The organism is Mycetocola sp. Y791, from assembly GCF_059445325.1.
In genome coordinates this window covers 344,083-401,753 of the sequence record NZ_JCAIUC010000003.1, presented here as the reverse complement: position 1 = coordinate 401,753, position 57,671 = coordinate 344,083, and the positions used below count along the sequence as shown (strand labels likewise).

Annotated in this window: 56 protein-coding genes and 1 tRNA gene (2 of these 57 only partly in view); 47 read left to right on the top strand and 10 right to left on the bottom strand. The window is 64.8% G+C overall.

What is annotated here, in order from left to right:
- From AC1C2N_RS10975 to pyk, 16 genes are all read left to right on the top strand, one after another.
- Positions 1–490, top strand: partial view of an RsmB/NOP family class I SAM-dependent RNA methyltransferase gene (locus AC1C2N_RS10975; RefSeq protein ID WP_495433980.1) — the 3' end only. 908 nt of this gene lie to the left of the window's left edge; the window shows 490 of its 1,398 coding nt (coding positions 909–1,398); its start codon lies beyond the left edge, outside the window; the stop codon is at positions 488–490.
- A 22-nt stretch (positions 491–512) separates the two neighbouring features.
- The gene (gene rpe / locus AC1C2N_RS10970) at positions 513–1,193 is read left to right on the top strand and encodes a ribulose-phosphate 3-epimerase (protein ID WP_495433979.1); all 681 of its coding nucleotides are present in this window, start codon (positions 513–515) and stop codon (positions 1,191–1,193) included.
- Positions 1,194–1,206: 13 nt separating this feature from the next.
- Complete coding sequence (locus tag AC1C2N_RS10965) at positions 1,207–1,470, top strand: phosphoribosyl-ATP diphosphatase (protein WP_483404158.1); 264 nt, start codon at positions 1,207–1,209, stop codon at positions 1,468–1,470.
- 61 nt (positions 1,471–1,531) lie between these two features.
- Positions 1,532–2,371, top strand: a complete 840-nt coding sequence (hisG, locus tag AC1C2N_RS10960) for an ATP phosphoribosyltransferase (protein ID WP_495433978.1) — start codon at positions 1,532–1,534, stop codon at positions 2,369–2,371.
- A 12-nt stretch (positions 2,372–2,383) separates the two neighbouring features.
- The gene (hisF, locus tag AC1C2N_RS10955) at positions 2,384–3,148 is read left to right on the top strand and encodes an imidazole glycerol phosphate synthase subunit HisF (RefSeq protein ID WP_483404156.1); all 765 of its coding nucleotides are present in this window, start codon (positions 2,384–2,386) and stop codon (positions 3,146–3,148) included.
- Positions 3,145–3,534, top strand: a complete 390-nt coding sequence (hisI, locus tag AC1C2N_RS10950) for a phosphoribosyl-AMP cyclohydrolase (RefSeq protein ID WP_483404155.1) — start codon at positions 3,145–3,147, stop codon at positions 3,532–3,534. Before hisF ends, hisI begins: the two co-directional genes overlap by 4 nt.
- Positions 3,527–5,065, top strand: coding sequence for an anthranilate synthase component I (locus AC1C2N_RS10945; protein ID WP_483404154.1), 1,539 nt, complete (start codon positions 3,527–3,529; stop codon positions 5,063–5,065). Before hisI ends, AC1C2N_RS10945 begins: the two co-directional genes overlap by 8 nt.
- Complete coding sequence (locus tag AC1C2N_RS10940; protein ID WP_483404153.1) at positions 5,062–5,676, top strand: Trp biosynthesis-associated membrane protein; 615 nt, start codon at positions 5,062–5,064, stop codon at positions 5,674–5,676. Before AC1C2N_RS10945 ends, AC1C2N_RS10940 begins: the two co-directional genes overlap by 4 nt.
- A 127-nt stretch (positions 5,677–5,803) precedes the next feature.
- On the top strand, positions 5,804–6,034 hold the full coding sequence (locus tag AC1C2N_RS10935; protein ID WP_483404152.1) for a DUF6704 family protein: 231 nt from the start codon (positions 5,804–5,806) through the stop codon (positions 6,032–6,034).
- Between the two features lie 4 nt (positions 6,035–6,038).
- Complete coding sequence (trpC, locus tag AC1C2N_RS10930; protein WP_483404151.1) at positions 6,039–6,809, top strand: indole-3-glycerol phosphate synthase TrpC; 771 nt, start codon at positions 6,039–6,041, stop codon at positions 6,807–6,809.
- Positions 6,810–6,811: 2 nt separating this feature from the next.
- Entirely contained in the window at positions 6,812–8,023 is a 1,212-nt protein-coding gene (gene trpB / locus AC1C2N_RS10925) for a tryptophan synthase subunit beta (protein WP_108391017.1), read from the top strand.
- On the top strand, positions 8,020–8,808 hold the full coding sequence (gene trpA, locus AC1C2N_RS10920; protein WP_495433977.1) for a tryptophan synthase subunit alpha: 789 nt from the start codon (positions 8,020–8,022) through the stop codon (positions 8,806–8,808). Before trpB ends, trpA begins: the two co-directional genes overlap by 4 nt.
- Before the next feature lie 50 nt (positions 8,809–8,858).
- Positions 8,859–9,830 (top strand): prolipoprotein diacylglyceryl transferase, encoded by a 972-nt coding sequence (gene lgt / locus AC1C2N_RS10915; RefSeq protein WP_483404148.1) that lies wholly within the window; start codon positions 8,859–8,861, stop codon positions 9,828–9,830.
- Positions 9,831–9,972: 142 nt separating this feature from the next.
- A complete protein-coding gene (gene gltB, locus AC1C2N_RS10910) occupies positions 9,973–14,550 on the top strand; it encodes a glutamate synthase large subunit (RefSeq protein WP_495433976.1) in 4,578 nt (1,525 codons plus the stop codon).
- Entirely contained in the window at positions 14,543–16,000 is a 1,458-nt protein-coding gene (locus AC1C2N_RS10905) for a glutamate synthase subunit beta (RefSeq protein ID WP_483404146.1), read from the top strand. Before gltB ends, AC1C2N_RS10905 begins: the two co-directional genes overlap by 8 nt.
- Before the next feature lie 89 nt (positions 16,001–16,089).
- Positions 16,090–17,529, top strand: a complete 1,440-nt coding sequence (pyk, locus tag AC1C2N_RS10900) for a pyruvate kinase (RefSeq protein ID WP_483404145.1) — start codon at positions 16,090–16,092, stop codon at positions 17,527–17,529.
- A 79-nt stretch (positions 17,530–17,608) separates the two neighbouring features.
- Here pyk and AC1C2N_RS10895 read toward each other — a convergent pair whose 3' ends face one another.
- Complete coding sequence (locus tag AC1C2N_RS10895) at positions 17,609–17,785, bottom strand: hypothetical protein (protein ID WP_483404144.1); 177 nt, start codon at positions 17,783–17,785, stop codon at positions 17,609–17,611.
- A 105-nt stretch (positions 17,786–17,890) separates the two neighbouring features.
- On the opposite strand from AC1C2N_RS10895, the gene AC1C2N_RS10890 reads away from it, so the two are divergent.
- Positions 17,891–18,418 carry a DUF6328 family protein gene (locus AC1C2N_RS10890; RefSeq protein ID WP_495433975.1) on the top strand — a complete coding sequence of 176 codons (528 nt, stop codon included), beginning with the start codon at positions 17,891–17,893 and terminating at the stop codon, positions 18,416–18,418.
- 70 nt (positions 18,419–18,488) lie between these two features.
- Positions 18,489–19,325: a non-homologous end joining protein Ku gene (ku, locus tag AC1C2N_RS10885; protein WP_483404142.1), complete on the top strand. Its 837-nt coding sequence runs from the start codon at positions 18,489–18,491 to the stop codon at positions 19,323–19,325.
- A gap of 34 nt (positions 19,326–19,359) precedes the next feature.
- On the opposite strand, the gene AC1C2N_RS10880 is transcribed toward ku, so the two are convergent.
- Complete coding sequence (locus AC1C2N_RS10880; RefSeq protein WP_495433974.1) at positions 19,360–20,859, bottom strand: FAD-dependent oxidoreductase; 1,500 nt, start codon at positions 20,857–20,859, stop codon at positions 19,360–19,362.
- A gap of 231 nt (positions 20,860–21,090) precedes the next feature.
- On the opposite strand from AC1C2N_RS10880, the gene AC1C2N_RS10875 reads away from it, so the two are divergent.
- Together AC1C2N_RS10875 and AC1C2N_RS10870 are read left to right on the top strand one after the other, a co-directional pair.
- Positions 21,091–21,978 carry an SDR family oxidoreductase gene (locus AC1C2N_RS10875; RefSeq protein ID WP_495433973.1) on the top strand — a complete coding sequence of 296 codons (888 nt, stop codon included), beginning with the start codon at positions 21,091–21,093 and terminating at the stop codon, positions 21,976–21,978.
- Positions 21,975–22,952, top strand: coding sequence for a DNA topoisomerase IB (locus tag AC1C2N_RS10870; RefSeq protein WP_495433972.1), 978 nt, complete (start codon positions 21,975–21,977; stop codon positions 22,950–22,952). The genes AC1C2N_RS10875 and AC1C2N_RS10870 overlap by 4 nt, the downstream gene beginning before the upstream one ends.
- 27 nt (positions 22,953–22,979) lie before the next feature.
- Here AC1C2N_RS10870 and idi read toward each other — a convergent pair whose 3' ends face one another.
- The gene (idi, locus tag AC1C2N_RS10865) at positions 22,980–23,546 is read right to left on the bottom strand and encodes an isopentenyl-diphosphate Delta-isomerase (RefSeq protein WP_495433971.1); all 567 of its coding nucleotides are present in this window, start codon (positions 23,544–23,546) and stop codon (positions 22,980–22,982) included.
- 75 nt (positions 23,547–23,621) lie between these two features.
- Between idi and AC1C2N_RS10860 the strand changes: the two genes are divergently transcribed.
- From AC1C2N_RS10860 to AC1C2N_RS10830, 7 genes are read left to right on the top strand one after another with little or no spacing between them, the layout of a single operon-like run.
- Complete coding sequence (locus AC1C2N_RS10860) at positions 23,622–24,728, top strand: polyprenyl synthetase family protein (RefSeq protein ID WP_483404137.1); 1,107 nt, start codon at positions 23,622–23,624, stop codon at positions 24,726–24,728.
- Positions 24,725–25,624, top strand: coding sequence for a phytoene/squalene synthase family protein (locus tag AC1C2N_RS10855; RefSeq protein ID WP_495433970.1), 900 nt, complete (start codon positions 24,725–24,727; stop codon positions 25,622–25,624). Before AC1C2N_RS10860 ends, AC1C2N_RS10855 begins: the two co-directional genes overlap by 4 nt.
- A complete protein-coding gene (crtI, locus tag AC1C2N_RS10850) occupies positions 25,621–27,228 on the top strand; it encodes a phytoene desaturase family protein (protein WP_495433969.1) in 1,608 nt (535 codons plus the stop codon). The genes AC1C2N_RS10855 and crtI overlap by 4 nt, the downstream gene beginning before the upstream one ends.
- Entirely contained in the window at positions 27,228–27,563 is a 336-nt protein-coding gene (locus tag AC1C2N_RS10845) for a lycopene cyclase domain-containing protein (RefSeq protein WP_495433968.1), read from the top strand. Before crtI ends, AC1C2N_RS10845 begins: the two co-directional genes overlap by 1 nt.
- Positions 27,560–27,886, top strand: a complete 327-nt coding sequence (locus tag AC1C2N_RS10840; RefSeq protein WP_495433967.1) for a lycopene cyclase domain-containing protein — start codon at positions 27,560–27,562, stop codon at positions 27,884–27,886. Before AC1C2N_RS10845 ends, AC1C2N_RS10840 begins: the two co-directional genes overlap by 4 nt.
- Complete coding sequence (locus tag AC1C2N_RS10835; protein WP_483404132.1) at positions 27,883–28,746, top strand: prenyltransferase; 864 nt, start codon at positions 27,883–27,885, stop codon at positions 28,744–28,746. The genes AC1C2N_RS10840 and AC1C2N_RS10835 overlap by 4 nt, the downstream gene beginning before the upstream one ends.
- 51 nt (positions 28,747–28,797) lie before the next feature.
- Positions 28,798–28,980: a hypothetical protein gene (locus tag AC1C2N_RS10830; RefSeq protein ID WP_495433966.1), complete on the top strand. Its 183-nt coding sequence runs from the start codon at positions 28,798–28,800 to the stop codon at positions 28,978–28,980.
- On the opposite strand, the gene AC1C2N_RS10825 is transcribed toward AC1C2N_RS10830, so the two are convergent.
- Positions 28,916–29,389 (bottom strand): ribosomal maturation YjgA family protein, encoded by a 474-nt coding sequence (locus tag AC1C2N_RS10825; RefSeq protein ID WP_495433965.1) that lies wholly within the window; start codon positions 29,387–29,389, stop codon positions 28,916–28,918. The genes AC1C2N_RS10830 and AC1C2N_RS10825 overlap by 65 nt on opposite strands.
- Positions 29,390–29,621: 232 nt before the next feature.
- Here AC1C2N_RS10825 and AC1C2N_RS10820 point away from each other — a divergent pair, with 232 nt between their 5' ends.
- Positions 29,622–30,512 (top strand): hypothetical protein, encoded by an 891-nt coding sequence (locus AC1C2N_RS10820; RefSeq protein ID WP_495433964.1) that lies wholly within the window; start codon positions 29,622–29,624, stop codon positions 30,510–30,512.
- 3 nt (positions 30,513–30,515) lie between these two features.
- Here the strand turns inward: AC1C2N_RS10820 and AC1C2N_RS10815 are convergent, their stop codons facing one another.
- From AC1C2N_RS10815 to AC1C2N_RS10805, 3 genes are all read right to left on the bottom strand, one after another.
- Positions 30,516–30,860 carry a hypothetical protein gene (locus AC1C2N_RS10815; protein ID WP_495433963.1) on the bottom strand — a complete coding sequence of 115 codons (345 nt, stop codon included), beginning with the start codon at positions 30,858–30,860 and terminating at the stop codon, positions 30,516–30,518.
- Positions 30,861–30,967: 107 nt separating this feature from the next.
- Complete coding sequence (locus AC1C2N_RS10810) at positions 30,968–31,936, bottom strand: MFS transporter (protein WP_495434223.1); 969 nt, start codon at positions 31,934–31,936, stop codon at positions 30,968–30,970.
- A 361-nt stretch (positions 31,937–32,297) separates the two neighbouring features.
- Positions 32,298–32,380, bottom strand: a tRNA-Leu gene (locus AC1C2N_RS10805).
- Positions 32,381–32,418: 38 nt separating this feature from the next.
- Here AC1C2N_RS10805 and AC1C2N_RS10800 point away from each other — a divergent pair.
- Positions 32,419–33,024, top strand: a complete 606-nt coding sequence (locus AC1C2N_RS10800) for an ANTAR domain-containing response regulator (protein ID WP_253375195.1) — start codon at positions 32,419–32,421, stop codon at positions 33,022–33,024.
- A gap of 335 nt (positions 33,025–33,359) precedes the next feature.
- On the opposite strand, the gene AC1C2N_RS10795 is transcribed toward AC1C2N_RS10800, so the two are convergent.
- Positions 33,360–33,782 (bottom strand): hotdog fold thioesterase, encoded by a 423-nt coding sequence (locus tag AC1C2N_RS10795; protein ID WP_495433962.1) that lies wholly within the window; start codon positions 33,780–33,782, stop codon positions 33,360–33,362.
- 69 nt (positions 33,783–33,851) lie between these two features.
- On the opposite strand from AC1C2N_RS10795, the gene polA reads away from it, so the two are divergent.
- The 8 genes from polA (at position 33,852) to uvrB (ending at position 45,126) form a co-directional block, all read left to right on the top strand.
- Complete coding sequence (gene polA, locus AC1C2N_RS10790; protein WP_495433961.1) at positions 33,852–36,515, top strand: DNA polymerase I; 2,664 nt, start codon at positions 33,852–33,854, stop codon at positions 36,513–36,515.
- 90 nt (positions 36,516–36,605) lie between these two features.
- Entirely contained in the window at positions 36,606–38,282 is a 1,677-nt protein-coding gene (locus tag AC1C2N_RS10785) for a DUF885 domain-containing protein (protein ID WP_495433960.1), read from the top strand.
- 3 nt (positions 38,283–38,285) lie between these two features.
- Entirely contained in the window at positions 38,286–38,948 is a 663-nt protein-coding gene (locus AC1C2N_RS10780; RefSeq protein WP_495433959.1) for a DUF4166 domain-containing protein, read from the top strand.
- Positions 38,941–39,912, top strand: a complete 972-nt coding sequence (locus AC1C2N_RS10775; protein ID WP_495433958.1) for an epimerase — start codon at positions 38,941–38,943, stop codon at positions 39,910–39,912. The genes AC1C2N_RS10780 and AC1C2N_RS10775 overlap by 8 nt, the downstream gene beginning before the upstream one ends.
- Before the next feature lie 160 nt (positions 39,913–40,072).
- A complete protein-coding gene (gene rpsA, locus AC1C2N_RS10770) occupies positions 40,073–41,518 on the top strand; it encodes a 30S ribosomal protein S1 (protein WP_483404121.1) in 1,446 nt (481 codons plus the stop codon).
- Between the two features lie 206 nt (positions 41,519–41,724).
- Positions 41,725–42,384, top strand: a complete 660-nt coding sequence (locus tag AC1C2N_RS10765; RefSeq protein WP_483404120.1) for a TetR/AcrR family transcriptional regulator — start codon at positions 41,725–41,727, stop codon at positions 42,382–42,384.
- A 24-nt stretch (positions 42,385–42,408) separates the two neighbouring features.
- Positions 42,409–43,050, top strand: coding sequence for a dephospho-CoA kinase (coaE, locus tag AC1C2N_RS10760; RefSeq protein WP_495434222.1), 642 nt, complete (start codon positions 42,409–42,411; stop codon positions 43,048–43,050).
- Between the two features lie 9 nt (positions 43,051–43,059).
- Entirely contained in the window at positions 43,060–45,126 is a 2,067-nt protein-coding gene (gene uvrB, locus AC1C2N_RS10755; RefSeq protein WP_483404119.1) for an excinuclease ABC subunit UvrB, read from the top strand.
- 48 nt (positions 45,127–45,174) lie between these two features.
- On the opposite strand, the gene AC1C2N_RS10750 is transcribed toward uvrB, so the two are convergent.
- The gene (locus tag AC1C2N_RS10750; protein WP_495433957.1) at positions 45,175–45,843 is read right to left on the bottom strand and encodes a protein-L-isoaspartate(D-aspartate) O-methyltransferase; all 669 of its coding nucleotides are present in this window, start codon (positions 45,841–45,843) and stop codon (positions 45,175–45,177) included.
- Between the two features lie 58 nt (positions 45,844–45,901).
- On the opposite strand from AC1C2N_RS10750, the gene uvrA reads away from it, so the two are divergent.
- The 10 genes from uvrA (at position 45,902) to AC1C2N_RS10700 (ending at position 57,243) form a co-directional block, all read left to right on the top strand.
- Positions 45,902–48,793, top strand: a complete 2,892-nt coding sequence (uvrA, locus tag AC1C2N_RS10745) for an excinuclease ABC subunit UvrA (protein ID WP_495433956.1) — start codon at positions 45,902–45,904, stop codon at positions 48,791–48,793.
- Positions 48,794–50,707: an excinuclease ABC subunit UvrC gene (uvrC, locus tag AC1C2N_RS10740; protein WP_483404116.1), complete on the top strand. Its 1,914-nt coding sequence runs from the start codon at positions 48,794–48,796 to the stop codon at positions 50,705–50,707.
- Positions 50,708–50,761: 54 nt separating this feature from the next.
- Positions 50,762–51,640 carry an RNase adapter RapZ gene (gene rapZ / locus AC1C2N_RS10735; RefSeq protein WP_483404115.1) on the top strand — a complete coding sequence of 293 codons (879 nt, stop codon included), beginning with the start codon at positions 50,762–50,764 and terminating at the stop codon, positions 51,638–51,640.
- 65 nt (positions 51,641–51,705) lie between these two features.
- Positions 51,706–52,686 carry a DNA-binding protein WhiA gene (gene whiA, locus AC1C2N_RS10730; RefSeq protein ID WP_108390983.1) on the top strand — a complete coding sequence of 327 codons (981 nt, stop codon included), beginning with the start codon at positions 51,706–51,708 and terminating at the stop codon, positions 52,684–52,686.
- A gap of 115 nt (positions 52,687–52,801) precedes the next feature.
- Positions 52,802–53,428, top strand: coding sequence for a superoxide dismutase (locus AC1C2N_RS10725; RefSeq protein ID WP_108390982.1), 627 nt, complete (start codon positions 52,802–52,804; stop codon positions 53,426–53,428).
- Between the two features lie 109 nt (positions 53,429–53,537).
- On the top strand, positions 53,538–54,542 hold the full coding sequence (gap, locus tag AC1C2N_RS10720; protein WP_108390981.1) for a type I glyceraldehyde-3-phosphate dehydrogenase: 1,005 nt from the start codon (positions 53,538–53,540) through the stop codon (positions 54,540–54,542).
- 15 nt (positions 54,543–54,557) lie between these two features.
- Complete coding sequence (locus AC1C2N_RS10715; RefSeq protein ID WP_495433955.1) at positions 54,558–55,772, top strand: phosphoglycerate kinase; 1,215 nt, start codon at positions 54,558–54,560, stop codon at positions 55,770–55,772.
- A complete protein-coding gene (gene tpiA, locus AC1C2N_RS10710) occupies positions 55,763–56,551 on the top strand; it encodes a triose-phosphate isomerase (RefSeq protein ID WP_483404113.1) in 789 nt (262 codons plus the stop codon). Before AC1C2N_RS10715 ends, tpiA begins: the two co-directional genes overlap by 10 nt.
- A gap of 69 nt (positions 56,552–56,620) precedes the next feature.
- On the top strand, positions 56,621–56,872 hold the full coding sequence (gene secG, locus AC1C2N_RS10705) for a preprotein translocase subunit SecG (protein WP_108390978.1): 252 nt from the start codon (positions 56,621–56,623) through the stop codon (positions 56,870–56,872).
- Positions 56,873–56,880: 8 nt separating this feature from the next.
- Positions 56,881–57,243 (top strand): RNA polymerase-binding protein RbpA, encoded by a 363-nt coding sequence (locus tag AC1C2N_RS10700; protein WP_121658565.1) that lies wholly within the window; start codon positions 56,881–56,883, stop codon positions 57,241–57,243.
- A gap of 68 nt (positions 57,244–57,311) precedes the next feature.
- Here AC1C2N_RS10700 and pgl read toward each other — a convergent pair whose 3' ends face one another.
- A protein-coding gene (gene pgl / locus AC1C2N_RS10695; RefSeq protein WP_483404111.1) for a 6-phosphogluconolactonase crosses the window boundary here: on the bottom strand, positions 57,312–57,671 show its 3' end. The gene runs 411 nt beyond the window's last position; 360 of the gene's 771 nt are visible here — the last part of the coding sequence; the start codon falls outside the window, past its right edge; it ends in the stop codon at positions 57,312–57,314.

The following is a 57,671-nucleotide window of genomic DNA, read 5'->3' as shown; positions in this document are numbered from 1 at the left end:
GGTTCGCCGCGCTGTAGCGCCGGTGCCTGGCGACATCGAAGTAACGGAAATTGACGGAACCACGATCGGCGACTTGCACCCCGCCACCTACGACAGGATCCTCGTCGACGCACCGTGCACCGGTCTCGGCGCCCTGCGGCGTCGGCCGGAGGCGCGCTGGCGCAAGACGGCCAGGGACGTCGGCGACCTGACCAGGTTGCAGCAGTCACTGCTGCTCTCGGCGTTCGCTGCGCTCAAGCCAGGGGGAGTGCTCGCGTACGTCACCTGCTCGCCCCACCTCGCAGAGTCGCGTGGCGTCGTCCTCGACGCGCTCAGGCGCCTCGGGGAGAGCGCAACACTCCTCGACACAGCGTCCGTCGTGAACTCGTTCGTGCTCGAACCTGTTGAGCTCGGCGAGCAGCAGCCCGACCGCGACGGAACGACAGTCCAGCTCTGGCCACACCGCCACGGTACCGACGCCATGTTCATCGCCCTGATCAGCAAAGCCTGACGGGCTCGGTTAGGCTCTCCCCATGTCGATCCGGATCAACCCGAGCATCCTCGCCGCTGACTTTGTCAACGTCGAGAGTGCGCTTCACTCGATCAGCTCAGCCGACCTCGTCCACGTCGACGTCATGGACAACCACTTCGTCCCGAACCTCACCTTCGGTCCACAGATGGTGGAACGGATCCAGCAGGTCTCACCTGTTCCCCTCGACGTCCACCTCATGATCGACGACCCGGAGCGCTGGGCGCCCGGCTATGCCGAGCTCGGCGCGTACTCCGTCACCTTCCACGCGGAGGCAACCGACAGCCCCGTTGCCGTCGCCAGGCGGCTTCGTGACATCGGTGCCCGCGCGGGAATCGCCGTGAAACCCGGCACCGCGATCGAGCCGTACCTCGACATCCTCGACGAGTTCGACCTCGTCCTCGTGATGACTGTCGAGCCCGGCTTCGGCGGGCAGAAGTTCATGCCGGAGACGATGCCGAAGCTGAGGCTGCTCGCCGAAGCGGCGGGCAAGGTGGGGTCAGACATCTGGCTGCAGGTCGACGGCGGAATCAGCGAGGACACCATAGGGATCGCGGCCGAAGCAGGTGCCGACACCTTCGTTGCCGGCTCGAGCGTGTTCGCTGCCGACAATCCCGGCCTGCAGATCGACCTGCTTCGCAGGGCAGCCTCAGCGCACACGCACGCCCGGGGCCCGAAACGCTAGTACCCTGAGTACTGTGAAGACATTCGACGACCTGTTCGCGGAACTCAGCTCGAAGGCCGAAACCAGGCCAGAGGGCAGCGGCACCGTTCGCGAGCTCGACGCGGGCGTGCACGCCATCGGCAAGAAGATCGTCGAGGAAGCCGCCGAGGTCTGGATGGCCGCTGAGTACCAGAGCGACACCGAGACCGCCGAAGAGATCTCCCAGCTGATCTACCACCTCCAGGTGCTCATGATCGCCAAGGGCCTCTCCCCGGAGGACGTCTATCGACATCTGTGATGCCGGGATAATCCCCCAGTCACACAGTCGATCAGAACCGCTCCGAACGAGAGAAAACCAGATGTTGAGAATCGCAGTGCCCAATAAGGGCTCGCTCGCCGACACCGCAGCCCAGATGCTGTCAGAAGCCGGATATGCCGGCCGCAGGGACCCCAAGGAACTCCACCTCATCGACGCACGCAACGGTGTCGAGTTCTTCTTCCTCCGTCCCCGCGACATCGCCACCTATGTCGGTTCAGGCGCGCTCGACGTCGGCATCACCGGACGCGACCTGCTCCTCGACTCAGGTTCTGAGGCGATCGAGATCGAAAGCCTCGGCTTCGCCGACTCCACGTTCCGTTTCGCGGGCCCGATCGGCCGCTTCACCGAACTGTCAGACCTCTCCGGCCTGCGGGTCGCGACGAGCTATCCCGGCCTCGTCGGCGCGTTTCTCGCCGAGCACAACGTCACGGTCAAGCTCGTGCCGCTCGACGGGGCTGTTGAGTCGGCTGTCCGGCTTGGCGTCGCGGATGCCGTCGCCGACGTCGTTTCGACCGGCACCACCCTGCGCAAGGCTGAACTCGACATCTTCGGGCCGGTCATCCTCGAATCGACGGCCGTTCTCATCGGTGCGCCGGAGGAGAAGCCGGGACTCACGACGCTGCTGCGCCGGCTGCAGGGAGTTCTCGTCGCACGCAAGTACGTGATCATGGATTACGACCTGCCTGAGCGCCTCCTCGACCAGGCCACGGCCATTGCCGCCGGAATCGAATCGCCGACAGTGTCTCCGCTTCGCGATAAGGAGTGGGTGGCCGTTCGGGTCATGGTTCCGCGTGAGCGCACCAACCAGATCATGGACGCACTCTACGAGATCGGCGCTCGCGCCATCCTGGTGAGTGCCATCCACGCGGCTCGGCTCTAGGTCAGGACGACGATGAGCCTGGCGCGACGTGTCATCCCCTGTCTCGACGTCGCTGACGGCCGGGTGGTCAAGGGTGTCAACTTCCAGAACCTGCGTGATGCGGGTGACCCGGTCGCCCTCGCGCGGCGCTACTACGAACAGGGCGCGGACGAACTGACGTTCCTCGACGTCACAGCGACGGTCGACAACCGCGCGACAACCTACGACGTCGTGACGAGGACCGCCGAACAGGTGTTCATCCCCCTCACCGTCGGTGGCGGCATCCGGAGCACCGAAGACGTCGCTCGGCTTCAGGGCAGCGGCGCTGACAAAGTCGGCGTGAACAGTGCTGCCATCGCGAGGCCCGCATTGCTCGGCGAGATCGCCGACAGGTTCGGTGCTCAGGTCCTCGTCCTCTCGCTCGACGTCAAGAGGTCCGGAACCACAGAGTCGGGGTTCGTCGTCACGACACACGGCGGACGGACCGAGACGACACTCGATGCCCTCCAGTGGGCGCGGGAAGCCATCGAGCGCGGAGCTGGTGAGCTCCTCGTCAACTCCATCGACGCTGACGGCACAAAAGAAGGATTTGACCTCGAGCTGCTCGCGCTCATGCGTGAAATCAGCACGGTTCCCGTCATCGCATCGGGCGGGGCAGGGCGCGCAGAGGACTTTCCGCCTGCTATCAAGGCCGGCGCCGATGCCGTGCTCGCCGCGAGCGTCTTCCACTCGGGGCAACTCACCATCGACGACGTCAAGCGCGAACTCCGAAGCGAAGGGATCCTGGTGCGCTCATGAGCGTCTCATCCACTGTCGAATCCATCCAGTTCAACGCGGACGGGCTTGTGCCGGCGATCATCCAGCAATGGGACACCGGCGAGGTTCTCATGCTCGGCTACATGAACGACGAAGCGGTCCGTCGCACCCTCACGGAGGGCCGGGTGACGTTCTGGTCACGGTCCCGCTCCGAATACTGGCGCAAGGGCGACACATCGGGTAACGCGCAGTACGTTCGCGGGGCATCGCTCGACTGCGACAACGACACGCTGCTGATCCAGGTTGAGCAGGTGGGGGTTGCCTGCCACACCGGCACTCGAACCTGTTTCGACTCGCGGGACCTCAGCCCGGTGATCGGCGACATCCCCGACGACGGTGACACCGACAGCGGAGACAGTGATGACTAAGCACCAGGCCCAGACGGGAACGACAACGCACGCCGGGTTCCGGGAACTCACCGCCGCGCACAGGGTGATTCCTGTCATCCGGGAACTCTTCGCAGACGGTGAAACGCCGGTCGGTATCTACCGCAAGCTCGCCATCGGCCGCCCGGGCAGCTTCCTGCTCGAATCCGCGGAGCAGGGCGGCATCTGGTCACGGTTTTCCTTCGTCGGGGTGTCAAGCTTCGGCGTTCTGACCCAGAACAACGACGCGACCGCCTGGCTGGACTACGGCATGAATGCCAAACGTGCACTCGGGACCATCGACGGGCTGACCCCGCTCGAGGCGATCGCGCAACTGCACAGCCGGTGGGAGACCCCACCCGTCGACGGGCACCCGCCCCTGACCGGTGGCCTCGTCGGCTTCATCGGCTGGGAGGCGATTCGTCAAATCGAACGCCTGCCGAACCAGCCGGTCCGCGAGGTGGGTGTGCCGGACCAGGCGCTGTCCTTCGTTGCTGACCTCGTCGTCATCGACCACCGCACCGGTACCGTTCAGTTGATCGCCAACGTGCTCAACGACGGCCTCGATGACGCAGAAACACTGTGGCGGAACGCCCAGGAGCGACTCGACTCGATGCAGGCACGGCTCGCAGAACCCAGCCAGGCCTGGCTTGCCCACGTCGACCTCGCCACTGCGGCGCACCCGAAGCACCGCACCCGGCGTGAGGACTTCCTGGACTCGGTCGTGACCGCCAAGGAACACATCCGCAACGGCGACATCTTCCAGGTTGTCGTCTCCCAGCGCTTCGATCAGGAGTGCGTTGCAGACCCGATCGACGTGTACCGGATTCTGCGGAGCCTCAACCCGAGCCCGTACATGTACCTGATCAACCTCCACACCGTCGATGGCACGCCGTATTCCATCGTGGGCTCGTCGCCGGAGGCGCTCGTCAAGGTGCAGAAGGGCCGGGTATTCACCCACCCGATCGCCGGTTCCAAGCCGAGGGGCGAGACCCCTGAGCGTGACGCCGAACTCGCCGCAGAGCTCGCCTCAGACGAGAAGGAACGCGCTGAACACCTCATGCTCGTCGATCTCGCCCGGAATGACCTGCTGAAGGTCTGCACGCCCGGCACGGTTGAGGTCACCGAGTTCATGCGCATCGAGCGGTTCAGCCACATCATGCACCTCGTCTCGAGCGTCGAGGGAAACCTCACGCCGGGGGCATCGGGCATCGACGTGTTCCGGGCGACTTTTCCGGCCGGCACGCTCTCGGGGGCGCCGAAGCCGCGCGCGCTCGAGATCATCGACGAACTGGAGCCGGCTCAGCGTGGTGTCTACGGGGGAGTGGTCGGCTACTTTGCCTTCTCCGGTGACACCGATCTGGCGATCGCGATCCGCACCGCAACGATCATGAACGGTGTCGCCCACGTTCAGGCCGGAGGCGGCCTGGTCGCGGACTCGGACCCGGACAGCGAGTTCCTGGAATCGCAGAACAAGGCAGCGGCGCCGCTTCGGGCCGTCGCCGTCGCCAACGCGATGACGAGGGTCACATGAGCGAGGCGACCACGGACGCCAGCCGGAGCGGTAAGCGCGTCAAGTACACGCTCATGCTGCTCACGCTGGCCCTCGCCGGCCTCACCCTCATCGCGTGGACGCAGCAGTGGCTCACGGTCACGCTGACGGCACCGGCTCGCGACGTACTGGCCGTTGACGGTGCCGTCGCTGCCCCAGCCCTCGCTGCCCTCGCCCTGGCGTCCCTCGCCCTCGGCGCGGCTCTCGCCATCGCCGGCATCGGTTTCCGCTACCTCCTCGGTGTTCTCGAGGTGGCCCTTGGGGCAAGCGTCGCGCTCTCTGCCGTCCTCGTCTTCACCGACCCGGTCGGTGCTGCCGGAGCCGCTGTGACGGATGCCACAGGCATCGCAGGCACCGAATCGATAGCGGCTCTCGTCGATGCGGCGGCCTTCACCCCGTGGCCGGCCATCACCCTTGTTCTCGGGATCGCCACGGCCATCGCCGGCATCGGCATCGTGGTCACGGCACGCTCGTGGCCGCGCTCGTCGAAGAAATACTCCACGGTACGGCTCGAGCCCGCCGCGACCGCCGAGATGCCGGATGCTGTCGACAGCTGGGACGACCTCACACGGGGCGACGACCCCACGAAGTAACGCTTGCCAGATGTATGCGTGCCGCCGTTGGCTCGCAGCGAGCCACCGGTCCCGCGACCTGATGTGACGCGACCGGTCGTACCGCCACCCGATAGACTGAAAGCTGCACCAAGACTGAAGGAGACCCATGAGCGAAGAGTCAACCGAACCGGGACACGGCCACTCACCTGCCGCCTGGACGGCCATCACCATCATGCTGATCGGCTTTGCCGTCGGCACCATCGCTTTCTGGTTCGACACGCCCTGGCTCGTGTGGTCATCCGCGGGACTCGTCGTCGTCGGCGCCATCGTCGGCTGGATCATGAAGAAGGCCGGCTACGGCGTCAACGGTCCGAAGTCCGCCCCGAAGGAGCACTAGTACCGTGCTGGCCGATCTGATGGCCGGCGCTCTCTCCGACGCTCGCGAGCGCGAACTTGAGCGCCCGCTATCGCAGGTGGAAGCCGCTGCGCTTGCCGCACCAGCACCTCTCGACGCCCTGTCTGCGCTCGCGCCGGCCGATCGCGTCAAGATCATTGCCGAGGTCAAGCGGGCGAGCCCGTCCCGCGGGCAGCTCGCCGACATCCCTGACCCGGCCCAGCTCGCCGTCTCCTACGAGACCGGGGGAGCGAGTGCCATCAGCGTGCTCACCGAGGGACGCAAGTTCAAGGGCTCACTCGCCGACCTGGAAGAGGTCCGCGGTGCTGTGTCGATTCCCGTCCTGCGCAAGGACTTCATCTCGACCCCGTACCAGGTGTTCGAAGCGCGGGCCGCTGGAGCAGACCTCGCACTGCTGATCGTTGCAGGCCTCGACAGGTCGACACTGAGTGAGCTGTACACGCTCATCCGCGAACTCGGAATGACCGCGCTCGTCGAGACCCACAGTGCGGAAGAACTCGAGCAGGCCCTCGACCTCGGCGCAGAACTCATCGGCGTCAACGCACGCAACCTCTCCACCTTCGAGCTCGATCGCGATCTCTTCGGCACCCTCGCTTCCCAGATCCCGTCCGGGGTCATCAGGGTCGCTGAGTCTGCCGTGCTGGCCCCGGCAGACGTTGCTCACTACCGCGCGGCTGGCGCTGACGTCGTACTCATCGGCGAAGCGCTCGTGACGAGCGATCCCATCCTCACCCTCGGCGAATTCCTGGCGGTATAGACATGGCTTTACGGGACGAAACTGGTCCATACTTCGGCGAGTTCGGTGGGCGTTTCGTCCCCGAGTCACTCATCGCCGCCCTCGACGAGCTCTCGGAGGCGTGGGAGCTCGCCAAACTCGACCCGGCGTTCGCCGCTGAGCTGACCGAGCTTCACCGGAGCTACACCGGGCGCCCATCGATCATCACCGAGGTGCCCAGGTTCGCCGCCCACGGCGGCGGTGCGCGGATGATCCTCAAGCGGGAAGACCTCAACCACACGGGTTCGCACAAGATCAACAACGTGCTCGGCCAGGCTCTTCTGACCAGGCGCATCGGCAAGACCCGCGTGATTGCCGAGACCGGTGCCGGGCAGCACGGTGTCGCAACCGCGACGGCCGCCGCACTGTTCGGTCTCGACTGCGTGATCTACATGGGCGAGGTCGATACCGAACGCCAGGCGCTCAACGTCGCGCGAATGCGCCTCCTGGGCGCCGAAGTTGTCGCTGTCAAGACCGGGTCCCGCACCCTCAAGGACGCCATAAACGACGCCATGCGCGACTGGGTGACCAACGTCGAGTCGACAAACTACATCTTCGGCACCGTCGCTGGCCCTCACCCGTTCCCCGCGATGGTCCGCGACCTGCAGAAGATCATCGGTGAGGAAGCGCGGGCGCAGGTCCTCGAGCTCACCGGCAAGCTCCCGGATGCCGTCGCCGCGTGCGTCGGCGGCGGATCGAACGCGATAGGCATCTTCCACGCGTTCCTCGACGACACCGACGTTGCCCTCTACGGGTTCGAGGCCGCTGGTGAGGGCGCTGAGACGCTCAGGCACGCCGCCACCATCACGAAGGGCCGCCCTGGCGTTCTCCATGGTGCGCGCAGCTACCTGCTCCAGGACGAGGACGGACAGACCATCGAGTCGCACTCGATTTCTGCCGGACTCGACTATCCGGGCGTCGGACCTGAGCACGCGTGGCTGTCCGACCTGGGCCGGGCCACGTACCGACCGGTCACCGACGCAGCGGCCATGAGCGCTCTTCGGCTGCTCAGCCGCACCGAGGGCATCATCCCCGCGATCGAGAGTGCACACGCCCTCGCCGGTGCGCTCGAACTCGGCAAGGAACTCGGGCCGGACGCCACGATCCTGATCAACCTGTCCGGCCGCGGCGACAAAGACATGGAAACTGCCGGGCGCTACTTCGACCTCATCGATTCGGGAGCAGAACAATCGTGACCAGCGTGGCATCCGTTCTTCAGGTTCGCCGCGAGTCAGGGACTGGAGCGCTGATCGGCTACCTGCCCGCCGGGTTTCCCACGCTTGACGAGAGCGTCGACGCCGCGGTCGCCATCGCCGAGAGCGGCGTCGACATCATCGAGCTGGGCCTGCCGTACTCTGACCCCGTCATGGACGGCCCGGTCATCCAGCAGGCGACCCAGCAGGCACTGGCCAATGGGTTCCGGCTGAGGCACGGGTTCGAGGCGGTCAGCCGGATCACGTCACAGGTGGACGTGCCCGTGCTGATCATGACCTACTGGAACCCCGTGGTTCAGTACGGGGTCGACAGGTTCGCCGACGACCTCGCCGCAGCAGGGGGAGCAGGGCTGATCACGCCTGACCTCATCCCCGATGAGGCCGAACCGTGGCTGAGCGCGTCAGAGCGGGCTGGCCTCGACCGGGTCTTCCTCGCTGCACCGTCATCGACGAACGAACGGCTCAGGCAGGTCGTCGAGGCGAGCCGCGGCTTTGTCTACGCGGTATCCACGATGGGCATTACCGGTGCGCGGAGCGACGTCGACTCTGCGGCCAGGGCCCTGATCGGGCGACTCCGTGAGGTCGGTGCCGAGAACGCCTGCGTCGGTGTCGGTATCTCCACGGCAAGCCAGGTGCGCGAAGTCCTCGAGTATGCGGACGGTGCCATCGTCGGCTCCGCGCTCGTGAACGCCCTCGCCACCGGCGGGATCTCGAGCGTTGCTGCCGTTGCGCGTGAGCTGTCACAGGGCCGCGCCAGCGAGAACTAGAGTTAGACGCGCACGTCCCAAGAGTCATACCGAGAAAGGCGTGGAGCTCAGTGTCCTTCCACCTCAGCATCCCCAGTCCAGATGTCAGCTACATCCAGCTGGGCAACTTCACCATCCACTTCTACGCCCTGTGCATTCTCGCCGGCATCGTCGCCGCTGCATTCCTCACCAACGCACGCCTCACCCGCCGCGGAGCTGAACCGTGGGTCGTCCTCGACATCATTCTCTGGGCGGTGCCGTTCGGCATCGTGGGAGCGCGGGTCTTCCACGTCCTGACGCACCCCAACGACTACTTCTACCCCGGCGCCGACCTGCTGCGAACCCTCTACATCTGGGAGGGCGGCATCGCCATCTTTGGCGCGCTCATCGGTGGCGCGATCGGTGCGTGGCTCGGCTGCAAGATGACCGGTATCAGGTTCTGGACCTTCGCGGATGCCGTTGCACCCGCCCTGCTTCTGGCCCAGGCCTTCGGGCGGTTCGGCAACTGGTTCAACCAGGAACTGTTCGGCACCCCGACCACGCTCCCGTGGGGACTCGAGATCGATGAATCCAACGCGGCCTGGCCCCAGGGCCTCCCTGCTGGGACGCTCTTCCACCCGACGTTCCTCTACGAGGTCATCTGGAACCTGGCCGGTGTTGCCGTCCTGCTCATCCTCGAGCGCCGGTTCCGGCTGCAGTGGGGCAAGGTGCTCGGCCTCTACCTGATCTGGTACGGCCTCGGCCGCACCGTGTGGGAGTCGATCCGGGTCGACCCGAGCGAGGTCATCCTCGGTCTCCGCGTCAACGTCTGGGCGGCATTGCTCGCCATCGTTATCGGCATCCTCATCGTCGTCGTTCAGTCCAGGCGCCACACGGGTCTCGAGCCGAGCCCGTACGTTCCTGGCCGTGAGTGGGCCGGTACCGACGCCGGTGTACAATCGACACACACGGATTCGGACTACGTGGACGTCAGCGAGCCTGACCTCCCAGCCGTCGGATCCCGAGAGACCGCCGCCACAAGCGAGACCGGTTCTCACTCCTAGGATTGCCGTTACCCGGAAAGCTTCTAAACCCAACGCGGTCGCCCGCGGAGTCGTCGATAGACACTCAGCCCAATGTCGGGCGGCGACGCGCTCAGATATTCAGGGCCACCGGCGTCCCCCGCAATCTTTAGGACGGTAATCGATGGAGCCACGGCCCACCTTTTCACAGTTCAGCCTTGTGCCAGAGGCACAGGGACTCTACAACCCGCGTCGCGAGAAAGACGCCTGTGGCCTCGCCATGGTCGCAACGCTTCGCGGTACCGCCGGGCACGACATCATCGTGTCTGCGCTCGATGCGCTGCGTAACCTCGAGCACCGCGGGGCCATCGGCTCTGACGCAGGAACCGGAGACGGCGCAGGCATCCTGACGCAGATCCCCGACGACTTCCTGCGCGCTGTAGCTGACTTCGAACTTCCCGGAGCCGGCGAATACGCGGTCGGCATGGCGTTCCTGCCGCGCGACGCGGCTGAGCGGGCTGCGCTGAAGGCGAGCATCGAGCAGATCGCATCGAGCGAGAGCCTCAGGGTCCTCGGCTGGCGGCAGGTGCCCGTCGATTCCACCCACCTCGGCAAGCTCGCCCTTGCGGCGATGCCCGCATTCGAACAACTGTTCGTGTCGAGCACAGCGACGACGGATGCCGGCGGCGCGGTCAGCGGGATCGCTCTCGATCGTCAGGCGTTCAGGCTTCGCAAGCGCGCCGAGCGAGAGCTCAACGCGTACTTCATCTCCCTGTCCTGCCGCACCATGGTCTACAAGGGCATGGTCACGACGCTCCAGCTCGAGCCGTTCTACCCCGACCTCAGCGACGAGCGGTTCGCGTCGAAGCTGGCGATCGTCCACTCCCGCTACTCCACCAACACGTTCCCGTCCTGGCCGCTCGCGCAGCCGTTGCGGATGATGGCGCACAACGGCGAGATCAACACGGTCGAGGGCAACCGCAACTGGATGCGCGCCCGCCAGTCGCAGCTCGAGAGCGAACTGCTCGGCGACATCCGCCGCCTGCTTCCAATCATCACCCCCGGCGCGAGTGACTCGGCATCATTCGACGAGGTCCTCGAGCTGCTCACGCTCACCGGCAGGACACTCCCGCACGCCATGATGATGATGGTCCCTGAGGCCTGGGAGAAGCAGACCGGCCTGCCACAGGAACTCAGGGACTTCTACGAGTTCAACTCGATGCAGATGGAACCGTGGGACGGACCCGCCGCGCTCACCTTCACCGACGGAACCCTCGTCGGCGCAACCCTCGACCGGAACGGGCTCCGCCCGGGGCGCTGGCTTGAGACAACAGACGGCCTCGTCGTGCTCGGCAGTGAGATCGGCGTGCTCGACATCGCACCGGAGCGGGTCAAGCGCAAGGGCAGGCTGCGCCCCGGCAAGATGTTCCTCGTCGACACCGAGGCTCAGCGCCTCATCGAGGACGAGGAGATCAAGGCGACACTTGCGGCGTCACAGCCGTGGGGCACGTGGCTCGACGCGGGGCGCATCAACCTCAGCGACCTGCCGGAGCGCGAGCACATCGTGCACACGCCAGCGTCAGTGACCCGCCGGCAGCGCACCTTCGGTTACACGGAGGAGGAAGTGCGCATCCTGTTGAAGCCGATGGGCCAGAACGGTGCAGAGCCGCTCGGTGCCATGGGCTCAGACACACCGATAGCCGCTTTGTCCGCTCGCCCGAGGCTGCTCTTCGACTACTTCACCCAGCAGTTCGCGCAGGTGACCAACCCGCCGCTCGACTCCATCCGTGAAGAGGTCGTCACCTCGCTCAAGCTGGGACTCGGTCCCGAACGGAACCTGCTGAGCGCCGGGCCGGAGCACGCCCGACAGGTCGTTCTCGACTTCCCGGTGATCGATAACGATGAACTGGCCAAGATCCAGCACATCGACCCGCGCCACGGCTCGCGCACCACCACCACGATCAGGGGCCTCTACCGCTTCGACGAGGGCCCCAACGCTCTTCGCGACCGCATCGACGCCATTTGCGCTGAGGTCGACGAGGCCATCGCCGCCGGGGCGTACTTCATCGTGCTGAGCGACCGCGACTCCAACAAGGACCTCGCACCGATCCCGTCGCTCCTCCTCGTGGCCGCGGTCCACCACCACCTCATCCGCGCGCAGAACCGACTCAAGGTCGGAATCGTCGTCGAGGCGGGTGACGTCCGCGAGGTGCACCACGTCGCGACGCTCATCGGTTATGGCGCGTCCGCCGTCAACCCGTACCTCGCGATGGAGACCTGCGAGGACCTCGTCCGCAATGGCACGATCACGGGAATCACGGCCGAACAGGCAGTGCGTAACGTCATCTACGCACTCGGCAAGGGCGTGCTCAAGATCATGTCGAAGATGGGCATCTCGACCGTGTCGTCGTACGCCGGCGCCCAGTGCTTCGAAGCGGTCGGCCTCAGCCAGGAATTCGTCGACAGGTACTTCACCGGAACCGAATCGACACTGGGCGGCGTCGGCATCGACGTGATCCAGACCGAGAACCTCAAGCGGCACGAGGCGGCATACCCCCTCAACACCGCCAAGATCTCGCACGAGCGGCTGGAGACCGGCGGCGAGTACGCCTGGCGTCGTGACGGTTCTCCACACCTGTTCAACCCGGACACGATCTTCCGCCTCCAGCACTCAACGCGCACGAGGCGTTACGACATCTTCCGTGACTACACCAAACTCGTGGACGACCAGGCGGAGAGCCTGATGACGCTTCGCGGCCTGTTCCGGCTGAAGACGGAAGCACGTCACCCGATCCCTCTCGACGAGGTGGAATCTGTCGAGTCAATCGTCAAGCGGTTCTCAACGGGAGCGATGAGCTACGGCTCGATCTCCGCTGAGGCGCACGAGACGCTCGCGATCGCGATGAACCGTCTCGGCGGCAAGAGCAACACCGGTGAGGGCGGCGAGGACACCGACCGGCTGCTCGACCCTGAGCGCCGCAGCGCGATCAAGCAGGTCGCGTCAGGCAGGTTCGGTGTCACGAGCATGTACCTCACCCACGCCGATGACATCCAGATCAAGCTCGCCCAGGGTGCGAAGCCGGGAGAGGGCGGCCAGCTGCCGCCGACGAAGGTCTACCCGTGGGTCGCCCGTACGCGTCACGCGACTGCGGGCGTCGGACTGATCTCACCGCCTCCGCACCACGACATCTACTCGATCGAAGACCTCAAGCAGCTCATCTTCGACCTCAAGCGGGCCAACCCGTCTGCACGGATTCACACCAAGCTCGTGAGCCAGTCGGGCATCGGTGCCGTCGCCGCCGGTGTCGCCAAGGCACTCTCCGACGTCATCCTGGTGTCCGGTCACGACGGTGGTACCGGAGCGAGCCCACTGAACTCGCTCAAGCACGCCGGAACGCCGTGGGAACTCGGCCTCGCCGAAACCCAGCAGACGCTCATGCTGAACGGCATGCGCGACCGCGTCGTCGTCCAGGTCGACGGTCAGCTGAAGACCGGCCGTGACGTCATCATCGGCGCGCTGCTCGGTGCTGAAGAGTTCGGTTTTGCGACGGCGCCCCTCGTCGTTTCGGGTTGCGTCATGATGCGCGTCTGTCACCTCGACACCTGTCCCGTTGGCGTTGCCACCCAGAACCCCGTGCTCCGTGACCGGTTCACCGGCAAGCCGGAGTTCGTCGTCAACTTCTTCCAGTTCATCGCCGAGGAAGTGCGCGAGTACCTCGCCGCACTGGGTTTCCGGACCCTGCAGGAGGCGATCGGGCACAACGAGCTCATCGACACCAACACGGCGATCCAGCACTGGAAGGCGTCGGGGCTCAACCTCGAGCCGATCCTCGTCGGCCCCGCTTTCGACGCTTCCGAGCCGCGGACACACGCCCGCAACCAGGAGCACGAACTCGACAAGCACTTCGACGTCTCGCTCATCGCGGAGAGCCGCAACGTGCTCGAGCACGGCGGAACCGTCTCGATCGAGCGGACCATCCGCAACACCGAGCGCGCCGTCGGAACAATGCTCGGCCACGAGGTCACCGTGCGACACGGAGAGAACGGACTCCCGTCCGGCTCGATCCAGGTCAGGCTTCGGGGCTCAGCCGGCCAGTCGTTTGGCGCGTTCCTGCCGAGCGGCATCACCCTGCGTCTCGAGGGGGAGTCCAACGACTACGTCGGCAAGGGCCTCTCCGGCGGCGAGATCGTGATCTTCCCGCCGAAGGGAAGCACGTTCCCGTCAGAGGAAAACGTCATCGCCGGGAACGTCATCGGTTACGGGGCGACCCAGGGCACGATGTTCCTGTCCGGCATCGTCGGTGAACGATTCCTCGTCCGGAACTCAGGGGCAACGGCCGTCGTCGAAGGCGCTGGCGATCACGCACTCGAGTACATGACGGGCGGGCTCGCGGTGATTCTCGGCGAGACGGGTCGGAACCTGGGCGCCGGGATGTCCGGCGGTACAGCCTATGTTCACCGTCTCACCCCGGAGAAGGTGAACCGTGAAGCCCTGGCTGCTGGCGAGTTGACCCTGTCTCCGCTCGGCAGCGCAGACATCGAGATCGTCCGCGACCTGCTCGAACGCCACCTCGCCGAAACCGGTTCACCCCGTGCGGCCCAGCTCCTCGCCGACGGCGAATCGGGTCTCTCGGAATTTGTCAAAGTACTGCCCCGCGACTACGCAGCTGTCCTGCGCACGCGCCAGGACGCCGTTGCCGAGGGACTCGATCCCGACGGTGACGTCGTCTGGGGCCGAATCCTGGAGGTTACCGGTGGCTGATCCGAAAGGCTTCCTGAAGGTCACAGAGCGCGAACTGCCCAAGCGCAGGCCTGTCCCGATCCGGTTGATGGATTGGAAAGAGGTCTACGAGGAGGGCGACCCGACCCAGCTTCGCCGGCAAGCCGGGCGCTGCATGGACTGCGGTGTGCCGTTCTGCCACCAGGGCTGCCCGCTCGGCAACCTGATTCCCGAGTGGAACGACCTCGCCTGGCGCGGAGACGGCAGGCAGGCGATCGAACGCCTGCACGCCACCAACAACTTCCCTGAGTTCACGGGCCGGCTCTGCCCGGCTCCGTGCGAGAGCGCCTGCGTGCTCGGGATCAACCAGCCTGCGGTGACCATCAAGCAGGTCGAGGTGTCGATCATCGACCAGGCGTTCGCCAACGGCTGGGTCGACTCGCACCCGCCGGAGAGCCTCACAGGCAAGACCGTCGCCGTCGTCGGATCGGGCCCGGCCGGGCTCGCCGCGGCGCAGCAGCTCACCCGCGCCGGCCACACCGTCGCCGTCTACGAGCGCGACGATAGAATCGGTGGACTGCTGCGTTACGGCATCCCCGATTTCAAAATGGAGAAGAGACACGTCGACGCTCGCCTCAAGCAGATGGCCGACGAGGGAACCCGGTTCAGGGCCGGAGTGAACATCGGCGTCGACATCAGCTGGGACGCACTGCGTTCGCGGTACGACGCCGTCGTCATCGCGACCGGTGCCATGGTTCCGCGCGATCTGCCCATCCCTGGGCGCGACCTCAGCGGCGTTCACTTCGCCATGGACTACCTGGTGCAGCAGAACAAGGCGGGCGCCGGCGACGACGTTCCCGGCCAGATCGTCGCTGAAGACAAGCACGTCGTTGTCCTCGGTGGCGGCGACACCGGTGCTGACTGCATCGGAACGGCGCACAGGCAGGGTGCAGCAAGCGTGACAAACCTCGCGATCGGTACCCAGCCCCCGACCTCCCGCACCGACGCCCAGCCGTGGCCGATGACGCCGACCCTGTTCGAAGTGTCGAGCGCACACGAGGAGGGCGGCGAACGCCAGTACCTCGTATCCACCGTCGAGTTCCTGGGCAACGAGTCCGGCGAGGTGCGCGCCATCCGCGTCGCCGAGACGGAATTCGTCGACGGGCGGCGGGTGCCGAAGAGCGGCACCGAACGGGAGATCCCTGCCGACCTCGTGCTCCTCGCACTGGGTTTCACCGGCCCGGAATCGCACGACCTCACATCCCAGCTCGGCCTTCCGTTTGACGCTCGCGGCAACGTGGAGCGCGGCAACGACTACGCGACGAGCGAGCCAGGCGTCTTCGTTGCTGGCGACGCCGGGCGCGGCCAGTCACTCATTGTCTGGGCAATCGCAGAGGGTCGCGCCGCTGCCGCGGCCGTGGACAGGTACCTCGAAGGGGAGAGCGATCTCCCCGCCCCGGTACGCCCTACCGATCGAGCCATAGCGCTCTAGACTTGGACCGCGTGTCAGGTCCGCATCTTTTTCCCGCCAAGACAACCCCGCAAGAGCGCGCATGCGCAGAAGCACGGAGAACGACAAGTATGAGACGAGCTAAAATCGTCGCTACCCTCGGGCCGGCAACCGCCAGCTATGAGGATATTCGGGCAATCATCGACGCAGGTGTCAACGTTGCGAGGATGAACCTCAGCCACGGCACCTACGACGTCCACGAGGGTGTTTACGCGAACGTGCGCAGGGCCGCAGCGGACGCGGGCCAGCCCGTGGCCGTGCTTGTCGACCTGCAGGGGCCGAAGATCCGGCTCGGCAAGTTCGAGGGCGGACCGTACAACCTGGCCAAGGGCGACATCTTCAAGATCACCACCGAGGACGTACTCGGAACCAAGGAGCTGTGCGGAACAACGTTCAAGGGCCTGCCCGACGACGTGAAGCCGGGCGACTTCCTTCTCATCGATGACGGCAAGGTCAAGGTGAAGGTCCTCGAAACCGACGGCGTGGTCGTCACGACGGAGGTCATCGTCGCCGGCGCTGTCTCCAACAACAAGGGCATCAACCTCCCGGGAGTGGCCGTCAACGTCCCCGCCCTGAGCGAGAAGGACGAGGCCGACCTCCGCTGGGGTCTCAAGCTCGGCGCCGACTTCATTGCCCTCTCCTTCGTGCGCAATGCGGAAGACATCACACGCGTCCACGAAATCATGGACGAGGAGGGAAAGCGCCTCCCCGTCATCGCCAAGATCGAGAAGCCGCAGGCCGTTGATCACCTCGAGGAGATCATCGAAGCCTTCGACGGCATCATGGTCGCGCGAGGCGACCTCGGTGTCGAGCTTCCCCTCGAAGCGGTTCCGATCGTGCAGAAGCGCGCCGTTGAACTGTGCCGCCGGATGGCCAAGCCGGTCATCGTCGCGACGCAGATGCTCGAGTCGATGATTTCAAGCCCGATTCCGACCCGCGCGGAGACCTCGGACGTCGCGAACGCTGTTCTCGACGGTGCGGATGCCGTCATGCTCAGTGGCGAGACGAGCGTCGGGCAGTACCCGGTGATCACGGTTCAGACAATGGCCCGCATCATCGAGTCCACCGAGGAACACGGACTCGAGCGCATCGCTCCGCTCGGCACCAAGCCGCGCACGCAGGGTGGGGCCATCACCCTCGCCGCGAGCGAGGTTGCTGACTTCGTCGAGGCCAAGTTCCTCTGCGTATTCACGGAGTCGGGTGACTCGGTACGCCGGATGTCACGCCTTCGCACACAGATCCCCGTGCTCGGAATGACGCCGGATGAAGGCATCCGCCGCCGCATGCAGCTGAACTGGGGTGTTGAAGCATTCCTGGTCGACCGCGTGACCCACACGGATGCCATGTTCAGCCAGGTCGACGACATCCTCCTCGGTCTCAACAAGGCCAAGGTCGGTGACAAGGTCGTCGTCATCTCAGGTTCCCCTCCCGGAATCCCCGGATCGACGAACGACCTCCGGGTCCACAAGGTGGGCGACGCCCACCACGGAGTCGTTCCCGCATACCAGTAGCCACGCACCCGGTTACACACGCGAAACGCGGACCCTGTCGGGTCCGCGTTTCGTCGTTGGTCGAGCGCTCGGCCCGGTCCTACAGGTCCTCTGGCCGCACAACGCCGTCCAGATCGGGGTCGGTGTCATCGATCGGGCGCTCCTCATCGAGTCCGTCGAACTCCTCGAACGGGTCATCATCCTCGTCGGGAAGCACAGCGAGTTCTTCGTCATCCGGAACGATGATGTCACCGTCGTCGTCTGTCAGGTTCGCCATGGGCCGTTCCTTCCGTGTGGGGGTCGCGGTCGAACCGCCGCTTGAGTCAAACCCTAGGCTGGGTGCAACGTCGGAACAAGAGCCCGACGAAAGGAATCAACGGCGATGACTGATGAACACAGCGAAGACCGACGGGATGCCATCGGAAACGGGCGCGACGAAAGTGACGAGGAGCGCTCTGACCGCAACTGGATAGACCTGCTCCAGGAGCTCAGGGTCCTCCAGGCGGGTACTCAGATCCTGACCGCGTTCCTGTTGGCGATCGCCTTTCAACCGCGGTTCACCGAACTCGACGTGTTCCAGCGCACCCTCTACCTGGCACTGGTCTCCGCATCGATCCTCACCACCGTGCTGTGCCTCCTTCCGGTGAGCCTGCACCGGGTACTCTTCCGGCAGAGGCTCAAGAGCTTCACGGTCTCGATCGGGCACGCCATGGTCCGCGCCGTGATCTTCGGCGTCTCGGTTGCCACCATCGGCACCGCCATGCTGATCTTCGACTTCGTCGTCGGCCGAACCGCCGGCCTGGTCGCGGCCGGCATCCTCGCCGTGATCCTCATCGTCTTCGGACTCATCCTTCCGCTCGTCGTGAGGCACGTGTCGACGCCAGACGGGGACACCGATCCGGCGAGCTGAACCGCAGCCGTACCCGCCACGGCGGTGTCAAGCGCTGGCGAACGGCCAGGAAACGGTGTTCACTAAAAGCATGAGAGCAATCTGGAAGGGTGCCATCACCTTTGGCCTCGTCAACGTGCCGGTGAAGGTCTACAGCGCCACCGAAGACCACGACATCCCCCTGCACCAGGTCCACGACAAGGACGGCGGTCGAATCCGCTACCAGCGCCGGTGTGAGGTCTGCGGCAAGATCGTCAAGTACGAGAACATCGACAAGGCGTACGACGACGGGGAACGCACCGTCGTCCTCACCGCCGAGGACCTGGCGTCGCTGCCGCAGGAGAAGAGCCGTGAGATCGAGGTCGTCGAGTTCGTGCCCACCGAGCAGGTGGATCCCATGATGTTCGACCGCAGCTACTACCTCGAGCCTGACTCGACATCATCGAAGGCGTACGTTCTGCTCAGGAAGACGCTCGAGTCGACCGACCGAACGGCAATTGTCCGGTTCGCCCTGCGGCAGAAGACCCGGCTTGCCGCTCTCCGTGCCCGCGATGGGGTCCTCGTCGTCCAGACGTTGCTCTGGGGAGACGAGATCCGCGCGGCGGATTTCGACAGCCTGAAGGAGCGCGTGCGCATCTCTGCGAAGGAGCTCGAACTCTCGAGCGCGCTCGTCGACAGTTTTTCCGACGACTTCACACCCGATCAGTTCACCGACGAATACCAGGGAGAACTGCGAACGCTCATCGACGCCAAGCTCGAACAGGGCGAGGCGCTCGATACGGATGCCACCTTCGGCGAGAGCGAGAAGGAAGAGGAGTCGGGTGAGGTCATTGACCTGATGGAAGCCCTCCGCCGCAGCGTGGAGAAGTCCCGCGATGCCAAGAAGAAGAAAACGCCGGCGAAGGCTGCGAAGAAGAAGCCCGCCTAGCGGCGGGCTGGCGCTGCCGCGTCAGCCCGCGAAATCAGTTCGTGAGCCCGGTGACCGAAGGGCCCTCGAGCACCTCACCTGTCGCGGTAAACCGCGAGCCGTGCAGCGGGCAGTCCCATGATCTCTCGACGTCATTCCAGGCCACGATTCCGCCCAGGTGAGGACACACCGCCGAGGTTCGCGAGACGACGCCGTCGACCCGGCAGACCGCGACGGGTTTGACGCCGTCGCGCACGACAATGCCTTCGCCTTCGACTGGCCCGCCTTCGGGAAGGCCCGACAGTTCCGCGCCTACCCAGCCCTTTGCGAGATCCGCGGCAACCGTGGCACCGGCAGCGAGAGTGGTACGGATCGCACTCGAGGTCGGTACCCGGCCGCGAAGCGCGGTGGCCCAGTCGGGGGAGGTGCCGGCGAACTGCGCAGCGAGCGAAATTCCCGCAGCGGCGCCGTTGGCCATTCCCCACTTGTTGTAACCGGTGGCGACGAAGACCCGGTCCTCGCCTGGACTGATCGGTCCGAAATGCGGCAGCCCGTCCGACACCCGATAGTCCTGGGCAGACCAGGAGTGGGTCTCGGTCAACCCGCCGAAGGTCTCCGTCGTCCACCCGGCGAGGTCGTCGACCCGTGCTGTCGTCGGTTGGCCTGTACCCACCCTGTGGTCGTTACCCCCGACGATGAGGTACCGGCCGTCCGGGCGAGTCCAGTCCCGGATGGATCGGGAGGGCTCGTCGACGGACAGGTACATTCCCCCCAGTTGCGGCTGGTCCCACCGATACGCGAGGGCATATGACCTGTGCGCCTGAATGGTGGCGAACTGAGCTCCACGCTTGAGGAAGGGCATGCCGGTCGCCAGGACAACGCGGTTGCCCCGAACCTCCCCGCGGTCCGTCGCGACGACGCATGGGCCGCCCGAGTCGACATCGAGGGCACGGACTCCCTCGATCACAATCCCGCCATTCCTCCGGACCGCCCCGGCGAGGGCGGCGAGAAGTTCGACGGCGTCGAGCTGGAACTGTCCACCAAGACTCACCGCCGCGGTGATGTCGATCGGTAGTTCGAGTGCCGAGAGCGCCGTCACATCAAGACCGAGTGACGACGCTGTGTCCAACTCGGCTTCGATCGTCGGCGCGCCCTTGTCTGTCGACGCGTAGGTCACGGCATCCCTGAATTCCAGTCGCACGCCCTCCGCGCCAGCGAAGTTCCTGATCCAGTCCTGCCCGGCACGGTTCGCGGCGAGATAGGCGTCGAGCAGCTCACGCGGAAGTGACCGGTCCAGGCTTGACAGCTGGGAGCCCTGCAGCAGCGACACTTTTCCCGTTGTGTTTCCCGTCGATACAGCGCCGACGTACCGTGCCTCGAGCACGATCACTGATTGCCCCTGCTCCGCGACCGCGAGCGCTGTAGCAAGGCCGGAGAGCCCGGCCCCAACCACGACGACGTCAGCCTCGAGGCCGTCGCGCCAGAGATCGGTGTCGATGCTGTCCTGCCGGTCAAGCCACAGCGACGGTCCCTGGGGCAGCGTGGATCTGGGCATCGTCGTTCTCCTCGTTCGAGCCGCGGGCGTGGTGCGCCGTGGCCCGCAAGTCGTCAGGGGCGGCACGTCCCGACCGTAGCGGGGCAGAGACGCTTTCGCCACCCCTTGAGCCTGTAATTGCGCCGCGCGTATTGTGTGTGCCAGTTCTCGCCCGGTGGCCCATCAAAGAAAGGCGCCGGACGGGCTCGCCGAATACCGACAGACCCAACGACATATTCAGGAGAGTCAGCCATGGCCGCAGACGCGACAACACCGGACCCCAGGAACAAGTACCACGTCGGGGGCTTCCCGCGACAGGAACAGGACCAGCCAGGCCTCCTCTCCAAGACCGACCCGACGCCTGACCACGGTGAAGACACCTACACGGGTTCGGGAAAGCTGACCGGTCGTGTCGCCCTCATTACCGGAGGTGACTCCGGTATCGGACGAGCCGTCGCGATAGCTTTCGCTCGCGAGGGCGCCGATGTCGCCATCTCCTACCTCCCGGAAGAACAGGATGACGCTGAGGACACCGCGGAGTGGGTCGAGAAGGCCGGCCGTCGAGCGCTCCTGCTGCCCGGCGATGCCCGTGACGAACAGTACTGCACCGAAATGGTGGAGTTGACTCTCGCGGAGCTCGGGCGCCTCGACATCCTCGTGCTCAACGCTGCGTACCAGGAAAACCGTGAGGGGCTCGAAAACCTGCCGACCGAAGAGTTCGACCGGGTGTTCAAGACGAACCTCTACGCCGTGATGTGGACGGCGCGCGCGGCGATCCCTCACCTGAAGCCGGGGTCTTCGATCATCACCACATCGTCGATCCAGGCATTCGACCCGTCACCGGAACTCATCGATTACGCGATGACCAAGGCCGCGCAGGTCGCGTTTACGAAGGCCCTTGCGCAGCAGCTCGGCGACAAGGGCGTGCGGGTCAACGCTGTTGCCCCTGGTCCGATCTGGACCCCACTTATTCCCGCGACGTCATGGCCGGACAAGGTGGAGAGCTTCGGCGCCGACACCCCGCTCGGTCGCGCGGGCCAGCCCGCCGAACTCGCGGGGGCCTACGTTTACCTCGCCTCCGATGACGCCTCATACGTGTCAGGCGCGGTGCTGCCCGTCACCGGTGGCAAGGGACTTTGAGCGTCAGGGCACCGCGCCTTCGCCGGAGCCAAACCTCGGGCCCCGGTCTCGGACGCCGACGGACGAGGTCGGGCTTCCGGTACATCGATGAGGGCGGTCGGCCGGTTCACGATCCGGAAACCATCGAGCGGATCGCCGCGCTCGTGATCCCGCCGGCGTGGACGGACGTGTGGATTTCGCCGCACGCGCACGGTCATATCCAGGCTGTTGGCATCGACCAGGCCGGCAGGCGCCAGTATTTGTATCACGAGGTATGGCGGCAGAAACAGGACAAGCAGAAGTTCGACAGGGCGCTCGAGCTGGCACTCGCCCTCCCGTCCGCCCGGAGGCGCGTGACAAGCGACCTGAGGGGTCCAACCGGATCCCGTGACCGCGCGCTCGCGACGGGCTTCAGGCTTCTCGATTCCGCCCGGTTGCGGGTGGGCAGCGAGCGATTCGCACTCGAGCACGGCAGCCACGGCCTCACGACGCTGCTGTGTGAACACGCGACAGTCTCTGGCCCAACGGTTTCTCTTGAGTTTCCTGGCAAGAGCGGTCAGGCCTGGTCGAGCGATACGACCGACGACGACCTGGCGAAAGTGATTCGTTCGCTCAAGCGCCGGGGCGGTGAGGCGCGCCTCCTGGCGTGGAAGAACGGAAGGGACTGGCGGCCGCTGAGCGCCCAGGACATGAACGACTACGTCCGGTTGCGGACGAACGGCGACTTCACCGCCAAGGACTTCCGGACGCTGCACGGCAGCATTATCGCCGCGCGCTCTCTCCGCGATTTCGGCGTGGTCTCATCCGCTCGGCAGCAGGCGAAGATCATCACAGCCGCCGTCGCCGAGACCGCGGATGCCCTCGGCAACACGCCCGCCGTTGCGCGGTCGAGCTATATCGATCCGCGCGTGATCGACCGCTATCGGAACGGCGAGTTGCTTGACGGCAATGGCCAGCCGGAACCCGCGCTTCGACGTCTGATTCTCGGTTCGTAAGCGGCCCGGCTGACGGAGATCATGCCCTCAGGAACCGGCGGCGGCCAGGTCCGCCCTTCCCGCGGCAGACTCGGCTTCTGCCAGCAGGGGAAGCTGGAGGGTGAGCCACGGGCTGAACGCCCACGGCGTCGCGGTGACGGCTGTGGTCAGGTGTGCCGGGTCGACCCACAACCACTCAGCAACCTCGTCGGGTCGTGGGTTCACGGAACCGCTGACAATGGCGCGATAGACGGGGCACACCTCGTTCTCCACGATGCCCGATGCGTCGACCGCACGGTACCGAAAATCGGGCAGGACCAGTTCGAGGGAGTCGAGAACCACGCCGAGTTCGTGGCTCGCGCGGCGGTGCACGGCCTGGTCCATATCTTCACCCGGTGCCGGGTGCCCACAGAACGAGTTCGTCCACACTCCCGGCCAGGCCACCTTCGTCAGCGCCCGCCGCGTCACCAGGATCCGCCCGTCCGGGTCGAAGACATGACAGGAGAACGCGAGGTGGAGCGGTGTCGCCCGGGTGTGCACCGTCGACTTATCGGCGACACCGGCCACTGAACCGTCGTCAGCAAGCAGGACAACCTGTTCAACCGTTGTACTCATGTCTCCATTCTGTGCCTCGTCCAGCGGTCGACCAAGCCGGGACTTGGGGGGCTGGTCGAAATCAACCGAAAGTATGTGACGATCATTCAGACCGTCAAGTACCGTGGACGAATGGACCAGCACCAGCTCATCGACGCGCCCTGGCGAGGGGCGCAGCAGGTCGATGACGCGCTTCAGCGCTACTTCAGCCTCGCGCGGAGCCAGGCTGGAAAACACGGCCATCGGTTCGAACGACTCTGGGACGTCATCGAACGAAACACGACGGGCGGCAAGCGATTCCGGCCGCGCATGGTCATGGCGGCTTACACGTCTCTCGGCGGTAACGACCTCGAAGCCGTCGCGCAGCTCGCTGCTGCCTACGAGATGCTCCACACGGCGCTCATCATCCACGACGACGTCATCGACAGGGACTTTGTCAGGCGGGGCCACGCCAACATCTCCGGCAGTTACCGCGACATCGCCACAACGGCCGGCGTGCCGCTTCCCGCAGCGGAGCACCGCGGCATGTCGGCGGCGGTCATTGCCGGCGACCTGGCGATCTCCGCCGCATACCGGCTCGTCGACCGGACCGGTGCAGCAGACGATGTCAGGTTCAGACTGCGCGACCTCCTCGACGACGCGATTACGGCATCCGCGGCGGGTGAACTCGCCGACGTTGACTTCTCACTGCTGCCCGAACAACCGACCGTCGACGAGATCGTGGAGATGGAACGCCTGAAGACCGCCGTGTACTCGTTCGAGGCGCCACTCCAGTCGGGTGCTGTGCTCGCTGGCGCCTTTGACGAGACCATCGAGCAGCTCGGCGCATTCGGGCGCAACATCGGCATCGCCTACCAGATCGTCGACGACATTCTCGGTGTCTTCGGTCGGGAAGAGGTGACGGGCAAAAGCACGCTCGGGGACCTGCGGGAAGGCAAACGGACCGTGATCACGGCACGGGCATCCACCCACAACCTGTGGCAGCCCGTCTCCGGGCTCTTTGGCAAATCAGATCTCGATGAAGAGGAAGCGACCCACATTCGCAACGCCCTCGTAGACTCAGGGTCCAAAAGCTTCGCCGAGAGCCTCGCAGCCGATTTCACCAACCGCGCCTGGGAGCACCTCGCGTCTGATGCGATTCCTGTCGCATTGAGAACCGAGCTTCAACCCGTCGTCCGAAGAGTTCTGGAGCGTGTCCGTTGAACCGTCCCTCCCTGCGCTCCCGGCCCGCCGGGTCTCCAACCGGCGGCGCCCTCTACGACGAAGTCGCCGTCGAAACCTCCGCTCGCGTCATCGAACGGTATTCGACGTCGTTCGGCATGGCATCCCGGCTGCTCGGTCCCGATGTCCGCGTGCACGTGAGAAACATCTACGCCCTGGTGCGCGTGGCCGACGAGATCGTCGACGGAGTGGCCAGGGACGCCGGGCTTGCCCCCGATGAGGTGGCGTCGAGGCTCGACGCGTTCGAAAGGGAAACGGATCTGGCCACTGCCACCGGCTACAGCACAAACCTCGTAATCCACGCCTTTGCCCTCACCGCCCGTACCGTCGGGATCCCGCGGGACCTGACCGCACCGTTCTTCGCGTCCATGCGGGCCGACTGCACCGAGACCACCCACACCCCGGAAACCTTCCAGACATACGTCTACGGTTCTGCTGAGGTCATTGGCCTGATGTGTCTGCGCGCTTTTCTCCACGGCCACACGGTGCCCGAAGATCAGGAAGCGCGACTCGTCAACGGAGCGCGCCACCTCGGCGCCGCATTCCAGAAGGTCAACTTTCTGCGGGACCTCTCCGCAGACTTCGACGGCCTCGGGCGCAGCTACTTTCCCGGTGTCGAACTCACCTCATTCGGGGATGACGACAAGCGCCGGCTTCTCGCGGACATCGACGAGGACCTCGCGATCGCCTCGGCGACACTGCGGGAACTCCCGCCCTCGTCGAGGCGCGCCGTCGCGCTCGCCCAATTGCTCTTCGGTGAGCTCACGGAGCGGATCCGCCAGACCCCGGCGAGCGCGCTCAGCCACACCAGGGTCCGTGTTCCCACCTCGGTCAAGCTGCGCCTCGCGGCTGCCGCCGCGGCTGGAAAGCTCCCGTGACCGGCGTGAAGAACGCCGTCGTCATCGGCGGCGGCATCTCCGGCCTGGCCACGTCAGCACTTCTCGCGCGGGACGGCTATGCGGTGGCCCTCCTCGAAAAGCGCGGTGAGGTCGGCGGGAGAGCAGGTCTCCAGGAACGCGACGGCTTCCGCTTCGATACGGGGCCGAGCTGGTACCTCATGCCGGAGGTCTTCGACCACTTCTACCGGCTGCTCGGCACCTCTGCCGCTGAGCAGCTGGACCTCGCGCGACTCGACCCCGGCTACCGCGTCTTCTTCGAGGGCCGGAGCGAACCGGTCACGATCGCAGCATCCAGGGAAAAGAACATCGCACTGTTCGAGAGCATCGAGAGCGGGGCAGGCGTTGAGCTCGAGCGTTATCTCGATTCCGCGGCGCTCACCTACGAGATGGCGAAGAAGCGTTTCCTCTACTCGACCTTCGAGTCCTTCCTCCCGCTGTTCAGACGTGACGTCCTCCGCCGGACCCGGCTACTCGTCCGTTTGCTCACCGAGTCCCTCGACACATTCACCTCCAGGTACTTCCGCGATGACAGGCTGCGCCAGATCCTCGGCTACCCGGCGGTCTTCCTCGGGTCGAGCCCGTTCTCGACGCCGAGCATGTACCACCTGATGAGCCACCTCGACCTCGCCGACGGTGTGTACTACCCGCGCGGCGGCTTCGCCACGGTGATCGACACGATCGCTGCCCTTGCCCGAAGCGAGGGGGTCGACATTCGGACCGACGCGACGGTGACGTCCATCGACACGCGCAGGGCGGCATCCGGTAAGAAACCGGCGGTCAGGGGGGTCACCTGGACCGACAGTTCCGGCGAATCTCACTCCCTCGCCGCGGACCTCGTCGTCTCGACGGCTGACCTGCACCACAGCGAGACCCGCCTGTTGCCCGAGCCGCTGCAGACCTACCCCGAGAGCTACTGGGAGAAGAAGACAGCGGGGCCGAGCGCTGTGCTGGTGTCCCTCGGCGTGAGCGGGTCCCTCCCTGAGCTCGAACACCACAGCCTGTTCTTCACGAGCGACTGGAAACACAACTTCTCGCAGATCTTCACCGAACCGACGAGTGTTCCATCGCCGGCCTCCCTGTATGTCTGCAAGCCGAGCGCGTCAGACCCGTCGGTCGCGCCGGATGGCACCGAGAACCTCTTCATCCTCGTGCCGGTACCCGCCGATCCGGCGATCGGCGGGCGAGCGGATGCCACTGTGCAGCGGATCGCCGACGACGCGATTGTGCAGGTGGCTGAGTGGGCGGGCGTACCCGACCTGGCCGACCGGGTTCTCGTCCGCGAGGTCACCGGGCCCGCTGACTTCGCCTCGGATCTCAACGCCTGGAAGGGGACGGCGCTTGGTCCAGCCCACATCCTGACCCAGAGCGCGTTCTTCCGCGCGGGCAACGTCAGCAGGAAAGTCGACGGCCTGCTCTACGCGGGTGGCTCGAGCATCCCTGGCATCGGCCTGCCGATGTGCCTGATCAGCGCCGAGCTCGTGATCAAACGCCTCCGCGGTGATACGAGCACCGAGGCAATGCCGACACCGCTCACGCGATCAGCAGCGGCGAGCCGCGTTCGTGACGCCGGTGCTCGACGCTGATGGCGTTCCTCTACCTCGGCGCGCTTCTCGTCTCACTCGGTTGCATGGCCCTGCTCGACCGGCGGTTCACCCTGTTCTTCTGGACTGACGCCCGGCGCGCGAGCATCGTGCTCGTCCTCGGTCTCGCCTTTTTCCTCACCTGGGATCTCGCGGGGATCGGGCTGTCGATCTTCTACCGCGGCGAGACGGACTTCATGACCGGCATCCTGCTCGCACCAGAGCTCCCGCTCGAAGAGCTCTTTTTCCTCGCCCTGCTCTGCTATCTCGCCATGAACCTCTTCGGCGGCGCTGCCCTGCTGCTCAATCGCACGACACGCCGGGAGGGACGTTCGTGACCTACTGGCTGCTCAATCTCGTGTTCCTCGTGCCGGCGCTCGCCATCGGTGTCCTCGCTGCCACGCGCACAGCACGTCGAAAGCCCGGCTCCCATCCGTTCGCCCGGATGGCTGTCACACTGGTCGTCGTGCTGATCCTGACCGCGGTCTTCGACAACATCATGATCGCCGTCGGCCTGTTCGGATATAACCCGCATGTCATCAGCGGCGCCTTCCTCGGACGCGCACCGCTCGAAGACTTCGCTTACGCGATAGCGGCAGCCGTGCTGCTTCCGGGGCTGTGGCTGCTGCTCCCAGGCAGGAAGCCGGAGGCCGGGCGATGAAAACCCTCGGAGCGATTCTGTTGTCATCGCGACCGCTGAGCTGGGTCAACACGGCCTTCCCGTTCGCTGCCGCCTATTTCATGTCGACTCGCGAACTCGACCTCACGTTCTGGATCGGCACCGTGTACTTCCTCGTGCCGTACAACCTCGCCATGTACGGCATCAACGACGTGTTCGACTACGAATCCGACCTGCGGAACCCGCGGAAGGGCGGCGTCGAGGGGGCTGTGCTCGACCGGTCCCTCCACCGGCCGATCCTCATCGCGGTCCTGATCACCAACCTGCCTTTTCTGGTCTACCTTGTCGCCGTCGGATCCGCGGTGTCCACCCTGGTCCTCGCGGTGAGCATCTTCGCCGTGATCGCATACAGTGCGCCGCGACTCCGGTTCAAAGAGGTCCCGTTCCTCGACTCCCTGACATCGTCCACCCACTTCGTCAGCCCTGCGGTCTTCGGGCTCACCCTCGCGGGAGCGTCATTCGCCGACGTAGGGCTCATTGCCCTTCTCGCCGGGTTCTTCCTCTGGGGGATCGGAAGTCACGCATTCGGTGCTGTGCAGGACGTCCTCGCTGACCGTGAGGGCGGCATCCGTTCGATAGCGACCGAGATCGGCGCGCGAGCGACAGTGCGGTTCTCGGTTCTCGCATACCTGCTCGCCGGGCTTCTCCTTCTCGCGACACCGTGGCCGGGACCGCTCGCGGGAGTTCTGGCCCTGCCGTACATCGTCAACGCCCTCCCGTACTGGAACATCACCGACGCTACCGCCGAGTCCGCGAACCGCGGCTGGAAACACTTTCTTGCCCTCAACTTTGTCTCGGGGTTCTGCGTGACGATGCTGTTGATCTGGGTTGCGCTCGGCTGACACCGTTGGTTGTAACGTGGACGTACCGTCACACCGAGCAGGGGAGCAACCATGGACGCTGAAGAGAAACGCCACGACCAGCTGACCACAGCGCCTCAGGCCGACGAGTCCGACGCTGCGCCTCGCATCGATGTGACCGAGAAGCCAGACGGAGTGACCAGGATCGACATCAGGGACGACGCGAAGTATCGCCCGAGCGACCCCGACCCCGAAGCCGACACAGCAGCCGAGTGACGAGCGCGTCGCCGGCGGCGACGAGAGCCGCACCGATCGCATAGAAAATCAGGTCGGTGGCGACGAACGTCGTGCCGAACACCAGCCGTGCCGGGGGAAAGACCTCGGCCAGCGCTGCAGGAAGCCCCGTCAACTGCGAGAACTCGACGAGCGCAGAGACGCTGAACGCCACAATCGCGGTGACGAACGTGTGCAGCCTCGGGAAGACCGCTCCAACGAGCAGGTAGACGAGCACCGCGTAGAGGGCGTCGGCGGTGGCATCCGCACTGAACCCGGAGAACGCTGTCGCTATCGTCAGCCCGGCGATGATCGTCACGACGGCGCCGATGGTGAGTGCGAGGCGGCGCGCGCCCGGCCGGGGAGCGGGGGCCCTGTCACTGCCCGATGCCGCGACACCGTCGTGGCTCACGAGTCTTCGCCTCGCGCTGTGTGGGCGGTGACGGTGCGGGCGAATGGCGCGGCCGAGTGGCGCGGGGGAGCGGCGTAGGAGGACACCCGTCCATCATGGCCGCCCGTTGCGCCTGTCGTCATCCCGACTACGCGCTCTGCACCCGTGCCCGTTCCGTGACAGCGAACGGGCGGTACCTCCGACCCGCGCCGGGTGGCATCCGTTGCTCTCATCGGACGGATAATCTGGGCCCATGAACCTGGAATCCGTCGCGACCGAGCTGTACACGGTGCCGCTCAGCGAATTCGTCCGAGCCCGGGCCGCTGCGGTGAGCGCGGCGAAGGATGCGGGTGACAAAGACCTCGCGCGTCGGCTCGGAAAGTTGCCGAAGCCGTCGGTCGCTGCGTGGCTCGCCAATCTCCTGGTCGCAACGCACAGGGACGACGTCGACAAACTGATCGCGCTGGGAAAAGACCTGCGCGCTGCCGAGGAGGCCCGCGAGACCGATGACCTCAGGAGGCTCGGCCGTGAGCGGCAACAGCTGATCCGGGCGGTGTCCCGACTCGGCGTCGAGACCGGCGCGAAAGCCGGCACGAAGGCCAGCCCGAGCGCGGTGCGGGAACTCGAGCAGACGCTTCAGGCGGCGCTCGCCGATTCCGCCGCAGCAGACGCGGTGCTCACGGCGGTGCTCATTCGGAGCCTGACGTCAAACGGGGTCGAACCCGTGGACCTCTCCGGTGCCCTGGCTGTCGACTCGGTGTCGGCGGCACCGTCGTCCTCCCGTGATGACCCCCCACGGCTCCGTGCCGTTGATACCACCGCTGCACAGCGTGACCTCGCTGAGGCTCGTCGAAAACTCGAGGATGCCGAGCGCCGCGCCGATGACGCGGACGAGGCGCTCGAGGGCATTCAGTCGCGAATCAGCGCTCTCGCGCCCGAGATTGAGACCCTCACCGACGAACGCCGTCGGCTGCGGGCCCGTCTCACCGAGATTGAGTCGGAACTGGACGATCGTAAGGCCGAGCACGACACGCTGCGAAAAAACGTTGCAGGGGCTCGGCATGAGGCCGGTGTCGCCGGCCGCGCGCTTGCGCGAGCCAGGGAACGCGCGGAACGGCTCTCGCGTAGCGCGTCGAACGACTAGGGATCAGCCCTGCTCGGGGAACTCCAGAATGTCGTCGCCCGGCACCCTTTCGATGTCGGACGTCTGGGGGTGTGCGTTGCCGAGGCGAGCCGTTGCCTCCTGCAATTCGGCCACCAAATCAGCATCGGTGACCTCGGGGAACGTGCTGTCTTCCGTCTCGGATACCAGCTGGCTGGCGGGGCCGACCAGGAAGTTCGCGCGACCCAGTGTGCCGTCCTCGTGGAGCGAGGGAATATCGACGGATGCAGACGAGCCCACCTTCGCGAGGGCTTCTGCGTAACCGACAAGGGCCCTGGCGATCTCCGACCCGGTGAGGATCGAACCTGTCGCGTAGTGTATGCGTTCCATACCTGCAGCTAACCCCGTCGATACCAGCTCGTTCAACCCCTGAACAAATCGGCAGTTATGGGCTATAGGGGACACTGCCGCATCGAACGGATGCCACGGCATCCGTCTCAGGAATTCTCAGCCCGCGGGGAATTCTCAGCCCGCGGGGCGCCATGCCCCCGTACCGTGCGGGACGATCGTGGCGAGCTGAGCGCCAGCGCGGCGATCAGTAAGCCGGCTGCGGTCAGCACCCCCCGCACCCAGCCCCCCATCTCCTCGAACTCGAGGGCCTCCGAGGTCGTCGCCGCCGCGGCGAGTATGGTGCCGATCCCGGCGATACCCAGGAGCTGACCGGTCTGCTTCGATGTCGATACGAGGCTCGAGGCCAGTCCCGCCTCCGAGATGGGAAGGGACGACAGCGCTGTCACGCTGACTCCCACGGAGGCAGCCAGGATTATGGCTGGCGAAGTCCAGCCCAGGTGCACACCCTCGATGAGCGCGAACGCGAGTCCGGCGAGGAACACCGTGAGCAGCACCTGACCGATGGCGTCGAACGGTTGCGGCTGATCGGCCCGCGATGCCGTCAGGAGCACGGCAGCAAGAGCAGCGGCGAGCAGTCCGATGGGCACCCCTGCCCAGAAGACGCTCGCCCAGCCGAGGTCGCGCACGAGCAGGCCGCCGAGAATGGGACCGGCCGCGAGCGAGGCTGTACCGATCGTGGTCCACCACATGACAGCCACAGCGCGGCGGGCGGTCTCGGGGAATGCCGCCGCGAGCAATGACAATCCGGCGGGGGCGATCAAGGCGCTGCCGATCCCCTGGACGACCCGCCCCATGATGAGAAGGGGAACCGAGCTACTCATCGCGCAGAGGATGGAACCAGCGATCATCATGACGTTGCCCGCGATCAGGACACGTTTCCGGCCGATGCGGTCGGCGAGCGTGCCGGAGAAGGTGAGCATGCTCGCGAGCGTCAGCACGTACGCGCTCACCACCCACTGCAGTGAGTCGATCCGGGCGTCGAGGTCTGCGCGATGTCGGGCAACGCAATGTTGGCGACACTGCCGTAGACGGTGTGCAGGAACTGGGAGAGGCAGCAGACGACCACCAGTCAGCCGCTCGCGACGCTCGATGATCTGATCATGGCCGCCCCTCGCTCGAGGTCCCGACTATAGCTACCGGACGCGCCTTGCGCAGGGTCCTGTGCCCGGCCGATTCGGCCCCGGCCGTCGGTCGGACTTCGCCGCACGTGCGCCATAGTGACGGGTCCAGCCTGGGTCCGTTTACTTCCGGATCACTCGTGCCCATCGTCGCGGTGGCGTCGCGTCGTCGTCTGTCTCGGCATCCTCGGCGAAACGCACGCATGTGCAACGCGCCTCGGGACAGGCCAGGCGGCACGCACAAAAAGACCCCTTCATCTCCCCGTCAAAACGAGGAGATAAAGGGGTCACACTGCTGTGCCGGTGGTGGGACTCGAACCCACACGTCCTCTCGAACAAAGCATTTTGAGTGCTCCGCGTCTGCCATTCCGCCACACCGGCGCACAACAACGTGGACAAGAGTACCGTAGGATTAAGACGTGACCGAGCAAGAAGCATCAACCCCAGCCCCACGACGCGTCGTCGTAGCAGAAGACGAATCACTGATTCGTCTCGACATTGTCGAAATCCTCCGTGACAACGGCTTCGAGGTTGTCGGTGAAGCTGGTGACGGTGAAACCGCCGTTGCCCTCGCCATGGAACTGCGCCCCGACCTCGTCATCATGGATGTCAAAATGCCGCAGCTCGACGGCATCTCCGCCGCTGAGCGCCTGCACAAGGCCCAGATCGCCCCCGTCGTCCTGCTCACCGCCTTCAGCCAGAAGGAGCTCGTCGAGCGCGCGAGCGAGGCAGGTGCCCTGGCCTACGTCGTCAAGCCGTTCACGCCGAACGACCTGCTGCCCGCGATCGAAATCGCGCTGAGCCGCTACCAGCAGATCATCACACTCGAGGCCGAAGTCGCCGACATGGTCGAGCGTTTCGAGACCCGCAAGCTCGTCGACCGGGCCAAGGGCCTGCTCAACGAGAAGATGGGCCTCACCGAGCCCGAAGCTTTCCGCTGGATCCAGAAGGCGTCGATGGACCGTCGCCTCACCATGCACGACGTCGCCCAGGCCATCGTCGAGCAGCTCACAGCGAAGAAGTAGAACCCCAGCTACGACAGAAGGCGGGCCGGTATACCCGGCCCGCCTTCTGCGTTGTCCCGTGCCGCTGCCGCACACTCATCGGTCCGGAAGGCAGGGTTTCCTCGACGGAACCCGACATTCGCGACCGACGAACCCATGCCGCCAGACACCGCCGCACGCATCGGTCCGGAAGGAAGGGTTTTCTCGACGGAACCCGACATTCGCGACCGACGAACCCATGCCGCCGCACACCGCCGCACTCATCGGTCCGGAAGGCAGGGTTTTCTCGACGGAACCCGACATTCGCGACCGACGAGTGTGGCTCCACGTTGCGAATTCTGAACGAGGGATGCCGTTCAGCCGGCTGGCGCGTCCTTGATCATGTTCGTGATCCGAATGGTCGAACACCGACGGCCCTGTTCGTCGGTCACCGCGATCTCGTGCACGGTCATCGAACGCCCGAGGTGAATGGGGGTGCAGACGCCAGTGACGATTCCGGACGTGGCCGACCGAGTGTGTGTTGCGTTGATGTCGACGCCGACAGCGAGCTTGCCCGGACCCGCCCACAGGTTGGCCGACATGGAGCCGAGCGACTCTCCGAGTACCACGTACGCACCGCCGTGGAGGAGCATGGCCGGCTGGGTATTGCCGTCGACGGGCATGGTCGCAACCGCGCGCTCGATCGTGAATTCGGTGAACTCGATGCCCATCTTCGCGGCAAGCGCACCGGCGCCGCGCTGGAGGACATAGTCGAGTGTGTTCTCTGTGGTTTCAGTCATCGTCGCCTTTGCTCGGTGTCGAACCCGCCGTCGCAATTGGCTGTCAGCAGTCGCTTGTAGGCTGGGAGGGTGTCTGACAACGAAAAGCCTACCCTCCTCGTCATTGACGGTCATTCCCTAGCATTCCGGGCGTTCTACGCACTCCCGGTCGACAGTTTCTCCACTAAAGACGGTCAGCACACGAATGCTATTCACGGCTTCCTCGCCATGCTGATCAACCTCATTCGCGACCACAAGCCGACACACATCGCCGTCGCGTTCGACATCTCACGGTTCAGCTTCCGTACCCGCGAGTACCCGGAGTACAAGGGCACCCGCGGTGAAACGCCATCGGAGTTCATCGGCCAGGTCCCGCTGCTGCAGGATGTCCTCGCCGCGATGAACATCACAACGATCTCGATCGAAGACTACGAGGCCGACGACATCCTCGCGACGCTCAGCGTCAAGGGCCGCGAGCAGGGCTACCGGGTGCTCGTCGTGTCCGGCGACCGCGACACGATCCAGCTCGTCAACGACGACGTCACGCTGCTGTACCCCTCGCGCATGGGCGTCTCCGACCTCACGCGCTACGACGCGGCGAAGGTGATGGAACGCTACGGCATCCAGCCGCACCAGTACCCCGAGGTCGCCGCTCTCGTCGGCGAGACCAGCGATAACCTCCCCGGCGTCCCCAAGGTCGGCGAGAAGACGGCCGTGAAGTGGCTCAACCAGTACGGCAGCCTCGACGGCATCCTCGAGAACGCCGACAAGATCACCGGCAAGGTGGGGGAGAGCCTCCGCGAACACAAAGAGAACGCGATCCGGAACCGCAGGCTCAACCACCTGCTCACCGATGTCGAGCTTCCTGTCACTCTCGACTCGCTCGAGAAGAAGCCGATTGATGAAGCTGCCGTGCGCGAGATCTTCGACAAGCTCGAGTTCCGCACGATGCTCGACCGCCTGCTCAAGGCGGAGGGGCTCGACGAGCAGACCACGGGTGTTCCGGCGGTTCGCGCCGACGCCGTGAAGATCCCGGTCCCGCAGCAGCTCCTCGATGAAGAACTCGGTGCGTGGCTCAGCCGGGCCACCGCGGCGAACCCCGACGGGCTCGGTCTCACCATCGAACTGCACGACGGCAAACCCGTCGCCGCAGGAATCGCGACGCTCACCGAGGCCGTCGCCCTCGCCTGGAAGCCGGGTGGTGCCGACTACGCGCCGTTCGAAGCCTGGCTCGCCAGTGATGCTCCCAAGGTCATGACCGACGCGAAGAAGCAGCTCAAGGCGCTCCGTACTGCGGGGGTGGCGTTCGACGGTATTGCCTTCGACACCCACATCGCCGGGTGGCTCCTGCGCCCGAACGGCACCGAAAAGACCCTCGCACACCTCGTCTCGCGGTACCTCGACGAGTCGCTGCCCGTCTCCGACCCGAACCAGCTCGTGCCGCTTGACGATCCGGCAACGGCACCGGTTGAGGCGTGGTTCACCCTTCGTCTGCTCGCACCGCTGACCGAGGCGCTCGACCCGGGTTCACGCAAGGTACTCAGCGACATCGAGATGCCGACGCTCATCACCCTCGTCGACATCGAACTGCGCGGCGTCACCGTCAACCACGATCAGCTCGCCGAACTCTCCGGCCAGCTCGCAACTCGCGCCGCCGACCTGGCCAGCCAGGCATACGCGATCATTGGCCACGAGGTGAACCTCGGCTCACCGAAGCAGCTCCAGGAGGTGCTGTTCAACGAGCTCGACATGCCGAAGACCCGAGCGAACAAGACGGGCTATTCGACGGATGCCGGTGCGCTGGCCGATCTGCAGGCCTCCAACCCGCATCCGTTCCTCGGCCTGCTCCTCGAACACCGCGACGCGACCAAACTTCGCCAGATCGTTGAAACCGTCGACAAGGCGATCGGTCCTGACGGCAGGGTCCACACGAGTTATGTCCAGACCGGAACGACAACGGGCCGGATCTCGTCGACAGACCCCAACCTGCAGAACATCCCGGTCCGCACCGAAGAGGGTCGTCGCATCCGTGCCGCCTTTGAGGCAGGCGAAGGCTACGAGACCCTGCTGACCGCCGACTACTCGCAGATCGAGATGCGGATCATGGCGCACCTCTCCGGTGACCCTGGCCTCATCGAGGCATTCCGCACCGGAGAAGACCTCCACCGGTTCGTCGGCTCGAAGATCTTCCTGGTGGCCCCCGAGGACGTCACCAACGAAATGCGCACCAAGGTCAAGGCGATGTCATACGGGCTCGCCTACGGTCTCAGCGCGTTCGGGCTGTCGAAGCAGCTGCGGATCGATTCATCCGAGGCGAAGAAGCTCATGGCCGGGTACTTCGAACGGTTCGGAGCGGTCCGCGACTACCTCCGCAACGTCGTCGAACAGGCCGTCGAAGACGGGTACACCACGACCATCTTCGGCAGGCGCCGCCCGTTCCCCGACCTCAAGAGCTCCAACCGGGTACTGCGCGATAACGCGCAGCGCGCGGCGCTCAACGCCCCGATCCAGGGCACGGCGGCGGACATCATGAAGATTGCGATGAACAACATCGAGAAGGACGTCGCCGAGAAGCAGCTGTCGAGCCGCATGCTCATGCAGGTGCACGATGAGCTCATCTTCGAGGTCGCCCCCGGCGAGTGGGATGCCATCGAGGCCGTCGTGCGGCACCGGATGGCCACGGCAGCCGACCTCGTGGTTCCCCTCGACGTGCACGTCGGGCGCGGGCACAACTGGGACGCCGCAGCGCACTGATCGTCCCGCCACACCCAACCCTGGCCCGCGATGCGCGGCGGGCCAGGGCGGTCTGTGCCTGACGCGCCGCGCTGCCGTAGGCTCACATCCATGACAGCAGAGCAGCGTACGCCGACCCCCATCGACGCCATAGCCGAATCGTGGGTCGACACCCTCGTCGACATCGACCCGCTCGTCGGCACCTACATCGGCCGGGACGAGGTCAACGACCGCTTCGGCGACTTCTCACCGGCCGGGCACGAGCGGTTCATCGATGAAGCACGCAAGGTCATTGCTGCTCTTGACAGTGCCAAACCCGTCGACGATGTCGACACTGTCACCCGCACCGACCTGCGCGCTGAGCTCGCCCTCGAGGTTGAGAGCGCCGACGCCGGCCTCCACCTGCGCGACCTCAACGTCATCGCCTCGCCGGCCCAGGGCATCCGAGAGATTTTCGACATCATGCCGACCGCCACCGTCGATGACTGGGAGAACGTGTCGTCCCGGCTCAAGGCGCTGCCCGAGGCCATGTCCGGCTACATCGAAACACTCAGGCTCGGCATCCAGCGGGGGATTACCCCCGCGAAACGGCAGGTCGCTGAGGTCTTCGAGCAAGCCAAACGGTACAGCGCCAAGGACGGGTTCTTCGCCCACCTCGCCGCGACCTCCGGCCCGGTCGACGGCCAGCTCCCGGCGTCCCTCGCCTCTCAACTCAACCTCAATGCCGGACAGGCGGCGGTTGCCTACCAGGAGCTGGCGGACTTCCTGGCCCACGAACTCGAGCCAGTCGCGCGAACCGCGGATGCCGTCGGCCGCGACATCTACGAACTGCAGTCGCGCAGGTTCCTCGGTGCGACCATCGACCTCGACGAGACCTATGAGTGGGGCATCGAGGAACTGCGCACCATGGTCGAGGAGCAGGAGTCGATCGCCAGGGAGATCAAGCCGGGCGCGACGGTCGAGGAAGCCATCGCTTTTCTCGACAACGACCTGAGCCGCAAACTTCACGGAACCGACGCACTGCAGAAGTGGATGCAGGAGACGAGCGACCGTGCGGTCACCGAGCTCGGACGCACCCACTTCGACATTCCCGAAGAGATCCGCACCATCGAGTGCATGATCGCGCCGACCCAGGAGGGCGGGATCTACTACACCGGCCCAACCGACGACTTCTCGCGGCCGGGCCGCATGTGGTGGTCAGTGCCGGAGGGCGTCACCGAGTTCGATACCTGGCGTGAACTCACCACGGTGTACCACGAGGGCGTTCCCGGCCACCACCTGCAGATCGGCCAGGCTGTGTACAACCGCGCGAAACTGAACACCTGGCGCCGCCAGCTCGCCGGTACGTCTGGACACGCGGAGGGCTGGGCACTCTACGCGGAGAGATTGATGGAGCAGCTCGGCTACCTCGATGACCCCGCTGACCGCCTGGGCATGCTCGATGGGCAACGGATGAGGGCGGCCCGCGTTGTGCTCGACATCGGCGTGCACCTCGGCAAGAAGGTGCCGGGCGGAGACACCGTCTGGACCGCTGACGACGCGTTTGCCTTCCTCGGCAGGAACGTCAACATGAACGAGGGCTTTGTCCGGTTCGAGGTGAACCGGTACCTCGGCTGGCCGGGCCAGGCACCGTCGTACAAGGTCGGTCAGAGGCTGTGGGAACAGCTCCGCGAGGACGCCGAGCGCCGTGAGGGGAACTCGTTCGACCTCAAGGCGTTCCACCGCCGAGCGCTGGACCTCGGCGGGGTCGGGCTCGACACGCTGAAACACGCACTGCTCGCTGACTGACCAGTGCCAGCGACGTCGGTCTATCAGGCGGCAATCGGTCCTGAGTTCTCAGCACTGCACCCGCGGCTGCACGCGTACTTCTCGGCGATCCCGGCGGGAAGCGTCGGGACGGGGTCCGGAGTCTTCGACGTGGTCGGTACGCCCAGGCGCTGGCTGTGGCCGGCGCTGTGGGTGCTCGGCCTGGCCGGGGTTCTGTTCCCGGTGTGGCGGCGCACCGTGCCGTTCACCGTGGAGAACCGGTCGCTCGACGATGGCGCCGGCGTCCTCGCGGTGACCGCAACGCGCCGCTTTCATTTCCCCGGCGGCGACCGCGTCATGACCGACGTGATGCGAGCTCACCATGGCGAGCTGGTCGACAGCATCGGGTCGGGTGGGCTGATCACCGCACGGTTCGGCGCCCGGGTGGTCGACGGCGGGCTCGTCCTGCGTTCGACACACGTTGATATCCGACTCGGTCGCGCACACGTTCCGATCCCGGCCCGCGTCTCGCCCGTCGTGGTGTTGACCGAGCGATTCGATGACGACGCCGACGCACAGCGGGTCAGGGTCACGATCGATGCGCCGGGCCTCGGCAGGCTCTACGAATACGGCGGAAGCTTCAACTACACCGTCACCGCCCCGGTGCCGGTGCATCCATCAGAACCGAAAGAACCTGATCATGAGTGAACGTGTCGTCATCGCCGGGGCATCCGGGTTCATCGGTCACTACCTTGCGTCCCGGTACCGGTCGCGCGGGGCAACGGTCAGCACCATCGGAAGGCGAACAGCGGATGCCGCGTGGGGCGACACCGCCGCTATCGTCCGGTTGCTTGACGGCGCGGACCTCCTCATCAACCTCGCGGGAAAAAGCGTCAACTGCCGGTACACCCCGGAGAACCGACGGGAGATTCTTCGATCACGCGTCGAGACAACCCGTGAGCTGAACGAGGCGGTGCGTGCGTGCGACGCACCACCCGCCCTGTGGGTGAACTCATCGACGGCGACCATCTATCGCCACGCAGAAGACCGCCCGATGACCGAGTCAACGGGCGAGCTCGGCACCGGGTTCAGCGTCGGCATCGCTCGCGCCTGGGAGGACGAGTTTTTCGCGGGGGAGCTGCCGGCGACACGCAGGGTCGCCCTCCGGCTCGCCATCGTGCTCGGCGATGGAAGTGCGCTCACCCCGCTGCGCTGGCTGACGAGGTTCGGGCTCGGCGGGACCCAGCACGACGGGCGCTGGCCCGCGACACGCCAGCGAAGAGCAGCGGGCACTTTTCACGAGTTCGGCGCACGGGGAGGGCAGCAGAAATTCAGCTGGATCCACATCGACGATGTCGACCGGATCATCCTTTTCCTCAGGGAACGGAGCGACCTCGATGGGATCATCAATGCCGCCTCGCCCCGTCCCTCCGACAACCGTGGGCTCATGACCGCTTTGCGCCACGCCCTGGGCGTGCCGTTCGGATTGCCGACAACCCGGTGGATGCTCGAGCTCGGAACGGCGATTCTTCGCACCGAAACCGAGCTCGTGCTCAAGAGCCGCTGGGTCGTCCCCGAGCGGCTCACGGAGGCCGGCTACCGGTTCCACCACCCCGATCTCGAGCCGGCGCTCGCGAGCATCGTCCGCGCCGGGGCGCCGCTGGCACCCTGACCGTTTGGCATTTGCTCTTCCCGCTTATTTCCGGGTAAACTGGCATGTCACATTTGTGACGATCTATCCGTTCGCTGTGCGCAACAACAGCCTCCCATAATCACCGATTATCGAAGGTCGCGCACGGCCCGAAATATGTCCTTACTGGAGCAACTACTACATGACAACCACAACGACCGCCAAGCAGGTCGCTATCAACGACATCGGATCGGCTGAAGACTTCCTGGCCGCGGTCGAAAAAACACTGAAGTTCTTCAACGACGGAGACCTCATCGAGGGCACCGTCGTCAAGATCGACCGCGACGAGGTTCTCCTCGATGTCGGCTACAAGACCGAGGGCGTCATTCCCTCTCGCGAGCTTTCGATCAAGCACGACGTAGACCCGAGCGAAGTAGTTCAGGTCGGCGACACGGTTGAAGCCCTCGTCCTCCAGAAGGAAGACAAAGAAGGCCGTCTCATCCTGTCCAAGAAGCGCGCTCAGTACGAGCGTGCGTGGGGCGACGTTGAGAAGATCAAGGAAACCGATGGCGTCGTGACCGGTTCGGTCATCGAGGTCGTCAAGGGTGGACTTATCGTCGACATCGGCCTCCGTGGCTTCCTGCCGGCCTCGCTCATCGAGCTCCGCCGCGTCCGCGACCTCACGCCGTACCTCGGCCAGGAGATCGAGGCCAAGATCCTCGAGCTCGACAAGAACCGCAATAACGTTGTGCTTTCGCGTCGCGCACTCCTCGAGCAGACCCAGTCCGAGAGCCGCACCACGTTCCTGAACAACCTCCAAAAGGGCCAGGTTCGCAAGGGTGTCGTTTCGTCGATCGTCAACTTCGGTGCGTTCGTCGACCTCGGCGGCGTCGACGGTCTCGTCCACGTCTCCGAACTCAGCTGGAAGCACATTGAGCACGCCAGCGAGGTCGTCGAAGTCGGCCAGGAAGTCACCGTCGAGATTCTCGAGGTCGACCTCGACCGCGAGCGCGTCTCCCTGTCGCTCAAGGCGACGCAGGAAGACCCGTGGCAGGTCTTTGCCCGCACCCACGCCATTGGCCAGGTTGCACCGGGTAAGGTCACCAAGCTCGTCCCGTTCGGTGCGTTCGTTCGCGTTGCCGATGGCATCGAGGGTCTCGTTCACATCTCCGAGCTCAGCGGCAAGCACGTTGAGCTCGCCGAGCAGGTTGTTTCGGTCGGCGACGAGGTCTTCGTCAAGGTCATCGACATCGACCTCGAGCGTCGCCGCATCTCGCTGAGCCTCAAGCAGGCCAACGAGGGTGTCGACCCCGAGGGAACCGAGTTCGACCCGGCTCTCTACGGAATGCTCACCGAGTACGACGACCAGGGCAACTACAAGTACCCAGAGGGCTTCGACTCCGAGACCAACGAGTGGAAAGAGGGCTTCGAGTCCCAGCGCGAGAAGTGGGAGCAGGACTACGCTGCAGCCCAGGCTCGCTGGGAAGCCCACAAGAAGCAGGTTGTCGCATCTGCAGCTGTCGAAGAGGCAGCAGCAGCAGCTCCGGCCGCCGGATCCTCGTTCTCGAGCGAGACCGCTGGTGCGGGAACGCTTGCTGACGACGAGTCGCTCGCCGCTCTCCGCGAGAAGCTCTCGAGCAACTCCTAAGCAGCAGCGACTGCTCACGCAGTACTGACACAACTGGCCGGCCCTTCTGGGCCGGCCAGTTTTGCGTATCCAGTCCAACACGCCGTTGGCTCGGGGCTCAGCCTTCAGCATCCGTGCGGAATCGGCTGATAGTGTTGCGGCGCAGCCGAGCGCTGCGGCCAGCCTGGGCTGCGCCCCGAGAACCCATCACTATTCGAAGGTGCCACGTGGATATTGATCCTCTGAAGCAGTACCTCGAAACGGATACATCCGCCGAGAAGTCACTGCGCAACAACCCCCAACAGGAACGAAGCAGGCAGAGCCTCCAGTCGATTCTCCGGGTCTGCGGTGAGATTATCGACGAGTCAGGGCACGCTGGTGTGACCACCGCCGAGGTGGCGAAGCGCGCTGAAATGGCAATCGGAACCGTGTACAGGTTTTTCCCCGATCGCATCGCGCTGATGATCGGTGTCTACCAGTACATGCAGGACCAGTTCGTGTCGCTGTGCATCGAGCGGCTCCTGGACGAGCAGCCCGAGACCTGGCAGGACGCACTCGGCATCATGATGGACACTTCCGTCGTCGCGCGGCGCACGATCCCTGGCTTCAAGGCGACGCAGTACCGCATCCTCGGGGACGATGAGAGCCAGGAGCAGTACTCCCGCAGCCAGCGTGCCTACGTGAGCGCGGTCGTCAAACTGCTCTCTCAGTTCGATTTCCCCGACGATGACCGCTGGATCGGCCACGTGAGTGTGGCCGTCGAACTTTCCCGCGCGCTCCAGCGCCTGGCGTTCGACCAGACTCCGGACGGCGACCCCTGGCTGCTTCAGGAAGCACGCGCCGTTCCGATCGCCTATCTCGAGGGTCACCTGGTCCCCGCCGTTTAGGTGACCAGCCCTCGTTCGAACCGCGTGTATCTCATCGGCCTTACCGGCGGAATCGGCTCCGGCAAATCAACGATCGCCCGGCGTCTCGCTGAGCTGGGGGCCGTCCACATCGACGCTGACCAGCTCGCGCGCGAGGCCGTCGAACCGGGCACGCCCGCGCTCGAGGCGATCACGGCATCCTTCGGTGATCGGGTACTGACCGATGATGGCCGGCTCGACCGTGCGGCGCTCGGCGCGATAGTTTTCTCCGATGCTGCCGCGCTCCGAACCCTGAACGGCATCGTCCACCCGGCGGTCCGGCGTCTGACCAAAGACCGCATCTCGCAAGCGGCGAACGAGAACCCCGACGCCGTCGTGGTCTACGACGTTCCGCTCCTGGTCGAGGCGAACCTGCCGCGCTCCTACGACCTCATCGTGGTTGCCCAGGCCAGTGCTGACACCAGGATCGAACGGCTCGTCTCGCTCAGGGGGATGTCTCCGGAAGAAGCGGAGCGGCGGATAGCGGCGCAGGCCAGTGACAAGGAGAGGCTTGCTCTCGCCGACGTCGTTATCGACACCGACAAGACGCTCGCCGACACCCTCGAGCAGGTCGACGGCCTGTGGGCTTCGCTCTCGGCAAAATCAGGGGGCCGCCGCGGGACCTCCGATGTCAGTGACGGTGCCTAGACTCGAAGTATGGCAAAAACGCGCGCTGTTCACCCGTTCGAAGTCGTCAGTGAGTACACTCCATCGGGCGACCAGCCCAAAGCGATAGCCGAACTGAGCGCACGGATCAACGCGGGCGAAACCGATGTCGTCCTCCTCGGCGCGACAGGAACCGGTAAGTCAGCGACCACCGCGTGGCTCGTCGAGGCAGTGCAGCGGCCAACGCTCGTTCTCGCACACAACAAGACCCTGGCCGCGCAGCTCGCCAATGAGTTCCGTGAGCTGATGCCGAACAACGCCGTCGAGTACTTCGTCTCGTACTACGACTACTACCAGCCTGAGGCCTACGTTCCCCAGACCGATACGTTCATCGAGAAAGACTCCTCGGTCAACGCGGAGGTGGAGCGGCTGAGGCACTCGACGACGAACTCCCTGCTCAGCAGGCGCGACGTCATCGTCGTGTCCACCGTGTCGTGCATCTACGGCCTCGGAACACCCGAGCAGTATCTCGACGCCATGATGGCGCTGCAGGTCGGCATGCGAGTGGATCGAGACTGGCTGATTCGCAAGTTCATCTCGATGCAGTACAACCGCAACGACGTCGACTTCTCGCGGGGCAACTTCCGCGTCCGTGGCGACACCATCGAGATCATCCCCGTGTACGAGGAGCTGGCGATCCGGATTGAGATGTTCGGAGACGAGGTCGAGGGCCTCTACTCCCTCCACCCGCTCACCGGCGACGTCGTCAGGAAGCTCGACAACGTCTCCATCTTCCCCGGCTCCCACTACGTGGCGAGTACCGACGTGATGCAGCGTGCCATCGTCAGCATTCAGGAAGAACTGGAGCAGCGCCTCGCAGAGCTCGAGCGCCAGGGCAAACTCCTCGAGGCCCAGCGACTGCGTATGCGCACCAACTTCGACCTCGAAATGATGCAGCAGATCGGGTTCTGCTCCGGGATCGAAAACTACTCGAGGCACATGGAGGGGCGAGCGCCCGGTGAAGCCCCACACTGCCTGATCGATTACTTCCCCGACGACTTCCTCGTCGTGATCGACGAGTCACACGTGACGGTGCCGCAGATCGGTGCGATGTACGAGGGTGACTCGTCCCGCAAGCGCACGCTGGTTGAGCACGGATTCCGGCTGCCAAGCGCCCTCGACAACCGCCCGCTGAAATGGAACGAGTTCAAGGATCGGGTCGGGCAGACCGTTTACCTCTCGGCCACCCCCGGTCGATACGAGATGGGCATCGCTGACGGAATCGTCGAGCAGATCATCCGCCCGACCGGTCTCGTCGATCCCCAGATCATCGTCAAACCGTCACACGGACAGATCGACGACCTGCTCGAAGAGATCAGGATTCGCGCCGCTCGCGACGAACGCGTACTCGTCACGACACTGACGAAAAAGATGGCAGAAGAACTCACCGACTTCCTGACCGAAGCGGGAGTCAGGGTCCGTTACCTGCACTCCGACGTCGACACCCTGCGCCGGGTAGAGCTGTTGAGCGAGTTGCGCGCGGGGATCTACGACGTTCTCGTCGGTATCAACCTGCTCCGAGAAGGACTTGACCTGCCCGAGGTGTCACTCGTTGCCATCCTCGACGCAGACAAAGAAGGATTCCTGCGGTCGTCCACTTCCCTCATCCAGACCATTGGCCGTGCGGCGCGAAACGTCTCCGGTGAGGTTCACATGTATGCGGATGTCCTCACCGACTCGATGAAACGCGCGATCGAGGAGACGACGAGGCGCCGGGAGACGCAGGTCGCGTACAACCTCGAACACGGCATCGACCCGACACCGCTTCGCAAACGAATCGCCGACATCACCGAGGTGCTCGCGAGGGAAGGCGCAGACACGGCGCAGATGCTTGCCGGTCGCGACTCGAAGAAGAAAAAGAGCCCGACGCCCAACCTCAGGCGCGAAGGGATCGCGGCCGAGGGAGCCGATCAGCTCGAGTCGATCATCGCGGATCTCAACGATCAGATGCTCACGGCAGCGGCAGAGCTCAAGTTCGAGCTCGCGGCGCGCCTCCGTGATGAGCTCTCCGATCTCAAACGCGACCTCCGCCAGATGGAGAAGGCCGGCCACCTCTAGCGCCGCATTCAGCGCCGGCGGCAGCTCTAAAATTCGGCGGGGGAGCGGTCATTCCTCTTCCGTGGGACGTTCTGGGACGCCGTAATCGCCGATGAGGGGCACAAAGGTGACCGCGCAGAGGTGCTCCAGGTGGAGCCCTCCGTTCGACCCCCGCGTGGCCCGGGTAAGCACCTGGCCGAATCGCGGCTCGCCGATGGGCATAATGATCCGTCCGCCATCGGCGAGCTGGTCTGCCCACGGTGAGGGAATCGCCGGTGCGGCGGCCGCGGCAACTATCGCGTCGTACGGAGCGCCTGGTGGATACCCGTGCGTGCCATCGCCGACGACGACCGTGACATTGTCGTACCCCAGCCGACGGAGGACTTCGGTTGCAGAATCCGCGAGTTCCGGGTGGCGCTCGATCGACACGACACTGTGCACCAGTTCGGCGGCTACAGCAGCGGCGTACCCCGATCCGGTCCCGACATCGAGCACCGTGTCGTTCTCACCGAGCTCCGCCGCCTCGAGGGTGAGTGCGACGATATACGGCTGGGAGATCGTCTGCCCGGCATCGATCGGCAGTGGGTGATCGTCGTAGGCACTGGCCTGCGACCACGCCCGCACGAACGCTTCGCGCGGTACCCGGCGCATCGCATCGAGCACCCGTGCATCGCGAATGCCGCGAGCCTGGAGTTGCTCGGCGACCATTCGTTCGCGGCGCCAGCGAAAGTCGTCCATTGTCTCATTGTGCCCCCGTGCCCAGCTTCATGTCAGTGGGTCATCGTAGACTCGAGGGGTGTCGATATCGAAGGTAAATTCAACGTCAAAACTCAGCGTGCGAGGCGCACGCGTCCATAACCTGCGCGACGTGGATCTTGACATCCCGCGCGATTCTCTCGTGGTATTCACCGGCCTCTCCGGGTCGGGCAAGTCGTCGCTCGCATTCGACACGATCTTCGCCGAAGGCCAGCGCAGATACGTCGAGTCGCTCTCGGCGTACGCGCGCCAGTTCCTCGGCCAGGTGGACCGACCCGACGTCGATTTCATCGAGGGCCTCAGCCCCGCCGTGTCGATCGACCAGAAGTCGACGAACCGCAACCCGCGCTCGACAGTCGGCACGATCACCGAGGTCTACGACTACATGCGCCTCCTGTGGGCCCGAGTGGGAGTTCCGCACTGCCCCCAGTGTGGTGAGCCGATCCAGCGGCAGACCGTGCAGCAGATTGCCGACCAGCTCATGGAGCTCGAGACGGGCACGCGCTACATGGTGATGAGCCCGGTTGTTTCGCAGAAGAAGGGCGAGTTCGTCGACCTCTTCAAAGAACTGGCTGCGAGCGGCTACGCCCGCGCCGTCGTCGACGGCGAGCAGGTCCAGCTCTCGGAGCCACCGACACTCAAGAAGTCGTACAAGCACGACATTTCGGTCGTCGTCGACCGTCTCGTCGCCGGCCCCGACGCTCTCAGCAGACTGACCGACTCGCTCGAGACCGCGCTGCGTCTCACCGACGGGCTCGTGGAGATCAAACTGGTCGACGAGGAGGGCCCGGATTCGGTTCGCTCGTACAGCGAGAAGCTGTCGTGCCCGAACAATCACCCGATCCAGCTCACCGAGATCGAGCCGCGCACGTTCAGCTTCAACGCTCCATTCGGCGCGTGCCCGGAGTGCTCCGGCCTCGGCACTCGGATGTCGGTCGACGCCGACCTTCTCATCGGCGACCCGAGCCTCAGCATCGACGAGGGCGTCATCATCCCGTGGACCACACAGGGCAAGGGGCTCTACCAGTACTACGAGAAGCTGCTTGACGGACTTTCCCGCGACCTTGATTTCTCCCTGCGGACGCCGTGGGCTGATCTTCCGAAGAAAGTCCAGGAGGCGGTCCTGCGCGGCGAAAACTTCAAGGTCAAGGTCAAGTGGAAGAACCGCTACGGGCGCGAGGTCAGTTACACCTCGGGCTTCGAAGGGGTGATGCCGTACATCGAGCGCCAGTACGCTCAGGCCGAGACCGATGTCCAGCGCGCCAGGTGGGGCGAGTATCTCCGGGAGATTCCCTGCCCCGTGTGCAACGGCCAGCGCCTCAAGCCCGAAGTCCTCTCCGTCCTGATCCACGGCACCAACATCGCCGAGGTCGCCGAGCTCAGCCTCACCGACGCCCGTGCCTTCATGGACCAGATGGAATTGACCGCCCGCGAGTCCACCATCGCGGCCCAGGTGCTGCGCGAGATCAAACTGCGGCTGGACTTCCTGATCCAGGTCGGCCTCAACTACCTCAACCTCTCGCGAACCGCCGGGTCACTCTCCGGCGGCGAAGCACAGCGCATCCGGCTCGCCACACAGATCGGATCCGGCCTCACCGGCGTGCTGTACGTGCTCGACGAACCGAGCATCGGTCTCCACCAGCGTGACAACCGCCGGCTGATCGAGACGCTCGTCACCCTCCGCGACCTCGGAAACACGCTCATCGTCGTTGAACACGACGAAGACACGATCCGCACGGCCGACTGGGTTGTTGACATCGGACCAGGTGCCGGCGTCAACGGCGGTCGCGTCGTCCACTCAGGCTCGTACGAAGACCTGCTCGCGAACCCCGAATCGCTGACCGGTGATTACCTCGCCGGACGCCGCGAGATCCCGATTCCCGAGACCAGGCGCCCGGTCGACCCCGAGCGTCTCATCTCGGTCGTCGGTGCCGAGGCCAACAACCTCCGCAAGGTCAACGTGGATTTCCCGCTTGGCACCTTCACGGCGGTCACGGGCGTGAGCGGCTCCGGTAAGTCGTCCCTCGTCAACGACATCCTGTACCGGGTTCTCGCGAACAAACTCAACGGCGCACGCAAGGTACCCGGAAAGCACACTCGCGTGACCGGGCTTGAGCAGCTCGACAAGGTGATCCACGTCGACCAGGCGCCGATCGGCCGCACACCGCGGTCCAACCCGGCGACCTACACCGGTGTGTTCGACCGCATCCGCACGCTGTTCTCCGAAACCACCGAGGCAAAGGCGCGCGGATACCTCCCGGGTCGCTTCAGCTTCAACGTCAAGGGCGGGCGCTGCGAGGCGTGCTCCGGCGACGGAACCATCAAGATCGAGATGAACTTCCTGCCCGATGTTTACGTGGCCTGCGAGGTCTGCGGGGGAGCGCGGTACAACCGCGAAACCCTGTCTGTGCACTACAAGGGCAAGAACATCGCCGAGGTCCTCGACATGCCGATCGCGGAGGCCGCTGAGTTCTTCGAGGCGATCACCTCGATCCACCGGTTCCTCAAGACGCTCGTTGAGGTCGGACTCGGCTATGTCCGGCTCGGCCAGAGTGCAACCACCCTGTCCGGTGGTGAAGCGCAGCGTGTGAAACTGGCGACCGAGCTGCAGAAACGCACAAACGGCAGGAGCATCTACGTCCTCGACGAGCCGACGACAGGCTTGCACTTCGAAGACGTGCGGAAGCTCCTCCTCGTCCTCAACAGCCTCGTCGACAAGGGCAACACGGTCATCGTCATCGAGCACAACCTCGACGTGATCAAGTCCGCTGACTGGATCATCGACATTGGCCCCGAGGGTGGCGCGGGTGGCGGACGCGTGCTCGCGACGGGCACCCCCGAGAAGATCGCGAAAGTCAAGAAGAGCCACACGGGGTTCTACCTCAACGAAGTGCTCGAGGCCGAACAGGTTCAGGCGCGTAAGGCGGGATAGGTGGCACCACCACTGAGCTATCGCCCCAAGCCGGGCGAAATTCCGACGAGCCCCGGGGTGTATCGATTTCGAGACGAGACATCCCGGGTGCTCTACGTCGGCAAGGCGAAGAACCTCCGGGCGCGGCTGAGCAATTATTTCGCTCCGCTGCACACGCTGCACGAGCGAACCCGCCGCATGGTCACGACCGCATCGAGCGTGGAGTGGACCGTCGTCGGGAGCGACATCGAGGCGCTCCAGCTCGAGTACACGTGGATCAAGGAGTTCGATCCGCCGTTCAACGTCAAGTTCCGCGATGACAAGACCTACCCGTACATGGCGATCACTCTCGCCGACGAAGCTCCGCGTGTGCTCGTCACCCGCAACCCGCGGATCAAGGGCGCCAGGTATTTTGGCCCGTACCCGAAGATCTGGGCGGTTCACGACACGATCGATCTGATGATCAAGGCGTTCCCGATCCGGACCTGCTCCGACTCCAGTTACAAACGGGCCATGCAATCGGGCAAGCCCTGCTTCCCTGGGCAGATCGGACGCTGCGGTGGCCCGTGCTCCGGCAAGGTGACGATCGAAGAGCACCGGGCGATGGTCGATGACTTCGTGAGCTTTATGGCCGGTCACGATCGTCGCTTCGTGACGGATGCCACGCGCAAGATGAAAGACGCCGCTGCCCGGCAGGACTACGAGAGCGCTGCCAGGTATCGGGATCGCCTTCAGGCGCTCGAGGCGGTACTCGAGAAAAGCGCCGTCGTTCTCAAGGACTCAGTCGACGCCGACCTCTTCGGCGTCGTCCACGACGAACTCTCTGCGGCGGTCCAGCAGTTCATCGTCCGTGGCGGCCGGATCCGGGGTGTCCGGTCGTGGACCGTTGACAAGGAACTCGACCTGTCGACCGGAGAGCTCGTCGACAGCATCCTGCAACGCGCATACGACGGATCCGCCACTGACGTGCCCAGGGAGGTTCTGGTCCCCGAGCTCCCCGAAGACGCTGACGAACTCGAAACCTGGCTCGCCGGCATCCGCGGTAAAGGCCGGGTGCGGCTCAAGACCGCCCAGCGCGGAGAGAAGGCCGCGCTCATGCAGACGGCGAATCTCAACGCGAAGAACGCGCTGCAGCTTTACAAGATGCGAAGGACCGCTGATTTCGTCGCCCGCTCCCAGGCGCTGACCGACATCCAGGAAGCGATCGGGATGGAACAGGCACCCCTCCGGATCGAGTGCTTTGACGTCTCGCATCTCTCCGGCACCAACATCGTGGCGTCGATGGTGGTCTTCGAGGACGGCCTGGCGCGAAAAGACCAGTACCGCCGGTTCAGTATCGCGTCGTCCACCGACGATACCGACTCGATCTACCAGGTACTGAGCCGACGGCTGGCGTACCTCACGACCCCTGAGACCGTTGAGCCGGAGCCTGACCCGACGGCACCCGGCATCGTCGCAGACGACGTGAAACGAAAGAAGTTCGCGTACCCGCCGCAACTGCTCATCGTGGACGGTGGCCAGCCCCAGGTGCAGGCCGCACAACGCGCCCTGCAGGAGTCAGGGCGGACAGACATCCAGCTTGTGGGCATGGCGAAACGGCTCGAGGAGATCTGGCTCCCAGATAATGACTATCCCGTGATCCTGCCGCGCAACTCCGAGGCACTCTTCCTCCTGCAGCGGGTGAGGGACGAAGCGCACAGGTTCGCCATCACGTACCAGCGCACCAAACGCAAGCGCGACATCACCAGTGTGCTCACCGAGATCCCCGGTCTGGGACCCGCTCGCGTCAAGGCGCTTCTCGTTCACTTCGGATCGGTTGCGGCGATGCGCGAGGCAACCCCGGAGGCGATAGCCGCGGTGAAGGGGGTTGGACCCGCGCTCGCGCAGACCATCGCCGATACCCTCCAGGACCGCCAGCGCGCCAACAGTCGGTAGGCTTGAAGTCCAGCCAGAGGGCAACGTCCCATCGGGCCAATCGGAGAGTGAACAGTGCCAGACGAAGCGATTCCGAACCAGGAAGTCCTGATTGTGACGGGGATGTCCGGAGCCGGGCGATCAACGGTCGCCAACGCCCTCGAGGATCTCGACTGGTACGTGGTCGACAACCTTCCCCCGCAGATGCTGCGCCCCCTCGTCGACCTTGCCGGCCGTGCGGAGGGCGCGCTCCCACGGATCGCCGCTGTCGTCGACGTCCGCGGGCGTGATTTCTTCACCGACCTGCAGCAGATGATCCAGTCGCTCCGCGACGGAACGAAACTCAGAGTGATCTTCCTCGACGCGACGGATTCAGCACTCGTGCGGCGCTTTGACGCCGTTCGCAGGCCGCATCCGCTCCAGGGCGGCGGTACGATCCTCGACGGCATCGCGACCGAACGGGCACGGCTCGCCACGATCCGCGAGTCGAGCGACATTGTGATCGACACGTCCGATCTCAATGTGCACCAGCTCGCGAACAGCGTTGCCGAGCTCTTCGCCGCCGAGGGGACCCCAGGCGTGAAGCTCACGATCATGAGTTTCGGCTTCAAATACGGCGCACCGTTCGATGCGGACATGATCGCTGACGCGCGGTTCCTGCCCAACCCGTTTTGGGTTCCCGAGTTGCGGGCGCATACTGGACTCGACCCTGAGGTTCGCGAGTACGTTCTCGGCCAGCCGGGCGCATCGGAGTTCACCGACGCGTATGCACAGGCCCTCGCGCCTGTTCTGAACGGCTACCAGCACGAGAGCAAACGATTTGCGACCTTCGCCATCGGCTGCACCGGCGGCAAACATCGCTCGGTCGCGATCGCGAACGCACTCGCTGACAAGTTGAAGGAACTCCCAGGAGTCGCCGTCAACGTCAAGCACCGCGACCTCGGCAAAGAATAAGCCACAGCGTCGCCGGCCACGGCCAGACGCACACACGACGAACACTGATGAGAAAAGGATCCCGCTTGGCACTGACTGCTGAGGTCAAAGAAGAATTGGCCAACATCGTTGAAGAGAAGACAACGGTACGCGCCGCTGAGTTGACATCCACCCTGCGCTTCAGCGGTGGGCTTCACCTGATCTCCAGCCGCATCGCCATTGAGAGCGAGCTCGATACTCCGCACCTCGCCAGGCGGGTGCGCAAGGCTCTTGCCGAGCTCTACGGCGTACGGAGCGAAGTGGTCTCGGTGAGCCCATCGACATCACGGCGTGGAGAGTATTACCTCGTGCGGGTCGTTGACGGCGGCGAGACACTGGCCAGGCAGACCGGCCTCCTCGACGCACGACGCCGCCCCATTCGTGGCCTTCCCAACCGGCTTACGACAGGATCACGAGCCGAACTGGCTGCCGTCTGGCGGGGCGCTTTCCTCGCCGCAGGATCGCTGACTGACCCGGGCCGCTCCGCCGCACTCGAAATCACCTGCCCCGGCAACGAGAGCGCGATGGCTCTCGTCGGTGCCGCCGGCCGCCTCGGCGTCCAGGCGAAAGCGCGCGAGGTCCGCGGTGTTCATCGCGTCGTCATTCGCGACGGTGAGGCGATCAGCGCAATGCTCGTACTCATGGGCGCTCACGGCACCGTCAAGGCGTGGGAAGAGCTCCGCCAGCGGCGCGAGGTTAGGGCAACCGCCAACCGCCTCGTCAACTTCGACGACGCCAACCTTCGCCGCTCAGCCCAGGCGGCTGTCGCGGCGTGCGCGAGGGTCGAACGCGCGATGGAAATCCTTGCCGACGACATCCCGGAGCACCTCAGGTACGCGGGAGAGCTGCGCCTCAGCCACCGTGAGGCAAGCCTCGACGAACTCGGACATTACGCCGACCCGCCGATGACCAAGGATGCGATCGCCGGACGGATCAGACGCCTTCTCGCCATGGCAGACAAACGCGCAACCGACCTGGGGCTCCCAGGCACCGACGCCAACCTGCCGCCTGACTACGACGAGGTGTAACCGCAAGCCCGTAGCGCCGGGAACCGACCTGACTAGACTGAAAGAGGTCGCCAGGACGATGTCCAGGCGCGTTCGCGACACACAAGTTGGCGACACACAAAGAGGAGAAAAATAAATGGCTGAATACACCCTCCCGGAACTCCCATACGACTACTCGGCCCTCGAGCCGAGCATCTCGGGCGCCATCATGGAGCTCCACCACTCGAAGCACCACCAGACCTACGTCACCGGCGCAAACACCGCCATCGCGCAGCTTGCAGAAGCGCGCGACTCCGACAACCTTGCCTACGTCAACAAGCTCGAAAAGGACCTCGCCTTCAACCTCGGCGGGCACGTCAACCACTCGATTTTCTGGACGAACATGTCCCCGAACGGTGGAGACAAGCCCACCGGCGAACTCGCCGCGGCGATCGACGAGTTCTTCGGGTCGTTTGACAAGTTCCGTGCCCACTTCACGGCCACGGCGCTCGGTGTACAGGGCTCCGGCTGGTCTGTTCTCGCGTGGGACTCCATCGGTCAGCGACTCATCATCCAGCAGTTCTTCGACCAGCAGTCGAACTTCGCCGCTGGCACTGTTCCGCTCCTGATGCTCGACGTCTGGGAGCACGCCTACTACCTCGACTACAAGAACGTACGCGCCGACTACGTGAAGGCATTCTGGAACATCACCAACTGGGAGAACGTCCAGAGCCGTTTCGTCGCCGCCCGCGAGCAGACCAAGGGCCTGCTGCTACTCTCATAGTCCTGACTTTTCGCCTGCCGCGGCTCACGCCCAGCATCGGGTCAGTTCACTTTCGTTCCATCAGCACAACCGAAGACGCGCTCCGGCGCTCTAGAAACAGGAGACATTCGTGTCCGTAAAGATCGGTATCAACGGGTTCGGCCGCATCGGCCGCAACTACTTCCGCGCAGCACTTGCCAAGGGCAGCGACCTTGAGATCGTTGCCGTCAACGACCTCACCGACAACAAGACGCTCGCCCACCTGCTGAAGTACGACTCCATCACGGGTCGCCTCGACGCAACGGTCGAGTTTGACGAAGAGAAGATCGTCGTCAACGGCAAGGCCATCAAGGTCTTCTCGGAGCGCGACCCGGCGAACCTCCCGTGGGGCGAACTCGGAGTCGACATCGTCATCGAGTCGACCGGGTTCTTCACGAACGCTGCCGACGCTAAGAAGCACATCGACGCTGGTGCCAAGAAGGTTCTCATCTCCGCTCCGGCCAAGGGTGAAGACGCAACGTTCGTCATGGGTGTCAACGAGGGCCTCTACGAGCCCGAGAACCACCACATCATCTCGAACGCATCGTGCACCACGAACTGCCTCGCGCCGCTCGCCAAGGTGTTCAACGACGAGTTCGGCATCGAGCGCGGTCTCATGACCACGGTCCACGCGTACACCGCTGACCAGAACCTCCAGGACGGCCCGCACAGCGACCTCCGTCGCGCACGCGCAGCAGCGGTCAACATCGTCCCGACCTCGACCGGTGCGGCAAAGGCCATCGGCCTCGTTCTGCCCGAGCTCAAGGGCAAGCTCGACGGCTTCGCACTTCGCGTGCCGGTGCCGACCGGCTCGATCACCGACCTCACTATCGAGTCGTCGCGCCCGGTCACGGTCGATGAGGTGAAGGCAGCCTACAAGGCAGCCGCAGAAGGTCCCCTCAAGGGCATCCTGCTGTACACCGAGGACGAGATCGTCTCGAGCGACATCGTCACCGACCCGCACTCCTGCATCTTCGACGCGGGACTCGTTCGCGTCATGGGCAACCAGGTCAAGATCGTCGGCTGGTACGACAACGAGTGGGGTTACTCCAACCGCCTCGTCGACCTCACCGAGTACGTCGCCGATCGTCTCTAGGACACAGGGCTAGCCGTGCCGCTTCGCACCCTCGAATCGCTGGGCTCGCTCGCAGGCAAGCGCGTCGTCGTTCGGTGTGACCTCAACGTTCCTCTCAAGGACGGGGTCATCACCGACGACGGGCGCGTGCGTGCGTCTGTTCCCACGCTGAAAACGCTCATCGACCAGGGAGCACGCGTCGTCGTTGTGTCTCACCTGGGCCGTCCAGACGGCGCCCCTGAGGCTAAATACAGCCTCGCCCCCGTTGCCAAGCGGCTGTCGGAACTCCTCGGAACCGACGTCGCCTTCGCGACCGACACCGTCGGGCAGTCAGCGACGGATGCCGTCAGCAAGCTTTCCGACGGACAGGTTGTAGTTCTCGAGAACCTCAGGTTCAACCCGGGGGAGACCAGCAAGGTCGAAGCCGAACGAACCGAGTTCGCCGAGAAGATCGCTCAGTTCGGGGACGCGTTCGTCTCAGACGGATTCGGCGTTGTGCACCGCAAGCAGGCGAGTGTGTACGAGCTGGCGAAGCTGCTCCCGAGCGCTGCAGGCGAGCTCATCAGCGCGGAACTCACAGTTCTGGACCGGTTGACTGAGTCACCCGAGCGTCCATACACGGTGGTGCTCGGCGGTTCGAAGGTGTCAGACAAGCTCGGCGTCATCGGGCATCTGCTTCCCCGCGTGAACACGCTCCTCATCGGTGGGGGAATGCTCTTTACGTTCCTCGCCGCACAGGGACACAAGGTGGGCGCGAGCCTCCTTGAAGCCGACCAGATCGACACGGTGAAGAACTACCTGATCGAGGCAGAGAAACTCGGTGTGGAGATCATTCTTCCCACCGACGTCGTCGTTGCCAGCAAGTTCGGCGCCGATGCAGAACACGTGATCCAGCCAGCGGACGCCATCGAAGACACGGCTTTCGGTGCGACAGGCCTCGGCCTGGACATCGGACCGGAGACCGCAGAGCGCTTCGCCGGCGTCATCCGCTCGTCCAAAACTGTGTTCTGGAACGGTCCGATGGGGGTCTTCGAACTCGCGCCATTCGCCGCTGGCACGAAGACCGTCGCGCAGGCACTCACCGAAACCGACGGCCTGAGCGTCGTTGGTGGCGGGGACTCAGCCGCCGCGGTTCGCGCGCTCGGCTTCGAGGACTCGCAGTTCGGACACATATCAACCGGAGGCGGTGCAAGCCTCGAGTTCCTCGAAGGCAAACGCCTTCCAGGACTGGAGGTATTGGGATGGCAGTAAACCGCGTTCCGCTCATTGCGGGCAACTGGAAAATGAACCTGGATCACCTGCAGGCAATCGCGTTTGTACAGAAGCTGGCGTGGAGCCTCGCTGATGCCAAGCACGACCCGGCGAGTGTTGAGGTTGCGGTGTTCCCGCCGTTCACCGACCTGCGCAGCGTCCAGACCCTCGTCTCGGCCGACAAACTGCCCATCGCTTTCGGTGGCCAGGATGTGTCCGAGCACGATTCCGGAGCGTACACGGGCGAAATCTCCGGTGCGTTCCTCAAAGCCCTTGAGTGCAGCTACGTCCTCATCGGGCATTCCGAGCGTCGGACGCTGCACGCTGAGAGCGACGAACAGGTCGCCGCGAAGGTTGCTGCAGCGATCAAGCACAACGTGGTTCCGATCATTTGCGTCGGCGAGACGGCTGACGACCTCGAGAAGCACGGTCCGAGTGCTGTTCCCGTTGCTCAGCTGAAGGCGGCGCTCTCCGGGCTTTCGGCGACGGCTGACATCGTCGTTGCCTATGAGCCTGTCTGGGCGATCGGCTCAGGCAAGGCCGCCACTCCCGAACAGGCCGAGCAGGTTGCCGCAGCGCTCCGCGCTGCACTTCGCGAGACCCTGGGCGACGACGTCGCGGCGAAGACGCGCATTCTGTACGGTGGGAGCGTGAAGGCGGCAAACATCGCCGGGTTCATGCGTGAACCGAACGTCGACGGTGCGCTCGTCGGTGGCGCGAGCCTCGACCTCAACGAGTTCTCGAGCATCGTGCGCTACCAGAAGCACGTGGGCGTTTAGCGCGTCAGGCCTCAGGCTATAATTGGGGGCGGTCCATGGAACATGGGCCGCCCATGTGAAAGGTCCTTTGTGGAGATACTTCAGGTCGTACTGCAGGTGGTGCTCGGTGTTACGAGCCTCTTGCTCACTTTCCTCATCCTCTTGCATAAGGGTCGCGGTGGTGGATTGTCCGACATGTTCGGTGGCGGTATGGGCTCGAACCTCGGATCCTCCGGGGTTGCCGAGCGAAATCTCAACCGGTTCACCGTCGTACTCGGTCTTATTTGGTTTAGTTCAATAGTTGCGCTTGGTCTCATCACCAAGTTCTCGACTGGTGCGTAGGAGGACATATGGCTGCCGGAGGTAGCGCAATCAGGGGATCACGCGTTGGCGCTGGCCCCATGGGCGAACAGGATCACGGATTCCACGCGGACCGTGTTGCTGTTTCGTACTGGGATGCACTGGGAAACGAGACTGTGCGGTACTTTTCCGCCAGCCTGCCCGACGAAGAGATCCCGGAAACGATCGACAGCCCGTCGTCCGGTCTTCCCGCGGGCCGCGACCAGGCGAACCCGCCCGAGGTCGCCAAGCTTGAGCCGTACAAGACTCACCTCGCGTACGTGAAGGAACGCCGCACGGAGGAAGAAGCCGAGGCTCTTCTCGACGAGGCGCTTCAGGCTCTGCGTGCGCGCCGCGGTACGGCATCCGCTTAGGCTCCAACGTAACGTTGTACACAAGAAAGCCCCTGTCCTCGGACAGGGGCTTTTCTTATGGCGCTGGTCTAGTAGGTCGGCGCGATGAGGTTCTCGGGAACCTCTGATGCCGCGGCCTGGTCGACGAAGAACATGGTGCGCTTGCGGCCCTTGATGCCGGCGATGGGGACCTCGGTGTAGGACGCTCCGGCAAGCGCAAGCCCGAGAACCGCAGCTTTGTCAGCGCCGGAGATCTCGACCCAGATCCGCTGTGACGAATTGATCGCGTGCCGGGTGAGGCTCAGCCTCTCCGCTGGCGGCTTGGGGGAGTTCCGCACAGCGACAACTGTCGCTTCGCGCTCGAGCACTTCCTGGCGGTCGGGAAACAGGGACGCCGTGTGGCCGTCGGGCCCGACGCCAAGAAAGGTGATGTCGAAACGGGGGAGAGT

Coding starts and splice junctions, on each gene's coding strand:
- rpe (WP_495433979.1), top strand. CDS start 513: ATGTCGATCCGGATCAACCCGAGCATCCTCGCCGCTGACTTTGTCAAC.
- hisG (WP_495433978.1), top strand. CDS start 1,532: ATGTTGAGAATCGCAGTGCCCAATAAGGGCTCGCTCGCCGACACCGCA.
- hisF (WP_483404156.1), top strand. CDS start 2,384: ATGAGCCTGGCGCGACGTGTCATCCCCTGTCTCGACGTCGCTGACGGC.
- hisI (WP_483404155.1), top strand. CDS start 3,145: ATGAGCGTCTCATCCACTGTCGAATCCATCCAGTTCAACGCGGACGGG.
- AC1C2N_RS10945 (WP_483404154.1), top strand. CDS start 3,527: ATGACTAAGCACCAGGCCCAGACGGGAACGACAACGCACGCCGGGTTC.
- AC1C2N_RS10940 (WP_483404153.1), top strand. CDS start 5,062: ATGAGCGAGGCGACCACGGACGCCAGCCGGAGCGGTAAGCGCGTCAAG.
- AC1C2N_RS10935 (WP_483404152.1), top strand. CDS start 5,804: ATGAGCGAAGAGTCAACCGAACCGGGACACGGCCACTCACCTGCCGCC.
- trpB (WP_108391017.1), top strand. CDS start 6,812: ATGGCTTTACGGGACGAAACTGGTCCATACTTCGGCGAGTTCGGTGGG.
- gltB (WP_495433976.1), top strand. CDS start 9,973: ATGGAGCCACGGCCCACCTTTTCACAGTTCAGCCTTGTGCCAGAGGCA.
- pyk (WP_483404145.1), top strand. CDS start 16,090: ATGAGACGAGCTAAAATCGTCGCTACCCTCGGGCCGGCAACCGCCAGC.
- AC1C2N_RS10895 (WP_483404144.1), bottom strand. CDS start 17,785: ATGGCGAACCTGACAGACGACGACGGTGACATCATCGTTCCGGATGAC.
- AC1C2N_RS10890 (WP_495433975.1), top strand. CDS start 17,891: ATGACTGATGAACACAGCGAAGACCGACGGGATGCCATCGGAAACGGG.
- ku (WP_483404142.1), top strand. CDS start 18,489: ATGAGAGCAATCTGGAAGGGTGCCATCACCTTTGGCCTCGTCAACGTG.
- AC1C2N_RS10880 (WP_495433974.1), bottom strand. CDS start 20,859: ATGCCCAGATCCACGCTGCCCCAGGGACCGTCGCTGTGGCTTGACCGG.
- AC1C2N_RS10875 (WP_495433973.1), top strand. CDS start 21,091: ATGGCCGCAGACGCGACAACACCGGACCCCAGGAACAAGTACCACGTC.
- idi (WP_495433971.1), bottom strand. CDS start 23,546: ATGAGTACAACGGTTGAACAGGTTGTCCTGCTTGCTGACGACGGTTCA.
- AC1C2N_RS10845 (WP_495433968.1), top strand. CDS start 27,228: ATGGCGTTCCTCTACCTCGGCGCGCTTCTCGTCTCACTCGGTTGCATG.
- AC1C2N_RS10835 (WP_483404132.1), top strand. CDS start 27,883: ATGAAAACCCTCGGAGCGATTCTGTTGTCATCGCGACCGCTGAGCTGG.
- AC1C2N_RS10830 (WP_495433966.1), top strand. CDS start 28,798: ATGGACGCTGAAGAGAAACGCCACGACCAGCTGACCACAGCGCCTCAG.
- AC1C2N_RS10820 (WP_495433964.1), top strand. CDS start 29,622: ATGAACCTGGAATCCGTCGCGACCGAGCTGTACACGGTGCCGCTCAGC.
- AC1C2N_RS10815 (WP_495433963.1), bottom strand. CDS start 30,860: ATGGAACGCATACACTACGCGACAGGTTCGATCCTCACCGGGTCGGAG.
- AC1C2N_RS10795 (WP_495433962.1), bottom strand. CDS start 33,782: ATGACTGAAACCACAGAGAACACACTCGACTATGTCCTCCAGCGCGGC.
- AC1C2N_RS10785 (WP_495433960.1), top strand. CDS start 36,606: ATGACAGCAGAGCAGCGTACGCCGACCCCCATCGACGCCATAGCCGAA.
- AC1C2N_RS10775 (WP_495433958.1), top strand. CDS start 38,941: ATGAGTGAACGTGTCGTCATCGCCGGGGCATCCGGGTTCATCGGTCAC.
- rpsA (WP_483404121.1), top strand. CDS start 40,073: ATGACAACCACAACGACCGCCAAGCAGGTCGCTATCAACGACATCGGA.
- uvrB (WP_483404119.1), top strand. CDS start 43,060: ATGGCAAAAACGCGCGCTGTTCACCCGTTCGAAGTCGTCAGTGAGTAC.
- AC1C2N_RS10750 (WP_495433957.1), bottom strand. CDS start 45,843: ATGGACGACTTTCGCTGGCGCCGCGAACGAATGGTCGCCGAGCAACTC.
- AC1C2N_RS10725 (WP_108390982.1), top strand. CDS start 52,802: ATGGCTGAATACACCCTCCCGGAACTCCCATACGACTACTCGGCCCTC.
- tpiA (WP_483404113.1), top strand. CDS start 55,763: ATGGCAGTAAACCGCGTTCCGCTCATTGCGGGCAACTGGAAAATGAAC.
- AC1C2N_RS10700 (WP_121658565.1), top strand. CDS start 56,881: ATGGCTGCCGGAGGTAGCGCAATCAGGGGATCACGCGTTGGCGCTGGC.